Source organism: Streptococcus troglodytae, assembly GCF_002355215.1.
In the GTDB taxonomy this organism is placed as follows: Bacteria; Bacillota; Bacilli; order Lactobacillales; family Streptococcaceae; genus Streptococcus; species Streptococcus troglodytae.
Genome location: NZ_AP014612.1, coordinates 749,727 through 807,397, shown reverse-complemented (window position 1 = coordinate 807,397; position 57,671 = coordinate 749,727). Strand labels below are relative to the sequence as shown.

At 37.0% G+C, this 57,671-nt stretch carries 54 protein-coding genes, 1 tRNA gene and 6 pseudogenes (2 of these 61 cut by a window edge); 7 read left to right on the top strand and 54 right to left on the bottom strand.

Going from position 1 to position 57,671, the window contains the following annotated elements:
- Together SRT_RS04115 and SRT_RS04110 are read right to left on the bottom strand one after the other, a co-directional pair.
- Positions 1 to 531 carry the 5' portion of a glycerate kinase family protein gene (locus SRT_RS04115; RefSeq protein WP_128833143.1) on the bottom strand. The gene continues 582 nt to the left of window position 1, outside the view, so the window shows 531 of its 1,113 coding nt (coding positions 1-531); it begins with the start codon at positions 529 to 531; the stop codon falls past the left edge of the window.
- A 10-nt stretch (positions 532 to 541) separates the two neighbouring features.
- Positions 542 to 967, bottom strand: a complete 426-nt coding sequence (locus tag SRT_RS04110) for a GNAT family N-acetyltransferase (RefSeq protein ID WP_128834030.1) — start codon at positions 965 to 967, stop codon at positions 542 to 544.
- A gap of 90 nt (positions 968 to 1,057) precedes the next feature.
- On the opposite strand from SRT_RS04110, the gene SRT_RS04105 reads away from it, so the two are divergent.
- Positions 1,058 to 1,705 (top strand): HAD family hydrolase, encoded by a 648-nt coding sequence (locus SRT_RS04105; RefSeq protein WP_128833142.1) that lies wholly within the window; start codon positions 1,058 to 1,060, stop codon positions 1,703 to 1,705.
- 395 nt (positions 1,706 to 2,100) lie between these two features.
- On the opposite strand, the gene relB is transcribed toward SRT_RS04105, so the two are convergent.
- The 7 genes and pseudogenes from relB to SRT_RS04080 form a co-directional block, all read right to left on the bottom strand.
- The gene (relB, locus tag SRT_RS04100; RefSeq protein ID WP_219729276.1) at positions 2,101 to 2,343 is read right to left on the bottom strand and encodes a type II toxin-antitoxin system RelB family antitoxin; all 243 of its coding nucleotides are present in this window, start codon (positions 2,341 to 2,343) and stop codon (positions 2,101 to 2,103) included.
- A gap of 124 nt (positions 2,344 to 2,467) precedes the next feature.
- Positions 2,468 to 2,785, bottom strand: a complete 318-nt coding sequence (locus SRT_RS04095; RefSeq protein ID WP_128833141.1) for a helix-turn-helix transcriptional regulator — start codon at positions 2,783 to 2,785, stop codon at positions 2,468 to 2,470.
- Positions 2,786 to 2,798: 13 nt separating this feature from the next.
- Positions 2,799 to 3,074: a type II toxin-antitoxin system RelE/ParE family toxin gene (locus tag SRT_RS04090; RefSeq protein ID WP_128834028.1), complete on the bottom strand. Its 276-nt coding sequence runs from the start codon at positions 3,072 to 3,074 to the stop codon at positions 2,799 to 2,801.
- A 33-nt stretch (positions 3,075 to 3,107) separates the two neighbouring features.
- The gene (locus tag SRT_RS11430; RefSeq protein WP_230401487.1) at positions 3,108 to 4,124 is read right to left on the bottom strand and encodes a hypothetical protein; all 1,017 of its coding nucleotides are present in this window, start codon (positions 4,122 to 4,124) and stop codon (positions 3,108 to 3,110) included.
- Positions 4,125 to 4,151: 27 nt separating this feature from the next.
- Positions 4,152 to 4,196 (bottom strand): annotated as a pseudogene (locus tag SRT_RS11425) (hypothetical protein); the annotation flags it as partial.
- A 14-nt stretch (positions 4,197 to 4,210) separates the two neighbouring features.
- Positions 4,211 to 6,556, bottom strand: a complete 2,346-nt coding sequence (locus tag SRT_RS04085; RefSeq protein ID WP_223213978.1) for a phospholipase D-like domain-containing protein — start codon at positions 6,554 to 6,556, stop codon at positions 4,211 to 4,213.
- Positions 6,543 to 7,160, bottom strand: coding sequence for a master DNA invertase Mpi family serine-type recombinase (locus tag SRT_RS04080; protein WP_128833140.1), 618 nt, complete (start codon positions 7,158 to 7,160; stop codon positions 6,543 to 6,545). The genes SRT_RS04085 and SRT_RS04080 overlap by 14 nt, the downstream gene beginning before the upstream one ends.
- Here SRT_RS04080 and SRT_RS04075 point away from each other — a divergent pair.
- Positions 7,049 to 8,077: a TaqI-like C-terminal specificity domain-containing protein gene (locus SRT_RS04075; RefSeq protein ID WP_128833139.1), complete on the top strand. Its 1,029-nt coding sequence runs from the start codon at positions 7,049 to 7,051 to the stop codon at positions 8,075 to 8,077. The genes SRT_RS04080 and SRT_RS04075 overlap by 112 nt on opposite strands.
- On the opposite strand, the gene SRT_RS04070 is transcribed toward SRT_RS04075, so the two are convergent.
- The 20 genes and pseudogenes from SRT_RS04070 to SRT_RS03975 all read right to left on the bottom strand — a co-directional run bounded on the left by SRT_RS04070 (position 8,023) and on the right by SRT_RS03975 (position 28,598).
- Entirely contained in the window at positions 8,023 to 11,211 is a 3,189-nt protein-coding gene (locus SRT_RS04070; protein ID WP_128833138.1) for an Eco57I restriction-modification methylase domain-containing protein, read from the bottom strand. The genes SRT_RS04075 and SRT_RS04070 overlap by 55 nt on opposite strands.
- A gap of 228 nt (positions 11,212 to 11,439) precedes the next feature.
- Positions 11,440 to 11,754, bottom strand: coding sequence for a phosphoribosyl-ATP diphosphatase (gene hisE, locus SRT_RS04065; protein ID WP_128833137.1), 315 nt, complete (start codon positions 11,752 to 11,754; stop codon positions 11,440 to 11,442).
- A 144-nt stretch (positions 11,755 to 11,898) separates the two neighbouring features.
- Positions 11,899 to 12,240: a phosphoribosyl-AMP cyclohydrolase gene (gene hisI, locus SRT_RS04060; protein WP_002283675.1), complete on the bottom strand. Its 342-nt coding sequence runs from the start codon at positions 12,238 to 12,240 to the stop codon at positions 11,899 to 11,901.
- The gene (gene hisF, locus SRT_RS04055) at positions 12,240 to 12,995 is read right to left on the bottom strand and encodes an imidazole glycerol phosphate synthase subunit HisF (RefSeq protein WP_128833136.1); all 756 of its coding nucleotides are present in this window, start codon (positions 12,993 to 12,995) and stop codon (positions 12,240 to 12,242) included. The genes hisI and hisF overlap by 1 nt, the downstream gene beginning before the upstream one ends.
- Before the next feature lie 2 nt (positions 12,996 to 12,997).
- Positions 12,998 to 13,717: a 1-(5-phosphoribosyl)-5-[(5-phosphoribosylamino)methylideneamino]imidazole-4-carboxamide isomerase gene (hisA, locus tag SRT_RS04050; protein WP_128833135.1), complete on the bottom strand. Its 720-nt coding sequence runs from the start codon at positions 13,715 to 13,717 to the stop codon at positions 12,998 to 13,000.
- Between the two features lie 262 nt (positions 13,718 to 13,979).
- Positions 13,980 to 14,585, bottom strand: coding sequence for an imidazole glycerol phosphate synthase subunit HisH (gene hisH, locus SRT_RS04045; RefSeq protein ID WP_128833134.1), 606 nt, complete (start codon positions 14,583 to 14,585; stop codon positions 13,980 to 13,982).
- Positions 14,582 to 14,935: a YrdB family protein gene (locus tag SRT_RS04040; protein WP_161940024.1), complete on the bottom strand. Its 354-nt coding sequence runs from the start codon at positions 14,933 to 14,935 to the stop codon at positions 14,582 to 14,584. Before SRT_RS04040 ends, hisH begins: the two co-directional genes overlap by 4 nt.
- A 15-nt stretch (positions 14,936 to 14,950) precedes the next feature.
- Positions 14,951 to 15,535, bottom strand: a complete 585-nt coding sequence (gene hisB / locus SRT_RS04035; RefSeq protein ID WP_128833132.1) for an imidazoleglycerol-phosphate dehydratase HisB — start codon at positions 15,533 to 15,535, stop codon at positions 14,951 to 14,953.
- Entirely contained in the window at positions 15,532 to 16,179 is a 648-nt protein-coding gene (gene serB, locus SRT_RS04030) for a phosphoserine phosphatase SerB (RefSeq protein ID WP_128833131.1), read from the bottom strand. Before serB ends, hisB begins: the two co-directional genes overlap by 4 nt.
- Complete coding sequence (gene hisD / locus SRT_RS04025; RefSeq protein ID WP_128833130.1) at positions 16,166 to 17,449, bottom strand: histidinol dehydrogenase; 1,284 nt, start codon at positions 17,447 to 17,449, stop codon at positions 16,166 to 16,168. The genes serB and hisD overlap by 14 nt, the downstream gene beginning before the upstream one ends.
- A complete protein-coding gene (gene hisG / locus SRT_RS04020; protein ID WP_128833129.1) occupies positions 17,446 to 18,093 on the bottom strand; it encodes an ATP phosphoribosyltransferase in 648 nt (215 codons plus the stop codon). Before hisG ends, hisD begins: the two co-directional genes overlap by 4 nt.
- Positions 18,094 to 18,102: 9 nt before the next feature.
- Complete coding sequence (locus SRT_RS04015; RefSeq protein ID WP_128833128.1) at positions 18,103 to 19,065, bottom strand: ATP phosphoribosyltransferase regulatory subunit; 963 nt, start codon at positions 19,063 to 19,065, stop codon at positions 18,103 to 18,105.
- Positions 19,062 to 20,111, bottom strand: coding sequence for a histidinol-phosphate transaminase (gene hisC / locus SRT_RS04010; RefSeq protein ID WP_128833127.1), 1,050 nt, complete (start codon positions 20,109 to 20,111; stop codon positions 19,062 to 19,064). The genes SRT_RS04015 and hisC overlap by 4 nt, the downstream gene beginning before the upstream one ends.
- Before the next feature lie 483 nt (positions 20,112 to 20,594).
- Positions 20,595 to 20,777, bottom strand: a complete 183-nt coding sequence (locus SRT_RS04005) for a hypothetical protein (RefSeq protein ID WP_128833126.1) — start codon at positions 20,775 to 20,777, stop codon at positions 20,595 to 20,597.
- A 181-nt stretch (positions 20,778 to 20,958) separates the two neighbouring features.
- Entirely contained in the window at positions 20,959 to 21,153 is a 195-nt protein-coding gene (locus SRT_RS11230) for a hypothetical protein (RefSeq protein WP_128834027.1), read from the bottom strand.
- Between the two features lie 121 nt (positions 21,154 to 21,274).
- Positions 21,275 to 22,999: a septation ring formation regulator EzrA gene (gene ezrA / locus SRT_RS03995; RefSeq protein ID WP_128833125.1), complete on the bottom strand. Its 1,725-nt coding sequence runs from the start codon at positions 22,997 to 22,999 to the stop codon at positions 21,275 to 21,277.
- Positions 23,000 to 23,094: 95 nt separating this feature from the next.
- Positions 23,095 to 25,047 carry a DNA topoisomerase (ATP-hydrolyzing) subunit B gene (gene gyrB, locus SRT_RS03990; RefSeq protein WP_128833124.1) on the bottom strand — a complete coding sequence of 651 codons (1,953 nt, stop codon included), beginning with the start codon at positions 25,045 to 25,047 and terminating at the stop codon, positions 23,095 to 23,097.
- A 15-nt stretch (positions 25,048 to 25,062) separates the two neighbouring features.
- Positions 25,063 to 25,623 (bottom strand): HAD-IA family hydrolase, encoded by a 561-nt coding sequence (locus SRT_RS03985; RefSeq protein ID WP_128833123.1) that lies wholly within the window; start codon positions 25,621 to 25,623, stop codon positions 25,063 to 25,065.
- Positions 25,624 to 26,047: 424 nt separating this feature from the next.
- Entirely contained in the window at positions 26,048 to 27,274 is a 1,227-nt protein-coding gene (locus SRT_RS03980; protein ID WP_128833122.1) for an FtsW/RodA/SpoVE family cell cycle protein, read from the bottom strand.
- 207 nt (positions 27,275 to 27,481) lie between these two features.
- Positions 27,482 to 28,598, bottom strand: a pseudogene (locus tag SRT_RS03975) (alpha/beta fold hydrolase).
- A gap of 137 nt (positions 28,599 to 28,735) precedes the next feature.
- Here SRT_RS03975 and SRT_RS03970 point away from each other — a divergent pair.
- On the top strand, positions 28,736 to 29,302 hold the full coding sequence (locus SRT_RS03970; protein WP_128833121.1) for a TetR/AcrR family transcriptional regulator: 567 nt from the start codon (positions 28,736 to 28,738) through the stop codon (positions 29,300 to 29,302).
- 108 nt (positions 29,303 to 29,410) lie between these two features.
- On the opposite strand, the gene SRT_RS03965 is transcribed toward SRT_RS03970, so the two are convergent.
- The 3 genes and pseudogenes from SRT_RS03965 to SRT_RS03955 all read right to left on the bottom strand — a co-directional run bounded on the left by SRT_RS03965 (position 29,411) and on the right by SRT_RS03955 (position 31,400).
- Positions 29,411 to 29,482 (bottom strand) — tRNA-Arg (locus SRT_RS03965).
- A gap of 79 nt (positions 29,483 to 29,561) precedes the next feature.
- Positions 29,562 to 30,220: pseudogene (locus SRT_RS03960) on the bottom strand (NAD(P)-dependent oxidoreductase).
- Position 30,221: 1 nt separating this feature from the next.
- On the bottom strand, positions 30,222 to 31,400 hold the full coding sequence (locus tag SRT_RS03955; protein ID WP_128833120.1) for an MFS transporter: 1,179 nt from the start codon (positions 31,398 to 31,400) through the stop codon (positions 30,222 to 30,224).
- Between the two features lie 150 nt (positions 31,401 to 31,550).
- On the opposite strand from SRT_RS03955, the gene SRT_RS03950 reads away from it, so the two are divergent.
- On the top strand, positions 31,551 to 31,901 hold the full coding sequence (locus SRT_RS03950; RefSeq protein ID WP_128833119.1) for a MerR family transcriptional regulator: 351 nt from the start codon (positions 31,551 to 31,553) through the stop codon (positions 31,899 to 31,901).
- Between the two features lie 178 nt (positions 31,902 to 32,079).
- Here the strand turns inward: SRT_RS03950 and rplS are convergent, their stop codons facing one another.
- The 8 genes from rplS to add all read right to left on the bottom strand — a co-directional run bounded on the left by rplS (position 32,080) and on the right by add (position 39,732).
- Positions 32,080 to 32,427 (bottom strand): 50S ribosomal protein L19, encoded by a 348-nt coding sequence (gene rplS, locus SRT_RS03945; RefSeq protein WP_002263158.1) that lies wholly within the window; start codon positions 32,425 to 32,427, stop codon positions 32,080 to 32,082.
- Positions 32,428 to 32,705: 278 nt separating this feature from the next.
- Positions 32,706 to 33,926: a chloride channel protein gene (locus tag SRT_RS03940; RefSeq protein WP_128833118.1), complete on the bottom strand. Its 1,221-nt coding sequence runs from the start codon at positions 33,924 to 33,926 to the stop codon at positions 32,706 to 32,708.
- An 85-nt stretch (positions 33,927 to 34,011) separates the two neighbouring features.
- Positions 34,012 to 35,232: a chloride channel protein gene (locus SRT_RS03935; RefSeq protein WP_128833117.1), complete on the bottom strand. Its 1,221-nt coding sequence runs from the start codon at positions 35,230 to 35,232 to the stop codon at positions 34,012 to 34,014.
- Positions 35,222 to 35,494, bottom strand: coding sequence for a chorismate mutase (locus tag SRT_RS03930; RefSeq protein ID WP_128833116.1), 273 nt, complete (start codon positions 35,492 to 35,494; stop codon positions 35,222 to 35,224). The genes SRT_RS03935 and SRT_RS03930 overlap by 11 nt, the downstream gene beginning before the upstream one ends.
- A 44-nt stretch (positions 35,495 to 35,538) precedes the next feature.
- Positions 35,539 to 36,216, bottom strand: a complete 678-nt coding sequence (locus tag SRT_RS03925; protein ID WP_128833115.1) for a TVP38/TMEM64 family protein — start codon at positions 36,214 to 36,216, stop codon at positions 35,539 to 35,541.
- Between the two features lie 421 nt (positions 36,217 to 36,637).
- Positions 36,638 to 38,020, bottom strand: coding sequence for a Fe-S cluster assembly protein SufB (gene sufB, locus SRT_RS03920; protein ID WP_128833114.1), 1,383 nt, complete (start codon positions 38,018 to 38,020; stop codon positions 36,638 to 36,640).
- A gap of 159 nt (positions 38,021 to 38,179) precedes the next feature.
- Complete coding sequence (locus tag SRT_RS03915) at positions 38,180 to 38,623, bottom strand: flavodoxin (RefSeq protein ID WP_128833113.1); 444 nt, start codon at positions 38,621 to 38,623, stop codon at positions 38,180 to 38,182.
- Between the two features lie 59 nt (positions 38,624 to 38,682).
- Positions 38,683 to 39,732 carry an adenosine deaminase gene (add, locus tag SRT_RS03910; RefSeq protein WP_128833112.1) on the bottom strand — a complete coding sequence of 350 codons (1,050 nt, stop codon included), beginning with the start codon at positions 39,730 to 39,732 and terminating at the stop codon, positions 38,683 to 38,685.
- 74 nt (positions 39,733 to 39,806) lie between these two features.
- On the opposite strand from add, the gene yghU reads away from it, so the two are divergent.
- The 3 genes and pseudogenes from yghU (at position 39,807) to SRT_RS03895 (ending at position 41,938) form a co-directional block, all read left to right on the top strand.
- On the top strand, positions 39,807 to 40,598 hold the full coding sequence (gene yghU / locus SRT_RS03905; RefSeq protein ID WP_128833111.1) for a glutathione-dependent disulfide-bond oxidoreductase: 792 nt from the start codon (positions 39,807 to 39,809) through the stop codon (positions 40,596 to 40,598).
- A 71-nt stretch (positions 40,599 to 40,669) separates the two neighbouring features.
- The gene (locus SRT_RS03900) at positions 40,670 to 41,602 is read left to right on the top strand and encodes a DHH family phosphoesterase (protein ID WP_128833110.1); all 933 of its coding nucleotides are present in this window, start codon (positions 40,670 to 40,672) and stop codon (positions 41,600 to 41,602) included.
- 94 nt (positions 41,603 to 41,696) lie between these two features.
- Positions 41,697 to 41,938, top strand: a pseudogene (locus tag SRT_RS03895) (type B 50S ribosomal protein L31).
- Positions 41,939 to 41,986: 48 nt separating this feature from the next.
- Here SRT_RS03895 and SRT_RS03890 read toward each other — a convergent pair.
- The 14 genes and pseudogenes from SRT_RS03890 to SRT_RS03820 all read right to left on the bottom strand — a co-directional run.
- Positions 41,987 to 42,295 carry a cupin domain-containing protein gene (locus tag SRT_RS03890; protein ID WP_128833109.1) on the bottom strand — a complete coding sequence of 103 codons (309 nt, stop codon included), beginning with the start codon at positions 42,293 to 42,295 and terminating at the stop codon, positions 41,987 to 41,989.
- Positions 42,288 to 42,635, bottom strand: coding sequence for a cupin domain-containing protein (locus SRT_RS03885; protein WP_128833108.1), 348 nt, complete (start codon positions 42,633 to 42,635; stop codon positions 42,288 to 42,290). Before SRT_RS03885 ends, SRT_RS03890 begins: the two co-directional genes overlap by 8 nt.
- A gap of 54 nt (positions 42,636 to 42,689) precedes the next feature.
- Positions 42,690 to 43,472 carry a class I SAM-dependent methyltransferase gene (locus SRT_RS03880; protein ID WP_128833107.1) on the bottom strand — a complete coding sequence of 261 codons (783 nt, stop codon included), beginning with the start codon at positions 43,470 to 43,472 and terminating at the stop codon, positions 42,690 to 42,692.
- A gap of 159 nt (positions 43,473 to 43,631) precedes the next feature.
- Complete coding sequence (locus SRT_RS03875; protein ID WP_128833106.1) at positions 43,632 to 45,149, bottom strand: zinc ABC transporter substrate-binding protein AdcA; 1,518 nt, start codon at positions 45,147 to 45,149, stop codon at positions 43,632 to 43,634.
- Positions 45,150 to 45,378: 229 nt separating this feature from the next.
- The gene (locus SRT_RS03870; protein WP_161940022.1) at positions 45,379 to 46,776 is read right to left on the bottom strand and encodes a C69 family dipeptidase; all 1,398 of its coding nucleotides are present in this window, start codon (positions 46,774 to 46,776) and stop codon (positions 45,379 to 45,381) included.
- A 460-nt stretch (positions 46,777 to 47,236) separates the two neighbouring features.
- Positions 47,237 to 48,147 (bottom strand): annotated as a pseudogene (whiA, locus tag SRT_RS03865) (DNA-binding protein WhiA).
- Positions 48,144 to 49,121, bottom strand: a complete 978-nt coding sequence (locus SRT_RS03860) for a YvcK family protein (protein ID WP_128833104.1) — start codon at positions 49,119 to 49,121, stop codon at positions 48,144 to 48,146. Before SRT_RS03860 ends, whiA begins: the two are co-directional and overlap by 4 nt.
- On the bottom strand, positions 49,118 to 50,008 hold the full coding sequence (gene rapZ, locus SRT_RS03855; RefSeq protein WP_128833103.1) for an RNase adapter RapZ: 891 nt from the start codon (positions 50,006 to 50,008) through the stop codon (positions 49,118 to 49,120). The genes SRT_RS03860 and rapZ overlap by 4 nt, the downstream gene beginning before the upstream one ends.
- The gene (locus tag SRT_RS03850) at positions 50,001 to 50,759 is read right to left on the bottom strand and encodes a DUF1003 domain-containing protein (protein ID WP_128833102.1); all 759 of its coding nucleotides are present in this window, start codon (positions 50,757 to 50,759) and stop codon (positions 50,001 to 50,003) included. The genes rapZ and SRT_RS03850 overlap by 8 nt, the downstream gene beginning before the upstream one ends.
- Positions 50,760 to 50,889: 130 nt before the next feature.
- On the bottom strand, positions 50,890 to 51,267 hold the full coding sequence (locus SRT_RS03845) for a RidA family protein (protein WP_002263719.1): 378 nt from the start codon (positions 51,265 to 51,267) through the stop codon (positions 50,890 to 50,892).
- Between the two features lie 28 nt (positions 51,268 to 51,295).
- Positions 51,296 to 52,387, bottom strand: a complete 1,092-nt coding sequence (locus SRT_RS03840) for an iron-containing alcohol dehydrogenase family protein (protein ID WP_128833101.1) — start codon at positions 52,385 to 52,387, stop codon at positions 51,296 to 51,298.
- 524 nt (positions 52,388 to 52,911) lie between these two features.
- Complete coding sequence (gene asnS / locus SRT_RS03830) at positions 52,912 to 54,258, bottom strand: asparagine--tRNA ligase (protein WP_128833100.1); 1,347 nt, start codon at positions 54,256 to 54,258, stop codon at positions 52,912 to 52,914.
- Between the two features lie 47 nt (positions 54,259 to 54,305).
- Positions 54,306 to 55,487, bottom strand: coding sequence for a pyridoxal phosphate-dependent aminotransferase (locus SRT_RS03825; RefSeq protein WP_128834026.1), 1,182 nt, complete (start codon positions 55,485 to 55,487; stop codon positions 54,306 to 54,308).
- Positions 55,488 to 55,552: 65 nt separating this feature from the next.
- Positions 55,553 to 57,671: pseudogene (locus SRT_RS03820) on the bottom strand (bifunctional DnaQ family exonuclease/ATP-dependent helicase) (its annotated part continues 335 nt past the right edge of the window); the annotation flags it as partial.

Genomic DNA, 57,671 nt, shown 5'->3' with positions numbered 1-57,671 from the left:
AACGGCCTGATCCGAAAAGCTAACAATTTTACCCAAGTTGGCCCCAATGGCTTCAACTTTTTCTCCCCTATCATCAAAAAAGGCATAACCCAAGCCGGCTGCCAGACCTAGACCACCATCATTACTAGAACTACCGCCAACACCAACCATAACTCTTCTAATCCCTTTTTGAGCGAGAAAAATAAGCAATTCACCAATACCACGATTACTAATTGCCAAAGGGGTTCTCTTATTTTTGGGAATGTGCTCCAAACCTGTAATAGCAGCAATTTCAAAAACTGCCAAGTCATCCTTGTAAGCATACTGAATCTCAATAGGATCTCCAAAAGGTCCTGAAACCGTTTGACTTGCTTTTGTTAGATGTAAACCCAAAGCCAAAGCTTCCAAGGTTCCTTCGCCACCATCACCAATGGGCAATAGATCAAAAGTCGCTTGAGGCAAGGATTTAGAAAATCCTTTCTGAAGAGCCTGTGCTACTTCCAGAGCTGATAAAGACTCTTTAAAAGAATCTGGTGCAATAAGAATATGCATGGCCACCTCCTTATAACTTATAGACAAAATAATAAGTCGTCACACCTTCAAAAGGCACATCTGCTAACTGACCATAGATACGAAATCCCTGCTTGAGATAAAAATCCTTAGCTTGATAGGAGCGTGTGCTTAGGGTCAGATTCAAAATGTTATGAGCACGCGCATAATCTTTGATAGCATCCAATAACTGACTGCCCAATTTTTGCTTTTGAAAAGCACTGTCCACTGCCAAATTTTCAATCTTCAGCGTTTGGTAAAGTTGCTGACAAGAAGCCGCTGCCAAAATGCGCTCAGCATCATCTTTGAGCACAAACTGTACTTGTTTTTTCTGATTTTTGGGTTTCGCTTCTTGAAAGTGTTGAACATATTGTTCTTCAAAAATCTGATTAAAGAAAGATGTTAACTCTTCACTTGTTTCTGAAAAATGAACGATCATCACTGCTACTCCTTTTTTCTTTTATTATACAATAAAACAGTCATTTTTAACGCATTTTTTGTGCTATACTAATCTTCACGAGGTAAAAACATGTATCAAACCATTCTTTTTGATTTAGACGGAACTCTGACCAATCCTGCCTTAGGAATCACCAACTCTCTTGCTTATGCTCTAGAGAAATTTAACATTGAAGTGACTGATAAGAAGGACCTTTACCGTTTTATCGGTCCACCCTTACAAGATTCTTTTGAAAACTTCTACCATTTTTCAAAAGAAGATAGCCTTAAAGCTGTAGATTTTTACAGGGACTATTTTCGTCATAAAGGTCTTTATGAAAATGAGGTTTATCAAGGCATTCCTGATTTATTGGAAAAACTGAAAAATCACGAAAAACAACTTCTAATCGCAACCTCAAAACCTGAAGAATTTGCCATACAAATCCTGAAATATTTTAAACTTTTTGATTATTTTGACCTTGTCGCAGGTGCCAGTATGGATGGTAGCAGGCGTCTAAAAGGCGATGTCATTGCCCATGCTCTAACAAGTGCACAAGTCTCTGACCTTTCAGCGACCATCATGATCGGTGACCGAGATCATGATGTCATTGGTGCCAAAGAAAATGGTCTAGATGCCATCGGTGTCCTTTACGGATTTGGAAATCGTGAAGAATTGGAAAAAGCTGGTGCGAGATATATCGCAACCAGAGTGGAAGAACTAAAAGAAATATTATTGAGATAAGAAAGGTTGAGTACACTTGCTCAACTTTTTTACGAATGAAGAGATATAGAGAAGTTCCTAAGGCAGGATGGCAATGATTCAAAGGGGTGTCTATGCAAATAAGTACAAAATCTATCGGAAAGGAGAGAGCTTATTGACCGCTTTGGAAGTTGTCCAAACCATTTTATGGTTCAGTAGTTTTATTTAATTAATTGGCTTGTGCTATAAAATCTTTAAAAATAAGTCAAAAAATAATCCCGTCTCCACTTTGACCAAGTAGATGAGATTAGATCAACTTTACAGAGTCCCCGTCTTAAACGTTCCTGTAGGCTGAGCGAATGCTCAGCCTTTTTTTATTCTCATTATAGGAAAGAGGGAAAGGAAGTCAATCAAAAGTTGTTTAACAGGATTCATTATCAGACTTTTATCCCAAACTCCTTGAAAACTTCTCGGTGGGAAATACGTGTTCCATCATCTTCTGCCATGGCTTGACGTAAAACCTGTAAATCGTAGTCATCTTCTATTCTTTCCAGCATGGCTTGCCTTGCAGACTCAGAAATAGTAAGACCGTGTGTTTGGACATATTCTGATAAATCATCCACAATATGAAAAGGAACATCGTCCGAGCAACGTTCACAAAAGATTCTTTTACTTGCCATGATATATACTCTTTTGCTTGATGTTCCATTGGTATTTTAACAGTTTTTAGCTTCAAGAAAAAGCACCATTTTTGTAAAATAGTGCTCCTATATTGACTACAACAAAATTGAAAATAGTTTGAGTCTACACCACCCAATCGTAAGCTTGTAAAAACTTAGTTGAGTGACCTGAATTATCCTCTTTGTGATGTGCCAATTTGTAATTAATATCCAAACGAAGCAAGAACTCAGCAGGAAGTCCGGTCACCTGCTCTACTCGAACAGCCAGATCTGCATTAAGAAATTTCTTACGATTGAGTAAATCAGATACATGCTTTTGAGATACCCCAATGCGTTCAGCAAAATCACTCTGTTTAATGTGATGATAAGCCAAAAGCTCCGACAAAGTATCCGCTGCAGAAGTCACAGCTGGTGCTGTCATTTTATGTTTTCTATTTAGCATAGCAATGGTCCTCCTAATGGTAATCTTCGATACTAATGATAGATAAAGTGACGATTTCAGATTTCTCAGTTACTAAGACATCATATTCGTCATAACCTTCAAAAATAATTCGCCAATTGGCACCTATATCAACAGCAAATTGATATTGCCTATCTCCTTTTAGTTGGTGCAAACGAGCTGGAGGTAAATGGGAAATCTGTGTTAAATTTTCAGCAGCACTGAATTCATCTAACCGTTGCTGAATTTTTAACGCTCGATCTTTGCCGTAATGTTTGACAAGCTGACGCATGTAAATAATTATCAACTATTTAATATGCTCAAATTAATCTGCTTTTAACACTCCACAAATAATATTTAAATGAGAATGCTGAGAATTCGCTTTATTTTTAGATTGTTCAAAAATAAATTTATCTTCATAAACAGATTTATTACCAAATACTTCTACAAATCTTTTAAGGTTGTTCCAGATGTTTTCATGAATCTTCAAAGTGCTTAAGTTTCCTTCAGTATCTTTTAAGTTTCTTAAAAATATTTGCTGTTCTGAGTTAAATCCTCTCTGATTTAAAGATTGAACAATATTATTAAATTCTTTCCCACTCACATTCTGTTTTATAAAATTATTTTTATATCTTTGCATATTATCCAATAAAATTTTTCTTAATCCCAAAATATAAGTAGGCTGTTGTTCTAATTCTAATACAGTTTTTAAATTTTTATTGTATTCTCCAACTATCTCATTAGCAATATTCATCTGTTCAGCTATGCAGTTGTTTACTAGATTATCAGCCTTAACTATTTCAAGAGAAGCGTTTTTCTGTAAAATTCCTCTTATACTACTTTCAGCTTTTAAAAAATTGACTTGTTTCCTACTTGAAATATCCCAGATTGTGGGAGCTGTTCTCTGTATAAAATTATCATTAATATCATTTAATTCTGTTTGAAACAAAAGCATGGATTCTTTGTAACTAAATGAGTAAGGAAAGAATTGAAACTCTCGATTCTTTACAAAATCATCACCGATTTTTTCATAAAAATCACGGACACGTTCACAAGCTTCAAATTCTGATACTGAAGCCAGAAGCTCATTTTGGATATTTTTTTCGCTATTGTTATCATTGTCAGATAAACTTTCAACAACACCTTTGTAGCTGCCATTATGGAAAAATGGCAACTTAAAATCACCTTGAGTATCTGTAGTAGCACCTTTTGCTTTGCCTTCAAATCTCTCTGAAAGTTTTAATTCAGCACTGATAACTTCTTCTGAAGGAAAAGCATAAACAAAAATCCTATTTTCTCCTTTCATTTTCGGTCTATCAATCCGTCCAATCCGTTGTTCCAAACGCATTGGATTATATGGTAGTTCAATAGTTATAATATGATCAGCATCTTGTAAATTTTGCCCTGTTGAGATCGCATCAGTACCAATTAAAACAGAAATTTCTTTTTATCAAAAAGCTCATATGATTTAGAATTGGGTGAAAAACGTCCTAAGACTTCTTTTTTAGTACTTTCATCATGGTTAACACGATTAGAACCACCATAAATCATACCTACGCCAGCTTCTAAAAGAGTTTTATCTAAAATCATTTCTTGAAAATAATTTTCTACTGTGTCCGAAAATTCTGAGAAAATTAGTACTTTTCCACCATCAGAGATAATTTCTTTAATTTGGTTCAGAATAATTTTTTGCTTTTCATCCTTTTTTGACGTGATTTCCCATTGTTCCAAAATTTCATCTAAATTTTGAATATCACTAATTGCATCTTCTAACATTTCTGTTAATAGAGGGGTGAGTGTTTGCTCTGTTAATTTTTCATTAATTAGCCTGATACGATCGCGTTGAGATTTATTTAAATCTACTTCATTATCATCAAAATCACTGCTAAAGTTGAATCCCTCTTCAAAATTAATGAAATCTTCTGCATAATCTCCATTTACTTTGGAATAAAAATGCTTTTTGACTTGAGAAAGACTTCCGTTCTGTAAGTTCAAAATATCTTTTTGAAATGCTTCTAATTTTATTTTAATATTTTCTAAACTTCTCCCGAAAGCAGCATTACTGGAATCAGCCCTACGAAGCAACTGAAAGCGTTGACGTAAAATAACATTACTTTCTTTATCTGAGCCAAAATATTGCCATACTGTATCTTGATATGGTAATTTCAACTCAATAAGACGTTCCAGAATTTCCTTCAAAGATTGAGATACATCTGTAGAATAAGTGATTGTAAATGGTTCCTCATTATCTTCAAGCGGGAATTCTCTTTTTGGATATCTATCTGATAAATATTGATCATTTGCCAAACTTGTTCTAGTTCGCTGGTAAAACAGATCTTTCCAAAATTCTACATATGCATTATGGTTATAGTTTCCACTATCCTTAACATCATAGAGTAATTTTTCACGATTACTCAGTACATAATTATAATATTGCCGTTGCTTTGGTACTTTTTGAATATTTAAGAAAAGCAATCCTAAACGAATAACATCTTCTCTAGAATTATTCCAAGGGGTAGCAGTTAACAAAAGCCCTCTAATTGTACGACTTTGAGTATTTCTTGCATAAGAAACCATAGACTGCATATTTTGGTAAGCTTTATTGTTTTTACGTAAAAAACCTTCATGGGCCTCGTCAATAACAACTAAAGCATATGTTTCAGCATACAAATGTACTTCGTCTTCACTTAATCCTGTAAATTTCTGACGTGTGGTAACATCAATTTGTGAGAGGAAAACTCCCACATTTTCCAATTCCTTTACCCATTGCTCTCGCAAACGATCATTTGCTAAAATTAATATTCTTCGTTTATCATTTTTTAATAATAAATCTTGAAGATATAATTTAATAATACTAGCAGCTTCTAAAGTTTTTCCTAAACCAACTCCATCTGCCAAAATTTGAGTGTCAAAATCTTTAAGAGCTTGATAAACATGTAAAATACCATAAAATTGATGAGTAAAATATTTTTTACCATTTTTATGACTAGGATAAGGTAATTTTTTCTCAATTTCCTTCACTCGGCTTACTAAAGCTTCTGAAGTTTTTTTACCAAAATACTTTCCCAAGTTCCAATAAAAATACTCAATTGGTGTATAAACAACTTTTGGCTTGGAATAATGCTCTTTTTGGAATTCAAGATCGTTGAGTAATTTATCTGCATAAGGTTCAGAATACTCAAACCACATTTCATCAAACCAAGCTCTAATTGTGGGAAATGAATCTGAGGTAATCATGTTTAATTCTCTATTAGCAACAAGGCCACCATAAGTAAAATTAGAAGAACCAATTAAAACACTATTGCTAATGAATTCATCAGCAGCTGAAAATATATAAGCTTTTCCATGTAAAAACGCAATATCTGCCTTTGAATGAGTTTTATAAAATTTTTCATCTACAAAAATTTTAACTTCAATACGACCAGTTTTAATCCATTCAACTAATTCTTGGTAGAATTGATTGTCCAAATAGAAAGACTCCGTACTATAATCAGTTAAACCTTCAGCAATTCCCAATATAACCCGTGTATCGGTACTTTTTGTATCATACTGATTACTTATTAGCAATTCTATTTTATTTTTTTCTGAACGTGCAAAAAAACGTCTAAAATCTTCTTCTAATTCAACAATTCCGCTCAACCGAAAATAGCCGCTGGCAATTCTTATTTTATTACTATGTTCCATAAGACCACCAATAGCACCACGCATTGTTCGTAGTTTATTGTCTATACGATTTTCAGTACCGATTTCAGGGATATAATTATCTGATGCCATCTTTTTCTCCTGTTATACGTTTAATAAATTTTGAAACAGTTGCTCTATTTACACCATAAAAGCGGGCAATTTTATTAAAAGATAAACCATTGTTTCGCATTTCTAAAATTTTCATCCTGTGTCTGTAAAGTTTATAAGTTGAAATTTTAGCAGGTCCTTTTGGTCTTCCTAAAATAATTCCTTCTGCCCTTTTTCTAGCTAATGCCTCTTTTGTTCGTTGCGATATTAGATTTCTTTCAATTTCAGCAGATAAACCAAATGCAAATGCTAAAACCTTAGAATTAATGTTGTTGCCTAATTCATAGCCTTCCTTGACAGTTAATAAAATAATTTCTTTTTCCATTAAATAATTTAACAAAGACATAATTTGCAAAAGATTTCTTCCTAATCTGGATAATTCACTAATGATTAGGACATCTCCCTTTTTCAATCGTTCAAGCAATTTTCCTAATATACGTTCATCTGCTTTCTTTGTACCACTGATTATTTCGGATGTCCAATTTTCAACTATCATTCCTCGTGTTTTTGCAAATCCTTCAATTTCAAATCGCTGATTTTCTACAGTCTGTTTATCTGTGCTCACCCTTATATATCCATAAATCATTCCTTTACACCTGCTTTCTAAAAAGGAGCGATTATATTAAACAGAATAAAATCAAGATTTCCTATCGAAAAAATGAAAGTTGGATTATCTTATCTCAAATTGAACAATCGATTAAATCTAAAATCGAATCTATAGGAACACCTCTTAAAGATTGGGATATTTCGATTAATTATGGAATTAAAACAGGTTATAATGATGCTTTTATTATAGATACGAAAAAACGTGAAGAAATTCTAAATAATTGTCAAACCACTAATGAACGAACAAGAACAGATGAGCTAATACGACCGATTTTAAGAGGCCGTGATATCAAGCGCTATGGTTACGATTTTGAAGGCTTGTATCTAATTTGTACTTTCCCTTCTAAACACTATGATATTGATGAATATCCAGCAGTTAGAGATTATCTCTTAACATTTGATAAAAGGAAATTGGAACAATCTGGAGCAAAAGCCATTGATGGAATTATAGGAAATAATGCCCGCAAAAAAACGAATAACAAATGGTTTGAAACTCAAGATAGCATAGCTTATTGGGACGATTTTAATAAGCCAAAAATTGCTTGGAATAGAATATCAAGTAAGAAATCTTTTGGTCTTATTGACGAAGGAATCTATATTCAAGATAGCATGCATTTTATAACTGGAGAAAATATAGAATATCTTGCTGCAACATTGAATTCATCACTTTTTATATGGTTAATGAATTCGATCGTTGGAGAATCTACTGGTGGTAATGCAGGAAATGCTGATAATGTTAAAAATTTGAGAATACTAAAACCTACAAATGAAATAGATTGCAAAATCAAGGAATTACTTAAGAATAATAACTCTGAGTCTATTGATAGGTTGATAAATCAACTTTATTTATTAACTGAAGAAGAAATCCAGTTTATCTCATCCTCTGTGAAATTATAAAGTTGATAAATTTCTTCATCTGTTACAACCCTATCTTGTACATTTTGAGGAACTGGAATCCTTTCGAAAAATATTTTACTCAATTCTTTTGTTCCACCTTGTAATTCTGGGAAGTAATCTTTAAAGCAAACCTTAAAGATATTAGAGTTTAAAAAACTTGTCAAATAATTCAGTTTCTCACCAGTCATGATGAAACACTTTTGATTTACCATAAAGCCCTCAATATCAAGATAAAAAGGGAGATACTTTGTCATATTAGGATAAATAATTTTCGGTTTAGAAAAATCGTCCATATATGCACATCTTCTGAGATTATATGGTGTGTCCCCTTTGTCTTGACGTTTGTTTATTTCGTTCCAGTAGCAGTCTAAGTGTTTTTTAACAGCAGGATAATCATTTATATTAATGGATGGATGTTTAATCCCATTAGAATCGGTATACTCATCGTAAGTTGTAATAAGATATTTGTCTGCAAAATCATAAGAATAACGTCTAATGTCTTTGCCTCTCAAAATTGGTCGTATAATTTCATCAGATTTGGGATCTTGTTCAACCAGTTCATCTCGTTTTGCTTTATCAATGATAAATGCTTCATTGTATCCTGTAAGAATTCCTCTATTAATTCTAATATTCCAATCTTTTAACGGTGTGCCAAACGATTCAATTTTGTGTTTTATTGATTGCTCGATTGGAGACAAAATAATCCAACTATCATCTTTATTAAAAGAAATTTGTAACGTATTCTGTTTAATATAATCGCTCATATTTTCTAATCGTTTTTGAGGATTATTATCACGTTGAACCAAATCAATAGCTTGTAGTTCATTTTTATTATGAGATTTTTCCAAAGCTAAGATACTAGTGTCTACTGTTGCACCAAACATACCTGAACCAAGATTGATCAAGAGATATGGATTGGTCTTTTTCAAAAAATAATTTCTCAAAGACTGCCCATAACCAGCACGCAAATATTTATTAGATGTGATAAATCCTAAAAGTCCGTGAGTTTTTAATAATTGAGTAGCGCGTTCAAAGAAAAGACTATAGATATCTCCCGTTGCTTCATAGCTATCAAACTCTCCCAATTGTTTATAAATGTATTTCTCAATATCAGAAAAAATTTGTTTCTTTTGAAGCTGAATATATGGAGGATTACCGAAGATAATATCAAATCCCCCACTATAGTTTCCATCCTTATCAAAGAAAACCTCGGGAAGATTAAATTCTAAGACTTCCATATGTTTATCAACAAAAGTTTTCTCTAGGTCTTCTTTGGTATATTTTTTGGTTTTAATATAATCAGAAGCCATATCAATAAAGTTTAATTGCAACTGGGCTTTTACTTCAGCAAAATTGTTTCCTTTTCCAGAAATCCATTTTTTCTTTTCACCATATAGCTCTTTAATTGTGTCTTTATAAGTATTAAACCATTCTAATTTTAGTGATTCAGGAACCACTGAAATAAGTGAATTTTGATTAATTAAATTTTTTCCAATTAGTTCGGGAAGTTTACTTTGAGTATCACCTAAAGACTCCAATGTCAATGCAAAACTAGATACTATCAAAGCTTTTAAATCAAGATCAACACCATAAATCATATGATTTACTGCAAATTTTTGAAAATCAACGACTGAACCAAATTCTTTTATTTGTACAAGCAAAGGCTTTACGTCTGGCAGTTTTTCTAATTCAGCATACCAATTTCCTAGCTTCCTAACTGCACCAGCAAGAAATGTCCCACCACCACTTGAAATATCGGCCATTTTAAGTTTTAGAACACTTCTTAAAATTTTTATTTTCTGAGAAGTTGATGATGCATGTCGAAGTTCATCAGAGATTTCAGATAGTCTTTTTCCTAAAGTAATATTAATGATATAATCTGTAATTTTAGCATTTGTATAGAATGCTCCCTGTTCTCGTTGTTGAGTATTATCTTTGCTATATTCCCATTTTCCAGCTACATCTTTAGTTAAACTCATCTTAAGAGTCTGCTCATATTGCTCACCAATAGTTCCAGGAGTGACATCCTCTAAATCAAAATCAAGATTAGTTGAACTTGTTACTCTCCAAATAAGAGCATACTCAGATTCACTTAATGTCTTTTCAATTCTAGTGGCAGCTTTCGCAATATCTGAAACGTATAAATCTCCGCCATAAACATTTTCCATATAGGAAATTTGGGTTTCATGAATTTCTGCAATTTCTTGGTCATTAATATCATCAGGAATAACATCAAACAACGATAATTGTTCATTTTTTGAGGATAAAATTTCTTCTACTCTTTGTAAATCAAAATGCGCTTTAGTTTCGAGAGTCTTATCAACTGATGTCCCTAGACCAACTTTTGAAACAGAATTTCTAGCTGCTTCATTTTCATACCCAAAACGTCCTTCTAAAATTCGGACTAGAATATAACGTAAAACTAAGGTATCTAAAACTGCAGAAATCACATCTGCATAATATTGTGAGGTTTCATCTATCTGGTCAAGTTTTTTGAAAAAAATATCTTTAATAACACGTTGACACTTGGAATTTTCCTGAATTCTCTTCCAAAAATTAAGACGTAAAATCCTAGTTTTATTAATAAACTGTTCATCATCAGCAATTGCGAATCGAAAGAGATCTGTTTTAAATGTCTCATCAAGCTGGATTAAACCAAAAAAGTCATCTTCTATATAATTCTTATTATCTACCAAAGAATCTGAATGTAATAATGTTAATTTCGTCAAATATTTAGAATTAATTCGAGATAATTTATCAGATGTTAAAATCAATCTTCGTCTATAGTCTGCTGAATCAAAAATAATGACTATATTTTTTCCAATGACAATGATAAAATCAACTTCTGCACTTGTCTGATCTCTCTCCATCATTGCCTGTGTTGCATGCAAAAAGAAAGTCTTGAACTGATTTGCACGAGTTTTAGTAGTTAGGTTATTTTGAGTAGTAACATAAGCAAATATACCTCCTAAATTATTAGGTCGCATAAAAGCAAAGATTGTATTTTTATCAAATAATTCTCTAATACTTTCAACTTTCTCAACTTTAAAACCAAGGTATTTTGCAAAATGTTCAATACCACTCAAATTAGGTTCAAGATATTCTAACATTTCTACTGCAAAAAGATTTGACATACATATATTCCATTCTACTTATTATGATATATATTATACCATGAATATTGATTCTTAGCCTAAGTAGTTTTTACCTCTAAACCAATAACAACTTTTTAATTTATCTTCAACTTTTACATCTGTTTTTAAATAACACTCAAAGGAAGAACTGAGATAAAAGATTGACTGTCCATAAAAAAGCGAATAGAAATCAGTCTTGGAAGAACTGATTTTCTATTCGCTTTTTTGTTAGTATTCCGTCACTTCTCTTCTGTCATGAACATTGGATTTTTTTCCTTGTCGTGCTTGAAGAACTGCATTGACATCATCAGGTGTCACGCCAGTCTCAACCAGCATAACGGCCAAATGATAAAGAAGGTCGGCTGTTTCACTCGCAATCTCATCCTTGTCCGCATTTTTGGCACCGATAACCACTTCGGTTGCTTCTTCACCGACTTTTTTGAGAATCTTGTCCAGTCCCTTATCAAAAAGATAATTAGTATAAGACCCTTCCTTAGGGTTTTCTTTGCGATCTAGCGCTTCTTTGTAAAGTGTTTCTAGCATAATTAAAATGTGAGAGTATCTAAAAAGCAACCGAATTTTAGGAAATTATCAGGAAATCCTGATTTCCCAGATAATTTATCTCAATTCCGAGCTTTTAGCTTGAACTCATTTCCTTTCTTTCGATTTTTTGAAAAATAGCAGAGCTTAATTTTCATCTTGTTCTTGACCATAAATCTCATTAAAAAAACAAGAATAAGCTCCTGTATGGCAGGCGGCGCCGACTTGCTCTACGGCAATGAGGAGGGTGTCTTGGTCACAATCTGTCTTGATGGATTTGACATATTGATAATGGCCACTAGTATCTCCCTTATGCCAGAGTTCATTGCGAGAGCGGCTCCAGTAGTACATTTCTTTGCTTTCTAAGGTTTTTTGATAAGCCTCTTCATTCATATAAGCCAGCATGAGAACTTGACCCGTCTGAAAGTCTGTCACAATGACTGGCAGTAGGCCACCTTGCTTTTTAAAGTCTAATGATAGATCTGTCATTATCTCACCTCAATTCCATGCTCTTTCATGGCTTTTTTGGTATCTGCGATAGAAACCTCGCCATAATGGAAAATGGAGGCTGCTAAGGCACCTGTTGCTGGGGTCTTTTCAAAAACTTCCACCATGTGCTCCGTATTTCCGGCACCACCTGAGGCAATGATGGGAATATCAGCCAATTGGGCAACGGCATTTAACATATCCAAGTCAAAACCAGACTTGGTGCCGTCCTTATCCATGCTCGTTAGGAGAATTTCGCCAGCACCCAGCTGAACGGCTTCTTTAACCCAAGCCAAGAGATCAATGCCTGTATCTTTTCGGCCACCTGCAACGTAAACATGCCAAGAACTATCTGCTTCTTTTCGGGCATCAATGGCAACGACCACACATTGGCTGCCAAATTTCTCAGCACAATCCTTGATCAACTGGGGATTGGCGATAGCCGATGAATTGACAGCGACCTTATCAGCACCAGCCTTAAGCATCTTATTCATATCATCAACTGAACGAATGCCACCGCCAACAGTAAAAGGAATAAAGACTTGGTCTGCCACATGCCTCACCATGTCCACTGTCGTTTTTCGATTGTCCGAGGTTGCTGTGATATCTAAAAAGACAAGTTCATCACAACCCGCTTCATAATAAGCACGCGCAGCCTCAACAGGATCCCCAACATCAGTCAGATTAACAAAATTAACACCCTTAACGACGCGTCCATCCTTGACATCTAAGCAAGGAATAATCCGTTTTTTTAACATGGCTAACCCTCAAATTCTCTTAAATCCTTTAAACTAATGTTGCCATTATAGTAGGCTTTGCCGACAATGGTACCAGCAAGGCCAATCTTTTCCAATTGTTCTAAATCTGACAGGGCATGGATACCACCTGAGGCAATAACCTTGGCACTTGTCAAGTGAGCAATTAGTTTCTCATAATGCTCAAAATTGGGTCCTGTCAATGTGCCATCGCGGTCAACGTCGGTATAGACAAAGAGTCTGACACCCATTTTTTCCATCTCTAAAGCTAAGCTGATATAATCAACGGTGCTAGTCTCTAGCCAACCTTCTGTGGCTACCATCCCATTTTTAGCATCAATACCAACAACAATTTTATCGCTGCCAAATTTCTCCAAAGCTTCCTTGATAAATTGGGGATGCTTGACTGCCATGGAACCAATAATCACACGATTAATACCGACAGATAAATAATCTTCAATCTGTTCAATGGTACGAATGCCGCCACCAACTTCAATAGCAAGGCCTGTCATTTCTTTCATCTTGGCAATTAGATCACGATTAGCAGCCCAACCTTCAAGTGCACCATCCAAATCGACAACATGGATGTATTGGATACCTGCTTCCATGAAAAGACTAGCTTGGTCGAGAACATTATCATTAACAACCGTCTCTTGCTCAAAATCCCCCTTGACAAGGCGAACAGCACGACCGTTTTTAATATCAATAGCTGGAAGAATTTGCATAATTAAGATACCAAGAGCGTTAAGAAAGCAAGAAGAAAATAGGAAACTGACGACGTGACTTTGTCACTAGGAAGTTTATCTTTTTCTCGATGCTTTTAGCTCGGGTTCAGTTCGAAAAAATCTAACTGAACTTTCCTTTCTATATAGTTTAGTCTAGTAAGCGGGCTTTTAGCTTGAACTCATTTCCTTTCTTTCTTAATTGTCTAATCGGGTTCAGTTCAAAAAATGTTTGAATGAACCGTCCTTTCTAATTTTATTTCCATCAGTCACACAAATCCACAAATTTTTTGAGAATACCTAGTCCAATATCACCCGATTTTTCAGGGTGAAACTGAGCGCCGTAGACATTATCCTTGTGAATCATAGCTGGCACTTCAATGGAGTAGTCAGCTGTCACGTCAACGTATTCTTGGGGAACATCTGTAAAGTAGCTATGCACAAAATAGACAGCCTGACCTTGTAAACCGGCTGTCAGAGCCGACTCTTGCATGACCTGTAAATCATTCCAGCCCATATGGGGAACAGGAAAACCAGCTTTAGGCGGGATTTCTCGGCAAATGCCAGAAATAAAGCCAAAACCAGCTGTCCCACCGTGCTCCAAACCTTTTTCCACTAATAATTGCATACCCAGACAAATGCCTAAAAGAGGTAGACCCGCAGCTACTGCTTCTTTGATAACAGTCACTAGGCCTCTTTTTTCAAGTTCAGCCATGGCAGCTGGAAAGGCACCAACTCCCGGTAAAATCAAACCTGAAGCTGCCAAAATCTTTTGCGGATCAGCTGATAGCTCTGCCTTGACACCAAGTTTATCCAAAGCCCGCAGGACATTGGCGGTATTGCCTGCGTCGTAATCAATAACTATAATCATAAGGTCTCCTTTCTCTCTAAATCCAAAGCATACATAGTAGTTAAATCAATGACTGCTATCAGCGCAAAAATAAGAGTAAAAGTTTGATCATAAATCATCGCAAAACAGAAAATGGTCAGACCGTAGACGAAACATTCCAGAGCGAATTTAGCTCTTCCCTTCAGGCTATTGGCAGACTTCGGAGCACCATAGCGAGACCAAATGAGAGCAATAATCAGTCCCAAGAAAGGATATAAAACTCTGACTACCAGACTGGACTCATAAAATGCTGCTGCGGCTAAACCAATTATTGCCGAAATTTCCAAGACAAAACGAAAAAGAAGTGTCAAACTTGAAAAAAAATTTCTCATGGAATTCACCTTATCTCAAAGCATGCCTTTTGTAGAATTGATGCCCTTAATTTCTGGATTGATAGTCACTGATTCACGAAGCGCACGACCAATTGCTTTAAAGAGACTTTCTGCCTTGTGGTGGTTGTTCTTACCATGCAAAATCTTTAAATGCAGATTCATTTGCACATTAAAAGCAAGAGCTTGGAAGAATTCTTCTACCAATTCGGTATCAAAATTACCTAATTTGGGATTGTCAAATTCCGCATCAAAAACAAGGTAGGAACGTCCTGATAAATCAAGGCTGACCATGCCCAAGGTTTCATCCATGGGCACAAAACTAGTTCCATAGCGGTTAATCCCTGCTTTATCTCCCAAGGCTTGACGCAGAGCCTGACCAAGGACAATACCGACATCTTCTACTGTGTGATGACTGTCCACATGCAAATCGCCATCAGCCTTAACCACCAAGGACATCCGTCCATGGCGGGCAAAAAGGGTTAACATATGGTCAAAAAAGCCCACACCTGTCTGAATGTCTACAGGTTCCTGTGTATCTAAGTTCAGACTCAACTTAATCTTGGTTTCAAAGGTATTGCGTTCGATTTCTGCTTGTCTCATTTTTTCACCTCGTCTAATATTTCAATCACTTTGTACAAATCTGGTTCATTGATTTGGTTGGGTGCTTGTTGACGGACAATTGGTTTGGCACAAAAGGCAATGCCGATTCCTGCCTCATGAATCATGGGCAAGTCATTGGCACCATCACCCATGGCAATGGTTTGTGAAAGGTCAAGTTCATTTTCTGCTGCCCAATCGCGCAGCTTTTGTACTTTGATTTCCTTGGTCACAATATCTCCGTATGTCTTACCAGTCAGAACACCAGCAACAACTTCTAAATGGTTAGCCTTAACATAATCAATGCCAGCTTCTGCTGCTAATCTGTCAACCGTTTCATGAAAGCCGCCTGAAACCAGACCGACTTTGTAACCACGCGCATGTAATTCCGCCACCAATTCCTTGGCATTTTTATTGAAATGAATGCGGGTATAAACCTTGTCAAAAATAGATTCTGGTAATCCTTTCAAGGTTGCTACGCGCTCTTCAAGTGCCTGACGGAAGTCCAGCTCCCCTCGCATAGCACGCTCAGTAATATCGGCAACTTGCTGACCAACACCAGCCTCATCTCCAAGAAGATCAATGACTTCTTCCTGAACAAGGGTAGAGTCAACATCCATGACCAAAAGTCCCTTAGTTTTTGTCATTTCTCACCTCAATTGCTCTAGCATGTGCCTGCAAACCTTCGGCATAGGCAAGGGTTGTAATGTCTTTTTCAGCTGTATTAACAGCGGCCTTACTGTATTGCGTGTATTGGATGCGTTTGATAAAGTCATGCACACCAAGTGCTGATGAAAAACGACTGGTAGCTGTTGTCGGCAGCACATGGTTGGCACCAGCGTAATAATCACCAATTGGTTCACTGGTGTCATGTCCAAGGAAAATCGAACCAGCATTTTGCACCTGATCTAAATAATCATATGCCTTGTCCATAGCGATTTCCAAGTGCTCTGGTGCCACTAAATTCATGAGTTCAAACATGCTCTCCACATCTTGGGCAATGATAATTCGACCATTATTTTCAATTGAGGGACGAGCGATAGCCTGACGTGGCAAAGTTTGCAACTGCTTTTCAATTTCTAATTCAACCGTATCGGCCAATTCAGCTGAGTTAGTCACGAGAATAGCTCGCGCACGTACATCATGTTCTGCTTGAGACAGTAAATCAGCAGCCACATAAACAGGATTGGCTGTACTATCTGCGATGACACCAATTTCCGATGGCCCAGCAATCATATCAATGCCTACCACACCATAAACCAACTTTTTAGCAGTTGCTACAAAGATATTACCCGGACCTGTAATCTTATCCACTTTCGGCAGCGTTTGTGTGCCATAAGCCAAAGCCGCAATTCCTTGGGCACCGCCAACCTGATAAATTTTATCAACACCAGCCAGTTTGGCAGCGACCAAAATAGCTGGGACAAAATGTTCCTGCGGCGGTGTAATCATAACGATTTCTTTCACACCCGCAATTTTAGCTGGAATAACATTCATGAGCACCGAAGATGGATAAGCTGCTGTTCCACCGGGAACATAAACACCAACGCGCTCAATGGGACGGATAAGCTGCCCACGAAGTACTCCTTGAGAGGGCTGATCTTCAAAGCCTCCTTCTAATTGTTGCTTATGGTAGGATTCAATATTAGCTTTTGCATTTTCAAGTGCTGTGAGGACATCTTTATCAATCTTGTCAAAGGCTTCATTGATAACTTGATCCGAAACGTGCAACTCGGATAATACGACATGATCAAATTTTTCAGAATAAACTCGTAAAGCCTCATCCCCTTCTTCTTTGACCTTTTCGATAATCTCACGGACAGTCGCTTCAACATCTAAATTTTCCTTGCTGAGTTCCAGCTGCTCTTGATATAAAATGTTAGAAATTTCTTCATTTGTTCCTGTTAAACGTTTCATTTAAAAGCCACCTCTCTATCACCGACAAGCTCTTCCATTTTCTTGATGAAAGCCAATAATTCTGGTTTATTTTTTAAACTGGCTTTATTGACAATCATGCGAGCTGAGATACGACAAATATCTTCAAAGACTTCCAAGCCATTAGCAACTAGTGTATTGCCTGTCTCAACAATATCGACAATGGCATCCGCTAAACCAATAACAGGGGCAATTTCTACACTTCCTTGAATAGAAATAATCTCAACATCCTCCCCTTTTTGATTGAAAAAGTCTCTGGCAACTGTTGGATATTTGGTCGCAATCCGTTTGCGTTTATGATCACTAGGATTATAATCTGGTGTGGAAGCTACTGAAAATTTGCAAAGTCCAAAATTGAGATCCAGCATTTCCAAATAACCTGTTGGATGCTCAATGAGAACATCTTTTCCCACAACACCAATATCAGCTACGCCATGACGAACATAGGTTGTGACATCTGGTGCTTTAACAAGCAGAAAACGAAAGCTTTTATCTGGACTTTCAAAAATCAGATTACGACCCTTATCAGCCATGAAAGACATGTCAAAACCCGCTCTTTCAAGTAATTTGACCGTATCCCTTTCAATTCGCCCCTTTGTCAAGGCAATGGTTAATTGTTTTGTCATAATTCCCTCCTAAAAGCGAATGTGATCATGGATAGCCTGATAAACACTATCAATATCAAGTGCCCAACCGATAGCTGTTAATTCTTTAGCACCAAAACGCTCGAACAGCTTATCATAGCGACCACCTGATACAAAAGCATCTGGAATCTTATCGCCAAATACTTTGAACATAAGTCCCGTATAATAAGGCATACTAGCAATTTGTGCCAAATCCAAAGTAATCTCTGACAATGAAACCGCCAGTTCTTGTACCAAGCCTTCCAAATCAGTCAAGGCTGATAAGATTGTCTGATGATTAGTTAACTGGCGAGCTTTTTCTAAGACCTGATAGCTCTCCCCAAAAAGAAAAGGAAGCTGTCTTATCAAAGAATCAAATTCACTAGGATAATGATGGGTAAATTCGTTAAGGCCTGTGACATTTTTATCTTGAATGAAAGTGGCCAAATCTTTCTTAGCCGTTTCAGGAATGTCTAAACTTGCAAAAATGATCTGCAAGATATGCGCATGAGAAAATTCAAATTTATAATCTTTTAAACCGCTGGCTTTCAAAGCATTTTTAGCTGAAAGCAGGGCATCTTTAATGGCATCTTGAGCCTTGTAGCCAACAATTTCAACACCTGCTTGTGTGTGCTCATTAGCCAAGCCGCGCAGCTCCTCATTATACTTGAAAACCTTGCCCGAATAAGAGAACTTAATCGGTGTTTCAACACGTGTCGAAGCAATGACGCGACCGATTTGGCTGGTAATGTCGGGACGCAGACTGAGGAGATTGCCTTTCTTATCAAAAAGGTGGTAATGCTCAGAAGAAACGTCATCAGCAAAGACTTCAAAATGTTCCAGAGTTGGTGTCTCAATGCGATTGAAACCCTGTTCAATTAAAAGATTACTAATATCTCGCTCAATCTCATACATGACACGTGCTCGCTTGAAGAGCTTATCGTGCATGCCAACTGGTAAATTTGTTTTCTTCATCCTCTTATTTCCTCAATGGCCTTAACGACCTCTTCCATTTCCTCTTGCCTTCCTATCGAAATCCGCAAATAATCTTTAATCCGTCCGACTTTTGGAAAATAGCGGACATAAATTTTTCTGGCTTCTAATTCTTCAAATAGCTTTGCTGTCGCAAGAACATTGGGTTTTATCAAGACAAAATTTGCCTGACTAGGCAAAACATCAAAACCTTGTTTGACTAACTGCTCAGAAAACCAAGCTCGGGTCTTTTGAATCTTTTTAGCATTTTCCTGATAATAGGACCAGTCTTCAACGGCTGCCGTCGCCAACCTTTCAGCCAACAAATCCACAGAATAAGGATTGATGGAATGTTTAACAGCATTCATAACAGCAATTAAAGGCTCATTGGCAATGGCATAACCAACGCGCAAACCTGCTAAAGCCGCATCCTTAGAAAAGGTACGTGTAATAACAAGATTATCATACTTATCTAATAAGGAAAGAGCCGATTGACCGCCAAAACTGATATAAGCCTCATCAATAATGACTACGGTATCTTGATTAGCTTTGAGAAGCTTTTCAATTTCATTCAGAGGCTTGTAAATGCCAGTAGGGGCATTAGGATTGGTCAAGATAATCCCGCCATTATCAGCTAAATAGTCTTCTGCGTTTATGGTGAAATCCTCAGCCAAAGGAATTTCATGATAGTTAACCCGATAAAGATCTGCCCAAACCTTATAAAAACCATACGTTAAATCTGGGAAAAGGACGGGTTCATCGTTATTGAAAAAGGCCAAGAAAACGATGGATAAAACATCATCTGAACCATTAGCAATCATCAACTGTTCAGGCTTAACCTTTAAATTGTTAGCCAAGGCAGCCCGCAAATCAGCCTGATCAAGCGTCGAATACTTACGTAAACTATCAACATCAAAATTGGCTAAAGCCTCACGGACTTTAGGACTAGCACCATAAGCATTTTCATTGGTATTCAACTTAATCATCTTTTTCTCAGCAGGTTGAGCTCCTGCTACATAAGGCTCAATTTGTCGTAATCCTCTAATCATATGCCACCTCAACAAACTATTCAAAAAAGCGCCCTCGCAAAAAACTTGCAAGGACGCTTGAAACGTGGTTCCACCTTCATTCAGCAGCTTGTCACCAAGACTACCCTCAGGGAGTTTGAAACTCCTATTCGTAACGTGAATAACCCGTCGAGCACTACTTTCCTACGATTTGGCACCCGCACTCAAGAATGTGTTATCTAAGCTTTTTGTATGTTTTCAGCTTCCCATACTCTCTGTTTCATTTCTTAGATTTTTTTCTCTCATTGCTTTTCTATTTTCTTTATTTTACAAGAAAATTCTGAATATTGCAAGCCTTAAATTTTTATCTGACTGCCAATAAATGGGCGATAAGGCTTATGATATCATCGTAATGGCATTTATTACTACTATCTCTTATTCAAAAAGCAACGGGTTTAAGGCCCTTGCTTCTTTGTTTGAGCTAGGTCACTATTTTCCCAAGCTCTTGGCCATTAATTCAATTATTTACTGTTTTTCAGACGAAAATTGAAAACTAGCAGCAGCCATAATTAAAATTAATACAAAACCAGCTAAAACTTTTGATATTGGCCACAAGAGCCAAGCAAGTGCCATTGAAGCCAACAGCATGGCCAATAATTTCAGTATCCTTTTTTGATTCGTTTTTTCTGTCAAAATTCCACACCTCATTTCCTTACTGCTGAGTATATGCAATTTCAGCAGCTAATGCCAAACCTTGAGCACCCAGAAATACCCAACCAACTGGATTTGAAGCTTCTGCGATTGCTGCAGCGCTAAACCCAAGACAAGCTCCGCAGAAACCAACACTCGACTACATCTACACCCCCTACTATACAGAGAAATCAAATAGTTAGTGATTAAAATATTTATTTTTCAAATAAATACAAATAATTGCCAGTGCATTGATCACGAGTAAGACATAGATGAGCAGTCTCATTTTATTATTTGGAAAGATAACCAGTAAAAGTAACAGTATCGGTATAGCTCCCATGATAAGGCTAATAAATTTAGGAAAATGCATTTTAAATACTTTCTTTAAATCCATGATTCCCATGTATCAACAGCCGCACCAGCCAGTCCAAGGGCTCCACCTGCTATAGAAAGAGTTTGAGACAAAAATCCCAAACTCTCAATCTATATAGCATCAAATGTTTGACACAGTATCATTAATATCGAATGGTTTCACGTGTTTTCTCATATGAAGAAACGAAACGATCGGTAACACCAGGTTCTACTGTTTCGAGAGAATAAGAAATTTCATCAAAAGAACCTTGGTAGTCATAATCAGTTTCAAAAAGCTTAAGGGCAATATCAAAGCTTTCTTGAACACTTGGTTCAAAACTGCGGTAACGGTTTGAATACTGCAGCAACTGCTCTGTTAATGTTGCATTTTGAACAACACGGTAAGCCGTTTCTTCCAAATTCTCTACAGCTGCTGTTGCTGCTTCTGTCATCCGATTAACCGTTTCAATATGAATACGAGCACGATTCAACTCATCCATTAAGGCTTCTAACTGAGCACTTGTTGTAAAGAAAACACTGAGAAAATCTTGCGGAATACCGGGCAAATTGCGTTTTTCCATAAAACGTTTAATGGCATGAAGCCGATTAATATAACTATCCAATTTCTGACGTGCTGTCTTTTCAACATTTTCAATATCTTTTAAGCTATTAAAAACATCCAGCTGACCTTCTTCAACAAGGTCAAGTTTCTTAATAGCACGATCAAATTTATCTTCCAAAACAGAGAATGGTTTTTCTTGAGTATCAAAATTTTCAATAATCGGCAAGACATCTTTTTCTACACTAGCCATTTCTTCATTGAAATCACGCACATTGAGTTCTTCTTTTTCATTTAAGATATATCTGTGATTGAGACGCTCAATTTCTGTTTCTAACTGCTCATTATTTTTCTTAGCATGTTCCAAATATGCTGGAATGATTTTCTTACTTTTGACAATTTTCTTATGGGCACGAATTTCACGTTCAAAAATATCATAAAGAGAATCAATTTTTTTCTGAATTGATTCATTTTCAGACTCAGCCTTATCAAGATCTAGAGAGACAAGTTCATTGGAATTATTGCCAATAGCTTCACGAACTTCTTGAAAACGTTCCTCAATATTCTTTTCAGGGAAATGATAATTTTCTTCCAAAAGACGGCGGTAGCCTGATTCCAAATCATCCAATTGATCTGGGAAATCATCTTCTAATTTAGCTACAATAGCAGGAATTTTCTCTGTCATTTGCCCAAGAGCAATGGTATGTTCTTCAGCACGATCCAGAATTTCCGATGCTTCAACAGGATCTCCAGATGAATTTAAAGTTACAAATTGCGAGAATTCAGCTTCAATATTTTTGAGCTGCTTTTCGATTTCAGGCATGGTAATGCCAAAATTGCTATCCCCTTCTTCAATAGAAGCCTGCAAAGTTTCATACATTTCAAGCGCATGTAAAACACGAGCACTGTTTTTTTCTTCCTGCTCTTTCAAAACAGCAAGCGCTTCTCTGATTGCCTTAATATCTTCTTCTGCTAGATTTAACTGGCTTTCAATATTATTAATTTGACTATGAGCACGAATGAAATTAAAGGTATCATTAAGGTTTTCTGCTTCAAAAATATGATTTTCAATATCACTAAATGAATTGAGTGACAAATCAACCCATTTTTGATTCCATTCACGAAAAGTCGTTTGACTTTGACCAATCAAATGCAGTTTTTTTACTTCTTCAATTTCATCATTGACGGGCAAATCAAAAAGATTTTGTTTGCGTTCTTCCAATTTTGTGATTAACGAATCATTTCGTTTTCTGATAATAATAGCAATAAGATAGGCAACAATCACTACCAATACAATTGCCACTATCAGCAATACAATTCCGCTAGACATCTCAATCTCCTTAAATTGTCTTTATTATTATTCAAAGTAGTCCATAACGTTACGATTATAACATACTTCTACTTGCTTTTCAAAAAAATTTCCGATTAAATGTCAAGCGTACTATAAACCGCATTTTCTTCAATAAAACCACGACGAGGTTCAACACGATCTCCCATAAGCATATCAAATATCTTGTCAGCCTCAGCAGCGTCGTCCAATGAAACACGTGCCATCAAGCGATTATCCGGATTCATAGTTGTTTCCCAAAGCTGATGATCATCCATTTCCCCAAGTCCCTTATAGCGCTGAACGGTCGGTTTTGAACGTCCTTGACTGTACTTTTCTAAAGCTTCCTGCAATTTTTCTTCTTGATCATTTCCGGGCTGAATGTATTCTTTAATATCACTGCCAACCTTAACACCATAAATAGGCGGTTGCGCGATATAAACATAGCCTGCTTCAAGCACCGGACGCATGAAACGATAAATAAGTGTCAAAAGTAAGGTTCTAATATGAGCCCCATCAACATCAGCATCAGTCATAATCACCAATTTTTGATAGCGCGATTTAGAAACATCAAATTCTGCCCCAAAACCTGTTCCCATCGCTGTGAAGAGACTTCTGATTTCTTCATTGGCCAAAATCTTATCCATGGTAGCTTTTTCAACATTTAGAATTTTACCGCGAATAGGTAAGATTGCTTGAAATTCACGATTACGGCCAGACTTAGCAGAACCGCCAGCTGAATCTCCCTCCACGATAAAGAGCTCATTCTGGATGGGATCATTAGAGGAACAATCTGCCAATTTGCCCGGTAAATTTGAGATTTCAAGTCCGGATTTCTTCCGAGTCACTTCACGCGCTCTTTTAGCCGCAATACGAGCTTTAGATGCCAGTATCCCTTTTTCAACAATCTTTTTAGCGATTTGCGGGTTTTCTAACAAAAACCGATTGAGAGCATCGCTGAAAAGTCGATTGGTAATTTTAACAACTTCTGAATTTCCCAATTTGGTCTTGGTTTGTCCTTCAAACTGCGGATTAGGATGCTTAACCGAAATGATGGCCGTCAAGCCTTCACGAACATCGTCACCGTTTAAATTATCCTCATTTTCTTTAAGGATTTTATTTTTCTTGGCGTAATCATTGATAACACGTGTCAGAGCCGTACGAAATCCTTGTTCATGCGTTCCACCTTCATGAGTGTGAATATTATTAGCAAAACTCATGATATTTTCATGAAAACCAGTTGTGTATTGCATGGCTACTTCGACAGAAATACCATCCAAAGAACCATCTGTATAAATCGGTTTATCAAAAATAACTTCTTTATTTTCATTGATGAATTCTACATAACTGACAATACCGCCCTCATAGTGAAATTCTTCTTTTCTTTCTTGTCCAGAGCGTTTATCGGTAATTGAAATTTTCAAACCCTTATTCAAAAAAGCAAGCTCTTGAATACGTTTGGCTAATTTATCAAAATCAAATTCGGTTGTTTCTGTAAAAATCTCAGGATCTGGTGTGAAGTGAACAGTCGTTCCAGTAATATCTGTATCACCAATGACTTTTAAATCTTCAGCAACCACTCCGCGATGATACTCTTGATAATGAATCTTGCCATTCTTATGGACACGAACATCCAACTGTGTTGAAAGAGCATTAACGACAGAAGAACCAACACCGTGAAGGCCTCCAGATACCTTATAACCGCCGCCGCCAAATTTCCCTCCTGCATGGAGAACAGTAAAGACGGTTTCTACAGCTGGACGACCTGTTTTTTGTTGAATATCAACTGGAATACCACGACCATCATCAATAACCGTAATAGAATTGTCCTCTTCAATGAAAACTTGAATGTGACTGGCAAAGCCTGCCAAAGCTTCATCAATGGAGTTGTCAACAATTTCCCAAACAAGATGATGCAGCCCTTCTTTTGAAGTTGAACCAATGTACATCCCTGGGCGCATACGAACAGCTTCAAGTCCTTCCAAGACTTGAATTTGACTGGCATCATACTCTTGTGCTAATTGATCTAAATTTTTATTTTCTTCTGTCATTCTTTCCCTTTACCTTCATTTTATGCTTTCTATCAAAGACTTTGACCCGTCTACTAAAACAGTATCAAAACCAGCTGCCTGACCTGCTTGAACATCAATCTTTCGATCACCAATGACAAGAGCTTTTGTAATAGTATATTTTTTCTTTAAATAGAGCATACTGGCTGGATCTGGTTTTCTGGCAAAGCCATTACTGGCAGTAACAACTTCTGTAAAAAGAGAAGTAATCTTTGTTTTATCTAAAATTTCCAAAACCTGATTATCGCGGTGAGAGACCAAAAAATTCCGCCCTCCGCCAGCAACAATCTTCTCAAGAACTTCCTTAGCTCCTGCAAAAAGAATAGGTTTTTCTAAAAATGCAGCTTCATTTTTCTTATATGCCTCTCGAAATGCTGGACAATTTGGAACAAAATAAGAAATGGCAGTATCCGTAGACTCCCGAAGTTTATCATAAACCTGCTTATAAGTTGCAGTAAGCCCAAAATCAGCTAAAGTCGCAACAAACGCTTTGGTTGACATACCATAGTTATCCAGTAATGTTCCGCCTAAATCCCAGATGTAATCATGATAATTCATGCCTTTCATTATAACATATTTTTGAGATTTTTTACAGGTACGCTCCTAAGAAAACCAAGCCTTATCCCTTTGTTGCTTTAATATCTCAATCCGATTTCGAGCTTTTTAGAGTCTGGTTATAATAAGAACTTATATTCATAACTTTTTAACAGCTCCCTTGGTAGTAGAGATGGCAAAACGAAATACCAACGCTATGGCTATTGGCTTACATTTGTATTAGCTTAATATAAGAAATATTATTGATTCTTCGTATTAAGCATTGCAACAATATTTCTCAGTTCCATTATAAGCTTCAAACTAAAAATCTCGAAAATTCCCTTAAGTATTGTTATAACAGCCAATTTTCTTTTGTCAGTGCTTATGGCACAACCTTATTGCCGCTTTCTAAAAACTATTTTACTTTTATTCGTATATCAAAAGAGCCTTAACTTGTAAGACTCTCCTTTTTAATATGAGCAAAATAGCGTTCTGTGGCTTTTTCCTGATTGAGACTATTTTGATAAGACATAGACAAGACCAATCCAACACCAATCAAATTGGAAATCAAGGAACTTCCTCCTTGGGAAATAAAAGGAAGCGGGATACCTGTTAAAGGTAAGATACCAACTGCTGCTCCAATGTTCTCAAAAATATGGAAAAGAATCATCATAATAAAACCAGTTGAAATATAAGTATAAAACAGATTGTTTGACGCAAAAGTGACACGCAGCATACGATAAATAAGAATTAAATAGAGGGCCAGCACAATACTGCCGCCAATAAAGCCAAAATTCTCAGCAATGACTGTAAAAATCATATCACTTTCACGAACAGGAACGGGAAGTTCAACAATGTTAAAGCCCTTTCCAAATAAGCCACCACTACCAATTGAAATCATGCCTTGAGTTTGTTGGTAAGCAATACTACCAGCATAATCAAAGGGATTAAGCCAAGCTGAAAGACGATTAATCTGATAGGTATCCACTCCCATATGATGATAGAGAAATTCCTTACCGCCAGGAATTAGAAAAACGACCATAAAAAGAGCAACTATCAAAGCAACAGCACCGATAACCGGCAAAATAATTTGCCAAGAGATACCTGCGATTAATACCAGACCAGCTAAAATAGCCATAAAAACCATAGCAGTTCCCAAATCTTTTTGCAGAGCCAAAAGAATCATAATAGGCAGTGTTAACAGTGCAAACCAGAGTAAAAGTTTCCCATCTTCTTGCAAATTCTTTTCTTTATACTTTTGTTTAAAAGTGACTGTTAAGCGTGCTAAAATTAAGATATAAGAAATTTTCATAAACTCCGAAGGCTGAAATAAGGTCATTGAACCAATGGAAACCCAGTTTTTAGCACCTGTCGAGGCAACTAACTCAGGACTGTAAAAGATCAAAGGAAAAATCATTAAAATTAACCCTAAGCCATATAAATAAGGGGTTATTTTCCAAAGGAATTCTGTACTAAAGAGCATGACAACAAAACTAATAGCAGCTCCCATAATCAACCAAATCAGCTGTTGTCCCATCACGACCATAATTTTACTAGGATAATCGTGAATTGTCGCTGTATAAACAGAGAAAAGTCCTATCAAAACTAAAAAGAAAACTGGTAAAATAAGAGAATAATCCACACGACTGTCAATAGGTTTTTTTTTGCTCGCCATAATTACTCCATAAGAATGTTATAAAAAATATTATACCATTTTTAAGACTTAATAGTATCTGAAAAATGGAATATTATCATAAAAATAAAGAGTGAAACAAAATCGGGATTTCGTAGATGTCAACTTTCTCGCTCTCCTATTTTAAGACTCGGGTAAAAATCCACCCACTGGATAAGATCATCGCCCGAAAAGGTGATTAAGGAAAATTTAAATTTTTAAAAAGTCTTTAATAGCCAACAAAGCTAAATGACTACCAACTTGACAATGTTGTTCGCCACCACTTTCCTGCGTAAAAAGATGCGTTTTTATTTCTGCTGCATTGCTGAGTTCTTTTTGATTTGCCTAAGACGTTTAACTGGCACATATTGATCCTTTTCTCCAGCTAATAGGAGAACTTCTTGATTAATCAAAGGTCCCAAGCCCTTCATACTGTGTTTTTTAATATTTTGAATCAGATCATAAGGTGTTTTTGTCCCAGTCAATTGGCAGCCTCGCCTTATTTTCCAATTTAAATCCAAGTCTCTTGTCATAGCATGTGTAAGCAAAACATCAATCCATGTCTTACACTTAAAATGGACTAAAGTTTTTAAAACAAAAGCTAAAACTGGGTTCATAGCAATGGTCAGAGCATCCAAGCCCTGATAAAAAATATCTAAAGCAATAACTTTTTCAATTCTCTTTTCAAAAGCAGCTGCACGCATGACAAAGAAACCTCCCCAAGAAAGCCCCAAAGCTGTCACCCTATCCAAAGAAAAATAATCTAAAACAGCTGCCACCGGCTTTTCAAAATTCATTATGAAATGACTTTTCTCTTTTTTAAAAAGCATATTTCCTTGACCCGGACCATCAAAAATAATGAGATTATAACCATTATTTCTTAAAGGTGAAAACCATAGAATGAGTTCTTCCAGATTGCTGTCATAACCTCCAAAGATGAGTAAATTTTTCTTAGCAGAAGGTTGCATAAAAGTGACTGCCGGCAAACTTGTATTATCATAAGGGATTTCATGTTGTTCAAAGCCAAGATCTCCATAAGCACGATAAAAATTTTGCAAACGATGCTTCTGGATCAATTCTCTATCTGTATCATCTTCTAGAAGATAAAAACTGGCTCCAAAAAATAAGCCGCTGCCAATGCATAATCTCCCTTAGCTTCTCGCATCAAAGCGAACTCTTTCCAAATCTTGTTCCAAGAGGAGATATCTTTTAATTGAGGGACAATTAGCTTGAGATCTGCTTCCACTTTTTCGTTACCTTCAAAAGGGAAGCAAAGACGATTAATTTGTAAATCAAATTGTTGATTTCCTGTATAGCGATAAAACATAACATTTCTCCTTATCATGTGATAATCACAGTATAGAAAGAAGCTTCTTGACAAACAAGCCATAAATTCTTATAATTTGTATGAAATTGAACATTTTGTTCGGAAATGTTTGGTAAAAAACAAAAGGAACCAATTATATGATACAAGATATCCGCGTTTTTAAGAGTAAACGCGACATTGAAACAGCAGTCATCCAACTCATTTTAGAAGAAGATTTTAGTAAATTAACTATCCAGCAAATCTGTCAGAAAGCGCTTGTCAGCCGTTCAACATTCTACAGTCACTACTTAGACAAATATGATGTTGTGGAGCAGTTAGTAGCCAAAACGATTACCCAATTAGAAACTATATTTTCTCAAAAATACCAGTCACAGGTTAGCTCAAAAAACTTAAAAGATTATCTAGCAGATATTTATCAATTTTATCAAGAAAATAGTCGCTTACTGAAAGCTCTTCTCAAAACACCATTAGCAGGAGCGGGTAATTTCGAAGAGGCCTTCAGTAAACTTTGTCAAACCTATATTAGCCATCTGGCAACCACCACCAAAGACAATGACCATTTACCACCACAACTCTTAGCAGAAATTTTTACGGCAAACGTGGTCACTCTTATGAAATGGATTATTGAGCACGGCCCTTCAGACAATGTCACTCATTTTGCGGATTGGTTGCATGATCTTTTTCTACAATACCTGCAAGAATAACTTTCGCTGGGAAGATACATGACAGTAGTTGGTTTTGCACCCAGAAAATAATAAAAAAGCACTGTTAAGCAGAAAACTCTTCTACCTAACAGTGCTTTTGCTATCTTATATCCCCTGCCGGAATCGAACCAGCAACTGCTCCTTAGGAGGGAGATGTTATATCCATTTAACTAAGGGGACAAACAACTCTTTCTATTGTACCCTAGACTAAAAATGAATGCAAGCCTTACGAAGCTGGCTGAAGTAATTAAATGAACAGTTATTCCTTTTCTGCAATCAAGTAAACACCCTGCCACTCTTCCCGTACAGCATCTACTACTGCAAGAGCGAAATCTACATAAGAAATAGATTTACTGAGAAAAAAGTCTTCTTTTTGAGCAGAACTGTAGCGGTTATAACTGCCAGTTCTCACTCCCTCAGCAACATAAACTGGCGGAGGAATCAAATAGGTCCAAGTATGGTTAAAAAATGACTTTTCCAAATAGTCTCTAAGCCTAGCATGAGCAATTCCTCTAGGCAGAGTTTGTCTTGGAAAATAGTCATTCTCCCAAAAACGCTGATTTGCTGCTAATTTTAGAGCCCCTGCGCCTCCAACCGTAACAAGATGAGTTTTCTTGATGGATTAAAAGCTTGATGGATCCGTTGATCCAGTTGAATTAAAGCATTCTCTGATATATCTCCCCGTAAGCGAATGGCTTGAACAACTATGTCACTGTCAGTAAGAGCCTTACGTAAACTGCCGACATCATCAATATCAATCACTGCTGTTTCTATGGCTGCATTTATCTTAGGCAATCTTTCTTTATCTTTTTGACTTCTTAAGCCAGCAATTAACTGAATAGATTTGTATTTGGACAATTCTTTTATGACAAAGCTTCCTGTCCTGCCAGTTGCTCCTAATACTAATACTCTCTTCATACTACTGTTCTCCTTTAATATCTAAAGTAAATGCAATCAGCATACTGAACAACAATAACAAGGCTAAAGTCAAAAAGGTTGCTTTTGCTCCCAGTACAGTCAATAACTGAACACCTGCAATCGGTCCAAAACTAGCACCTAAAAACAAAATAAAGGTGTAAAAAGAAACAGCGATTCCAGCTTGATCCTGTTCAAACCTTCCCACTAAAATAATTAAAGTGGGAACAATGATTGAAATTCCTGCTACAAATAGAAGGCTCATTATAATCAATACATTAAGATATGGATAAAAAGCAATAATTAAAAGGGATACAAGCGAAAACAGTAAAGAAAGGATGAGTAGTCGCTTTATATCAAATTTTCTAGCTAATTTATCCGCAAAAGGAGCAAACAGCATGCCAATCACACCTAAAGCTCTTATCCTAAAAATACTATCTTTACTTAAATGAAATGTATGAACCGAATAACCCTCTAAAACGGTGTAAAAAGCTACAAATGCAAACAATAAAGTCAGAGCAATCAGATAAAGCTTGATTAAATTCTTTTTCCTTAATAGTTTCCAATAATGTCTAAACAGTTGAGAAAATGAAATTCCTTTGCTTTGGTTAGAAACGGGTGAAGCATAGCTATATAAGATTATGGCTGTTAGCAAATAAATTATTCCAAATGTACAAAAGACAGCCTGCCAGTTCAACAACCGACTAATGTAAGCACTCATAATTTGCCCGACAATTGCCGAAATCAAAAAACTGGCACTGACAAGGCCTACAACTGTCCCTTTAATCTCTTTTGAAAATTTTTCGGAAATATAAACAACAGCTACAGGGGCAAAGCTAGATGCGGCTATGCCCTGCATGATCCGTCCCATAATTAACCAAGACAACTGATTGCCAAAAGGAATGATAAGAGTAATAACTGACAATAAGATCAACCCTCCAACCATAATTCTTTTTCTGCCAAATCGATCAGATAAAACACCAACTAAGAGACAGCTTAAAGCATAGGCGAAAGAAAAACTGGTTCCCAACCAAGCTGTCTGTTTTGCACTAACATGAAACTGCTGAGTAAAAGCAGACATTAAAGGAATCGTTATGTAATTACTGGCGACAACTATAAGGCCACACCAAAATAATAGAATGGCTAAACTTATTTCATTTATTTTGAATTGATTTCCTTTCATTTTCAACCTCTTTCTGAAATAAACGAACATTTTATGTAGAAAAACTACATTAATTGTAAAATAGATACATATAAAAGTCAAGAAAAATTGTCGTTCGGCTTTTAATATTGTAAAATAGAGGTATCAACAAAACTTAAAAGGACCTGTTTTATGGAAAAAAGAAACGAAGATTATTCGGCATTATTAGATGTCAAGCTCCTACAAAAATTAGTTGTCGGCATCGGTGAGGTTTCTAAAATTACTGGTATTCCTATTCGAAAAATCCGTTACTGGGAAGAAAAAGGAATCATCCACTCTCAAAACAATAAAGGGGGAACAACCAGAAGATATGATTATATGAATATCAAAAAAATACTTTTAATTCAAGAAATGCTAGAAGAAGGTTTCACCTTAGAAGCCTCTGTTAAAAAAGTTGAAAAACGTCTGTCTACTTTGAATGATCTGTTCAAAAATTTATCTAATCATTTGGAAGACAAGCCATTGAATTCTGAAGACAAATAAAAAAGAGTGGAACACTTTGGTTCCGGCCTTTCAAAATGTAAAAAAACTTTGGGATAAAAGGTAATAATTATGAACTCTTAGAATTGTTGATATAACAATATTCTAAGAGTCTTTATTTTGTCAATAAAAAAGATTGAAGAAACCATTTCTTCAATCTAGACAATCTAATAGACTGTTCCTATTGACGGACTTCTTTGATACGTGCAGCTTTACCTTGCAATGCGCGGAGGTAATACAATTTAGCACGACGAACTTTACCATGACGAGTTACTTCGATTTTTTCAACACGTGGTGTGTGGGTTGGAAAAGTACGTTCAACACCGACACCGCTTGAAATCTTACGAACAGTATACATTTCTGAGATACCTTGACCTTTACGGGAAATGACAACACCTTCAAAAATTTGGACACGTTCACGGTTTCCTTCAACAACCTTTGCGTGAACACGAACAGTGTCACCAGGACGGAAGTTAGGAATATCTGTACGGAGTTGACTTTCGGTCAAACTTTGGATTAATGGATTCATTTTTTTATTCTCCTTCTCTTACTAATCATAAGCGCTCTGTCTCAGCGGATTAGCCGTTTTTGTGCGTCCATTACACACGAAAGATATTGTAACAAATTTCATCTTGATTGTAAAGGAAAATATTTTAACAGTATGTGTCTTATTTTTTGAGAAAGCTGAAAATCCATTAATTAAGCTGGAACAGCTGCTACTGTTATTAAAAAATACCGAAAACAACTTTTATATGTGTCTCAATTTTTAAGAATGCTGCGTTCTCAAAAAGAGTAAGCTACTTTTCCCTAATCTCTAATTTTTTGAAGTGCATAAATAGACTGCTTACGATTAACAACATAAGCAAAGGTAACTGCGATAAAATAAGCTGGTAAATTCTGATAACCAAAAACTTCACCACCAATTAAAACTGGAGCTAAGAAGGTATTAGTTGCACTGCCAAAGACAGAAATATAGCCCAGAGCTGCCACAAATTCTAAAGGCAGATGAAAAATGCCTGCTAAAACAATGCCCAAAGAAGAACCGATAGCAAATAAAGGCGTCACTTCTCCACCTTGAAAACCTGCTGCCAGAGTTATAACTGTTAGAAAAAGCTTTAGCAGCCAATCATAGACATAAATTTTCCCATCAGAAAAGCTAGCAGAAATCAGATTAGTCCCCAAACCAGAATAACGTCCTTGATAAAGGACTAGAAAAAGTAAACTAAGCAGCAAGCCGACAATAAAAATACGTCTATAAGGATTAGGAAGCAAACGTGCTTGCACTTGCTTGCACCAAGTTAATAAAAAAGCAAATAAATTGCCTGCTAAACCAAAGATAAGTCCTAAAATAAGTAACTGAATAAAAACAGTCGGTGTCAAAGAAATTGTCCTTGACAAGGTATGTGCAAATTTTTCTAAACCAAGACTATGAGAGGTCAAACTAGCCGTAAAAGAAGCAATGGTCATTGGAACCAAAGCAGCAAGTCCTAGATTACCAAGAACTAATACTTCTAAAGCAAATAGTATAGCTGCCATGGGTGTCTGATATAAACCTGCAAAACCTGCCGCCATCCCTGTAAGCAGAAAAATACGCGATTTATTGGGAAAAAGGAATAATCGGCTAAACCAGTGAGAAACTGTCGCCCCTAGTTGAACAGCAACACCTTCACGGCCAGCGCTGCCGCCACAAAGATGAGTCAGCCATGTTGTGACAATAACCATGGGAATGAGGCGTTTAGGGATATGGTCTTCCTCTTCAAAACCTACTTGAAATATTAACCCCATCCCCTTACTGCTTTTAGCACCCCACTTTTGGTATAAATAAACAATTATTAAACCAGCGATTCCCAAAAAAGGCAGCCAGTACCAAGGATTAGCATCTCTAACAGCACTCAAATAGATTAAAACGCGTCCAAAGACAGTATCAACAAGACCTACAAGGACACCAATTAGCAATCCCATAAAAGCTAAGTAAAGCAAAATAGAGTAAGACAGGCCATTTGCTTCTTTAATCTTTTTTTCAATCATAATGCTTTCTTTTTATAAAATACGTGATAAGAAAAGGATACTTATCTTATCAATAGGATTCTTCTTTTTAATTAATCAGGTGATATTAAGCAGTCACCTTTTGTGCACCATAAACACTGATTTGTTTTTTAACAATACTGGCAAAACAAACCACAATAAAAAAGTAAGGAATATTTTCAAAGCCAAAAATTTCACCACCGATAAAAATTGGTGCTAAAAAGGTACTGGTTCCACTACCAAATACACTAGCATAACCCAAAGCTGCAACAAAGGCTATTGGTAAATGAAATAAAGGGGCCAATACCGCTCCAAGCGTTGCACCAATGGTAAACATAGGCATCACTTCGCCACCTTGATAACCTGCTGATAAGGTTAATACTGTTAAAATTAATTTAAACAGCCAATCAAAAGGATAGACTGTTCCCTTAGCAAAACTAGCAGTGACCAAATCAGTACTCAGCCCTGAATAACGCCCCATACCAGCGGCAGTCAACAAGACACTTAGTAAAAGTCCTACGATCATAATACGTTGATAGGGTCTTTTAAAGCGTAATATTAAACTTAATTTTGTTTTTCTCAGTAAGTAAGCAAATGATGTTCCAACTAAACCAAAGATAATACCTAATAAAGCAAATTTCACAAATAAGACAGGATTTAATGTCATGTGAACTTTAATAAGATGGGTAAAATTTTTTAACCCCAACAATTGAGAGGTATAGCTGGCAGTGTAAGCAGCTAAGCTGGTGGGTAATAAGGTTGATAATTCCAATCGGCCAATAACAAGGACCTCAAGGGCAAATAATATGGCTGCCATGGGCGTTTGAAATAAACCTGCAAAGCCAGCAGCAATTCCAATAATCAAAAAACTTCTAGAAGACTCTTCAAATTTAAAAACAGGTGAAAACGCATGAGATAAAGCTGCTCCTACCTGAATAGCCACTCCTTCTCGACCAGCGCTGCCACCAAAAAGATGAGTTAGCCAAGTGGAAAAAATAGCTAACGGAACCAATCTTTTAGGAATAGTCACTTCTCTTTCATCAGCAACATCAAAAACCAAACTCATTCCTTTGATACTTTTACCGCCAAAATGATCATATATAAAAACAATCAAAAGACCTGCTAAAAAAAGAAAAGGAATCAAATATAAAAAATGCGTCTCTCGAAAAGCAGTTAGAGTATTTAAGACAATTCCAAAAATCATATCAACGATGCCAACCAACAAACCAACTAAAATAGCTGCCCCCGAGATGAGTAACAGATGACTGTTTTTCTTTAAATCAAGAAAAGACTTGATATTAATCCCCATCTAATACTCCCCTTTGATAATCCCTAGAATGTTTTAAAATATCAGCAAAGATAGCTGAAATGGTGGAGCGATATGTGTCATTGACGACAAGGTCTGCTACTTTTTCCAGCAAGATTTGTTCACGCTTTATATCTAAGACTGATTTCCCAGTTGCTTTTTTATAATCAGCAACCTGACTAACCAAAGTCATTCTTTTTTCTAAACACTGCACCAATTCTTTATCTACATCATCAATTTGTGACCTAATTGCTTGTAAGTCCATAGCCTCTCCTTTTACTTAAATTATAGCAAAAAAAGACCATGCTTCTAGCCTTTCTTTTTTTCAAATCGTTTATAAATAGCCAGTAATATCAGTACAAGTAAAACAATCAGCATTAATTGTTTCATATTTCCAGCTATAATAGCATGACCTCCAAATGCATAAAGGATACTGGTTGGTATAACACCTAAGGTGAGACAAGGCAGCCAGCGGTGCCAAGGTATTTTTGTATCCAGAACCGTATAATCAACTAAAAAAGAGGGAATAAAAGGTATCATATAGCCCAATGTCAGAGCAAGATACGGATTTTTTATTTGAGAGAGTCTTTCAAGATGATGATTAAATTTACTGTCTCTTTCAGTCAAATAAACACGTGACATCATCTGAATCAGAAAAAAATGTCCTAAAATATTCCCTATGATATTCATCAAAACACCAATCCACGGTCCGAAAACCACCCCATTAAAAACAGATAAAACAGAACTAGACAAAAAAGGAATGGCGGCTGTCAAACTCGTTAAAACAGTTAAAACGAGAAAATTAAAGAGATTTTCCGAACGAAATTGCTGCTCAAAATCCTCTATCGCTTTTTGGGGATTGCTTAAAAGAAGCCAATGATCCCAATAGCGATAGAGGACAAAGGCTACATAGGTAGCAATAATCACAAGTCCCAGTAAAAGAAAAAAGCGTCTAATTTGCTTATATCTTACATGTATTCTCTTCATAGTATTTCTCTAAAACGAATTAAATAGCATTAATAAATCATATTGTATTGTCTGCCTATTATAAAAGAAAGCAACAGAAAATTCAAGCTTCTTTTTCAATTCATCCCCTTTCATCAAGAGGTTTTCCTAACTCCTAAAATTTCTCTTATGCGCTAATGATAAAAAATGAATACGATTGACAGTAAATTTACATATAAACATGAAAAAACAAGCAATATAATCGCAATGTTTAAGACAATTAGAATCCGGTGGAAGCTTTCACAAAACTTTATAAACCATCACCTTGACCAACCGACGATAAGCATTTGTATACTTGTCAGTAAATCGAACTACTGTTCTGCCTTCCAAGCAAACAATATAGCTTAGGAGCTTAAGAATACTTGTCTTCCAACTCCTAAGTTCATTATTTAACAAGATTTTTCTAACCAACCGATCCTTCCATACTCATATTAATGAGTGCATTTAATTCTACAGCATATTCCATTGGAAGTTCTTTAGTAATAGGATCCATGAAACCATTGATAATCATAGCGGTTGCCTCTTCCTCACTAATCCCACGGCTCATAATATAATAAAGCTGCTCTTCAGACACTTTGGAAACCTTTGCTTCATGCTCCAAAGAAACATCTGAATTGTGAATTTCATTGAAAGGGATCGTATCTGAACTAGACTCACCATCCATTAAAATTGTATCACATTCAATATGTGATTTAGAACCAGCACTGTTTTTTCCAAAAGTAACAGAACCTCGATAATCGGTTTTACCGCCATCTTTGGCAACTGATTTAGAAATCAGCGTACTTGAAGTCCGCGGAGCATTGTGATAAACCTTGCAGCCTGCATCCAAATGCTGACCATAATTAGCAAAAGACATAGATAAAACAGAGGTTCTAGCCTGCCTGCCATTTAAAATCGAACAAGGGTATTTCATATTAACCTTGCTGCCTAAGTTACCATCAATCCATTCTAAGGTTCCGTTTTCTTCTACTGTGCCTCTTTCAGTAACAAGATTATAGACATTATCAGACCAATTTTGAATGGTTGTATAACGAAATGAGGCATCACGTTTAACGATGATTTCCACAGTCGCTGCATGCAAACTATTGGTTGAATAGGTTGGAGCCGTACAGCCTTCAATATATTGAATAGAAGCGCCTTCTTCAATGATCATGAGCGAACGTTCAAATTGACCAGCATTCTCTCCATTAATACGAAAATAAGTTTGCACAGGAATCTGACATTGAACTCCTTTTGGAACATAGATAAACGTTCCGCCTGACCAGACAGCGCCATTTAAAGCTGCAAATTTATGTTCAGCAGGCGAAACAACTGTCGCAAAATACTTTTTTACAAGGTCAGGATACTCCTGCAAGGCCGTATCTGTATCAGTAAAAATAACGCCCATTTTTTCAAATTCTTCTTTCATATTGTGGTAAACCACTTCTGACTCATATTGGGCTACTGCACCAGATAAAAACTGACGCTCTGCATTGGGAATACCTAAACGCTCAAACGTTTTTTTGATATCGTCAGGCACATCATCCCAGCTTCTAGAAGGCTGACCGCTAAGTTTCTGATAATAAATAACATCATCAAAATTAATACCAGACAAATCTGGACCCCATTTAGGCATGGGCAACTTGTAAAAAAGTTCCAAACAATGCAAACGATAATCCAGCATCCACTGAGGTTCGTTTTTGATTTCGGAAATATCTCTAACAATTTCTTCTGTGAGCCCTTTACCTGTTGAGTAAAGAGGCTTAACATTATCGTGAAAGCCAAAAGCATAATCTCTATTTTTCAATCTGCCTCACCTCATATCTAAAAGTAAACCTACTAACACTGAAAGAATTCGTTTTCTTTTTCATTATACTCTTTTTCTTATGAAAATTCAGTTATAAAACAAAAAAGTAAAACAGTCTAAACTAAGAACTACTTTACTTTTATCATGGATAAAGATAACTTATTCTGCTTTTTCGGCAATTTCTTGGGCAAATTTTTCGAGATTTTCAATGTCTTCATCTTCTGCCGCTAAGTCAACCTTAACAGATTCTGCCCCTTTTGTCGCCCCTGTTCCTTTGAAAGCCATGTCAAAATCATCAACAGCCTTACAGAAATAATCATAGAAGGTATCTCCTGAACCAACAACACCATAGATTTTCCCAGATAAATCTAAGTCTTGCAAATCTTCATAAAAATCGACAATTTCATCAGGAAGCTCGCCATCACCATAAGTATAGCTTGCTACAATAGCAATATCAGCATCTTGAAATTCATCAGCGTCAACAGTGGTGCATTCATCAACATCAACCGTATGTCCTAATTCCTCAAGTTTCTGAGCAACAATATCAGCAATTTCCTCCGTATTTCCTGTCATACTAGCAAAAACAATCTTAGCGAAAGCCATAATCCCCTCCAAAATAATAATAACTTGATTATAACACAGTTTTTTGACTTTTAAAAATTTTAATCAATCTGTCCATAGGCCTTTTTCAGTTCAGTCAAAAGCTCTGCCTTTTCAGCTTCAGAGGCAAAAGCAGCCTCAATCGCATTTTGATTAAAGTGATAAAAATCTGCCAAACTGGTTCCAAAATAATCCACAAATAACTGATATTCCTTCGTTAAATTGGTATTGGAGACAGTACGGTTATCTGTGTTAATTGTGATCTTAGCGCCAGCTTCATAGAGCTCTTGATAGGGAAATTCCGCTAGAGATTTGGCTGCCTTAGTCTGAAGGTTGCTGGTCAAGCAAAGTTCTGCTGTCACTTCATTCTCAACAAAGTCTGCTATCAATTCCGGATGGTCACAGATAGCTGTGACATGCCCCAAACGTTTGATCCCTAAAGCAATTGATTGGGTAATATGGGTAGGACAGCCACATTCACCAGCATGAAAAGTCATGGGACGATCCAATCTTTGCGTGAAACGAATGAGATCTGCTATTTCTTCTGGCGGAAAATCATGTTCATTTCCTGCAAAATCAAAGCCTGCAAATGCTAAACCTTTGGCTTGGTTAATTTGACGAAAAATCTCTCTTGTCAACTGTTTTGAGGACTGTCTCATCCCACAAATTAAAGCCTTGGCAACAATATTAAAATCCCTTTGAGCCTTTTGCAGTCCTTTTTCAACCGCCTCAACTACCTGAACAGCGCTCAATCCCTTATCCATAGATAGTTCTGGAGCAAAGCGAATTTCAATGTAAAGTACATGCTCAGCAGCAGCCTGCTTAGCCACATCATAAGCTGCTAAACTAAGTGCTTCTTGTGTCTGTAACAGTGGTCGGATAAAATCAAAGATTTTTAAATAATCAATCAAGGTCTCAGAATCCTCAGGAACAGTGACCAATTTTGCAAGTTCACTATCTGATTCAGGCAGCGCTATATTCGCCATTTCAGCTAATTCTCGAATAGTCTCAAATGATAGAGACCCATCCAAATGGCAGTGTAATTCGGTCTTTACTAAATCATGTAAAGTATTTTTCATTATCAGACTCCACTTTCTATTGCTATCTATCATAGCACATTTCAGTTGATTTTCTCATTTTTCTGTGCTATATTTTGAAAATATCTTAAAATTTGAAAGGAGAAACAATGTCTCACTATATTCCACCAAAAGTTTGGTCAGCTGAGGAAAGCAACCAAGGAAAATTTTCTGCTATCAATCGTCCAACTGCTGGCAGTCGTTTTGACCAAAAACTACCTCAAGGAGATAAACCATTACAGGTTTATTCATTAGGAACTCCTAACGGACTCAAAGTAGCCGTAATGTTGGAAGAGTTACGCGAACTTGGTGTCAAAGAAGCAGATTATGATCTCTTCAAAATTTCAATCATGGATGGCGACCAATTTGGTTCTGATTTCGTTGCCATTAACCCCAATTCCAAAATTCCTGCTCTTTTGGATAAGTCTAATGAAAAAACTGTCCGCGTCTTTGAATCTGGCTCTATCTTACTTTATTTGGCTGATAAATTTAACCATTTTATTCCTGAAGATTGGGCACAAAGAACAGAAGTTCTTAACTGGCTCTTCTGGCAAATGGGAGCTGCTCCCTTTGTTGGCGGCGGTTTCGGTCACTTTTTCAGCTATGCTCCTGAAAAATTAGAATATCCTATCAATCGTTTTACTATGGAAACCAAGCGTCAATTGGACTTATTGGATAACGAATTAGCTAATAAGCCCTACATTGCCGGTGAAGATTATACCATTGCCGATATAGCTATCTGGTCTTGGTATGGACGTTTAGCACAAGATGCCCTTTATGAGGGAGCTTATGAATTTCTCGCTTTAGACACCTATCAATACTTATTAGAATGGACTGAAAGAATCGCTCAGCGTCCAGCTGTCAAGCGAGCATTGGAAGCTGATTATAAAGCCATCAAATAAAAATAAGAGTCAATCCTTTCTAAGATTGGCTTTTTCTATGGTATAATATAAAAAAATGAATTGAGGAATTTATGACTGCTTTCAAAACTATTCTAGCTAAAATCAAAGCTTATGACACCATTATTATTCACCGCCATATGAAACCAGACCCTGACGCACTAGGTAGTCAGGTCGGCTTGAAAGAAGTGATTACAAGCAATTTCCCCCAAAAGACGGTGAAAGTAACAGGTTATAATGAACCTAGCCTTTCTTGGCTGGCTCAAATGGATGACGTATCTGATAAGGATTACGAAGGAGCTTTGGTTATCGTTGTTGACACAGCTAATCGTCCGCGTATTGACGACCAACGCTATTTAAATGGTAACTTTCTTATTAAAATTGATCACCATCCCGATGAAGACCATTATGGTGACTTACCTTATGTTGATACCAAAGCTTCTAGTGCTAGTGAAATCATCACTGACTTCGCCCTGCAAAATCAACTGAAACTTTCAGTTCAAGCAGCCCGTTTGCTTTATGCAGGGATTCTTGGTGATACAGGGCGCTTTCTTTATCCAGCAACAACATCAAAAACATTTATCATTGCCAGTGAGCTCCTCAAATATAACTTTGATTTTGCTGCCTTAGCACGTCAAATGGATTCTTTCCCTTATAAAATTGCCAAATTACAAGCTTACGTTTTTGAAAATCTTGAAATTGATAAAAACGGTGCAGCACGTATTATTTTAAGTCAAGAAATCTTGAAGAAATTTGATTTGACTGACGCTGAAACATCTGCTATCGTTTCCAGCCCAGGAAAAATTGACAGTGTTCAAATTTGGGCTATTTTTGTGGAACAAGCAGATGGGCATTACCGCGTACGCCTGCGCAGCAAGTCGACTGTCATCAATGAAGTTGCCAAAAGACATGCTGGCGGCGGCCATCCATTAGCAAGTGGTGCCAATTCTTATAGTTTGGCAGAAAATGAGGACATTTATCAGGAATTAAAAAATCTGCTAAAATAGTATAAAAAGCTTGTCAGTCGTCAACTTTTTGTTAAAATGAAGTGGTTATTAACTATGGCTCGAAAAGAGCTATGGCAGAAAGGAAATTGTTAAAATGAAAAAAGATATTCATCCAGAATACCGTCCAGTTGTCTTTATGGATACTTCAACGGGTTACCAATTCCTCAGCGGTTCGACTAAGACGTCAAAAGAAACCGTTGAATTTGAAGGCGAAACTTATCCACTTATCCGCGTTGAAATTTCATCTGACTCACATCCATTCTACACAGGACGTCAAAAATTCACACAAGCAGATGGACGTGTCGATCGTTTCAACAAAAATACGGTCTCAAATAAGAAAGAAAACCTTGCCGAAGCGAGGTTTTTCTTTATAATAAGTTTCTTTTATGATTCCACTTCTATCTGTAACACCTTACTGTCTTTAAGGGCATAGAGATTGTGTATCTGATTGGCAGCAATGCTAATCAAGCCTTGCTGGTTAAGGATATGCTTCTCTCCTGCTATTTCTACTTGCAGGCTGCCTTCTAAAACCTGAATCAATTTGGCTAATTTGCTGCTTTCATTGCTAATAGACTCACCAGCTGGCATAGCATAGAGAGTAATAGGGTTTTCTATTTCCAACTTTTTATTCAATGAGCGACTGGCAATTTGTCCCTCATGATATTTAACCAGTTCGAAGAGATTTTCAATCATGATCCACCTCTGGCTTTACAACAACTAGCAGCATTTGAAAGGCCTCTTTTGCATACAGGCTATGCGGAATATTAGCTGGCATAACAATGGTCTGACCAGCTGCTACCTCAAAGATCTCTTCATCAATAGTGATTTTAGCTAAACCACTTAAAACATTAACCATAGCATCACCGGGTGAAGAATGGCGACCAATTTCTTGATCTTTATCTAAAGAAAAAACAGTCATGCCCAAGTCTTTTCGTTGAACCAAGGTTTTACTGAGTATTTGCTCTTCTTCAATTGGGACTTCTGCTTTTAAGTCTAATACTTGACTGTGCTGAATTTTGTCAATATAGGCCATAAAAACTCCTTCCTTTTAGCTCCGTTAATAAATTTTTAACCTACTTCTAGTATATTATTTTGTACTGCAAACTGCAATATAGGTCAAATCTTTTCCTGCTTTATTAAAGAAACGGTACATTTTTAGAAATTGCTGACGATTTTCTTTTTTCAAACCTCTGTAAGTGATTCTCAGCGTTCCCCAAAACCCTTCATCCTTAATCATTCCTGGAATAGACATAAGGGTCATTTTACCATAATTCAGTTTGACAGATGAGAAGCCCTGCTCTTCAAACAACTTTTGCCAGTTAGCAACATGCAGGGGCTCAACATTAGCATTGATGGTTTGCCGCAAACTTGCTAATTGTTCTCCCATCCTTTCTTCTGTAAAAGAAACATCATGCGTTAAGAGACGTCCGCCGGGTTTCAAAACACGCAAATATTCCTTAATAGCCTTAATCTTGGCTTCATCGCCTAACATGGTCAACATGGCTTCATCGCCTAACATGGTCAACATGGCTTCATTAATAATAATATCAAAAGAATCATCGGGAAAAGGCAGTTTCATAGCGTTAGCTTGCTGCACATGAACCAATTCATCCAAGCCTGCTTCACAGATATTAGCACGCGCTTTTTCCAAGGCCTTAGGATCCCTATCTACACCTTCAACTGAACAGCCGTAAGTTTGCGCCAGTTCTATCGAGGTTGTACACATATTGCAAGCGACTTCCAACACGTGGCTGTCCTTACTGAACTGTCCTTGTTCTATTAACCAATTGGTGGCTGTAATTCCACCGGGACGTAAACGTTTCTTGCCTAAACGAGCCAGAAAGTTATGACCAACTTCTTTTTTTGTCATCTATATCCATCCTTTCGGAAAAAAATTTTGTTTAGGCATTTAGTTTATAAAATATTCTGAAAATAAGCAAGTTTCATTCTGCAAAGTATATAAAAAATAGCCCTCCATGATTTCATACAATCATGAAAGACTATTTCTTTATCTTTTAGCTAAAAGTTATTAATGAGCGACAATTTCTTGAGCAATTTGTTGGCCTGTCAAATTAGCTGGATAATAGGTTGGCCAATTTTCCATTTCTTCCAATAACTTATCTTGACTTTCGCTGCCCCAGAAAAGGTGGAAGTGCTCTGCTTTTTGTGATTTAATGCCATGGTCACTAAACTGAACGTGTTTAAACTCTCCAGCCCCTTTATCCTTGGTTTCAAAGAGATAACGTACACCACGATTTCCTTTTTTATAAGTCAAAATTTTATAACCGACATATTGATAAGTGTATCGATGTTTCTTACCTTTTTGCACAAAAGTAATGGTCTTATTCTTACCATCAATGGTAATTTTTTCAACATCTGTCTTATAGCCTTCAGCATAGTAACTCTTATACTCTTTTGCTGTCATATCTTTTTTAGATTTAGCCTTATACTCCCAAACACTATCAAGAGTTCCATTTTCTAAATAAAGATAAACAGACTGCCATTTGCCTGACCAGTCAGATAGTTTGCGATTCTTGACACTCTTATTTTTGAAATAACCATTGGCAACTGTCTTGTCGCTATCCGTTTCAGGTTTGATTTCTTTACCGGCAGAATCTGTTGTTTTTTTCAAAGCTTTTAGATTAGCACGCATTACGGAGAAATAATTTTCTCCTGCATCCATTTGCTTTTGTGTTAAACTTTCAAGCGGACTAAGCACAGCTGTTTTAACACCAGCTTCATCAGCTAAAGTTTTAGAAACAGCTGATGAAGCATTTTCCTCAAAGTAAATATAGTTAATGCCATATTCTTTAACGTATTTAGAAAGTTCTGCCAAACGCTTAGCTGAAGGTTCAGACTCAGCTGTTAAACCTGTAATTGGAATTTGGGTCAAGCCATAATCAAGCGCTAAATAGCCAAAGGCCGCATGCTGCGTAACAAAAGATTTTTGTTTGGCATTTGCAAGACCTTCTGAGTATTCCTTGTCCAAAGTCTGAAGTTTGTCAATATAGTTTGCTGCATTTTTCTTGAAGATTTTAGCACGGCGAGGGAATTTTTTGGAAAGAGCGTCACGGATATTTTCCACTAACTTAATAGCACGTTTTGGTGACAGCCAAACGTGAGGATCATAAGCATGATGATGCCCTTTGTGATCATGTTCTTCTTCTGTTACTCCTGGTGCTAAAATCATATTACCTGTTGCTTTAACGAATGGCACTTTTTTGGTATTGACAGATTTTTTAACAGATTTAACCCAAGTTTCCATACTGTCAGAATCATAAACAAAAGCATCTGCCTCTTGAATCCTTGTCACATCCTTGGTTGAAGGTTCAAAATCATGAACTTCTGTTCCTGCTTTAATCAATAGAGACACTTTGCCCTGATCACCAACAACATTTTTTGTAAATTCATACATAGGATAAAAGGTTGTGACCACATCAAGTTTACCATGACTTCTCTTCTCTCCATCTTTTGCCAATAAAAAAGCTATCACAACCGCTAAAATGACTAATAGAAGAGTAACGATAATAAAAGGTTTTTTCCGCATTTTAAACTCCTTTTTCATTAACCGGTTAATTGTTTACTGGTTAAGTATATCATATTTAAAAATTTTTGCAAGCTTTTTTATATTTCAAAATTTTTGACATAAAAAAGAAGCTAAAAAACTTGCTATACTGATCCAAGAATTGGACAGAAAACATCTAACTTGAAAATCGTATAAAGTTCAGCTTCTCTATTTTTTAACTTTAATATTTGGACTAAATAGTCATTTGAAACTAATCACTAACACCATAGCGATTGGTCATCAGATTACTGGCATCAAAGAGAATTCGTTCCAGAAGAGCCTGTGTCTGTTCCTCAATAAAATCACTCATAGCTTGATTTTCCCCCTCAAAATCAACTTTTTCTCCTTTTGCTAAAGCTTCATCAACACGGTGAATCATAGCATGCCCTGCTGCCATTGTTTTCTCAACATAGGCTTCTAAATTCCCTTCGTGTTTATGGTAATGTGAATCGGCAAGGGCTGCAATTAAACGATTAGTCCAATAAAAATTATCCGTTGTCACCCTTGCACTGGTATTGGCAAAATAGGCCGGTGTTTTTGAAACTTGCGTAAAGAAGGGTACCATCGTATTAAAAGGCATGGAACCATAAGAAAGCCATTGAATACCCCTAGTTTCTGGTGTTTGATTAGGACGTAATTGCAAAAGGGCTGTCTGGCTGGTTCGATTAATGCCAATGGTTCTAAAGGCTGTTTGACTAAGACGGTCTCCTTCTGGTCCATAAGGATCAAAAGTTGTCTCTTGATAGTGATTACTCAAAACATACTTAATGTCTTCCACTGTAATCTTACGATAAGGTTTTTGACACCAAGGAATAAAGAAACTCCGTGGATCTTGTTCAATTTCTGGATTTAAAAAGCGTTGTATAGCCCAAGAACGTGGTGTGTTGTAATGTCTATCCTTATCTTTTTGACTGCCAAAAGCATAACGAGGATTAAAGTGTTCATTTGAATAAGTCAAATCAAGATGATTGTCAGCTATGAAATCCTTTAAATCATTGGAATAGCGATAATCATCGGGATTATTAAACTCAAAATGATCAATCCCTAACTGATTAGGATTAGTAACATAAGCATCATCGGGCACACGACGAGCAATCCAATGATGTCCTCCAATGGTCTCCAACCACCAAATTTCATTGATATCTGAAAAGGCTATGCCATTGGATTCATATGTACCATATTCTTCCAGAAGTTTTCCCAGACGCTCAACACCCTCACGCGCTGACTGAATATAAGGCAAAACCAAAGTCAGCATATCTTCTTCCCCAATACCTGATGCTACTAGAGGATCTGCTCCTAACACACGGGCATTACTGGTGATGGTCTCTGTGGCACTCATAGCAACATTAGCAGCATTAATACCAGCTTCAGCCCAAATCCCTTCATTGTCTAAAGCATTGGGAACGGATGTATAGGATAAAGGGTTATCAGGTAAATCTATTTCAAAATTTGATAAAACCGATCGATAATGCTTTGGTTGATCTTCTGATGTTATCACTTCAAATTTTTTAGGACAAAAGACACCATTTTGTGAATCTTCCGTTCTGGCAATCATGGTAGAACCATCATAACTGGCCTTTTTTCCAACAAGAATGGTTGTACAAGTCATTATATTCCTCCTTTATTTAAGATACAAAGGGCGTTAAGCGGACAAGAGCAAAATAGGAAACTAGCCGACGACGCTTGCGTCTAGGATATGTTTATCTTTTTGCGGCCGTCCGTAGCCCGTGTTCAGTTAAACCAAGATACAAAACCCGTCAAGAAAGCGAGATGAAAATAGGAAGCTGACGCCGTGTGGCTTACACACAAGGAAGCTTATCTTTTTCACGACGCTTTTAGGGTGTGTTCAGTTAGTAAGATCCAAAGCCCGTCTACCCAGTGATTAGTGGCGGGAGATAAAATCTCTGCGTCACTAAACGAAAATGCTTATAGGCATTTTCTACACTGTGCATTAGCTTAGAGCCTCAAAAACGCAAAGTCAAAATAGGATAAGGTTAAAGAATCATCAGTCTCTAGGACTTCTGTTTTTTTTGACACAGCGTTTAGTCCTTATTCGATTCCTTTCTTTATTATAAATCTTCAGCAATTTTATTAATTTTTCTTAACCTATGATTAACGCCGCTCTTGGTTAAAGGTGCAGCTAAGCTATCAGCAATCTGCTGGATAGAAAAGTCAGGATGAGCTGCTCTGATTTGGGCAATCTGCTGCAATTCTATTGGCAAACTTTCCAAACCAACAGTTTCTTTTATTTTGTTAATATTATTAATCGTTTTGATACTAGCATTAATCGTCTTAGCAATATTAGCTGTTTCGGCATTGCTGGTACGATTGACATCATTTCTTGTTTCGCGCATAACTTTAATATTTTCAAAAGCTGCCATGCCTTCCATACTGCCGATAATAATCAGAAAATCCATGATATCTTCTGCTTTTTGCAAATAAGTAACTGCACCGTGTTTATGCTCGATCACCTTGGTATCTAACATAAACTTTTGCATTAGTTTTGCTAAATCTTCAGCATGATCAAGATAAACAGAGAAAATCTCCAACTGATATTTGCCCGATTCAGGATCTCGGATGGAGCCAGTAGAAAGGAAGGCTCCTTTCAAATAAGAACGGCCAGCATCATCATCAGATAAAATTTGCTGTCCAATGCCAGTTTCAGTTCCAAAAAAGAATCCGAAAGCTGTAAATCGGCCAATATTTGTTCAACATTGTCATCTAAAAAAACAGTATAAACACGGTTTTTTCGCAAGTTGGTTTTGTGATGGTACTTTATCTCAGGATTAATCCGATAGAGTCGTTCCAATAAGGCGTAAATATGGCGAGCAATTTTAGCATTTTCAGTAATGATGGACAAACTGAGCTTTTTATCTGTCAAGCCCAAACTCCCTGACATCTTAATAATAGCCGACAATTCATTTTTGTCAGCTGAATTCAAATTTAAGATTTCTTCTTTCACCTGTGTGGTAAAGCTCATAGCTCTTTCACCTTGATTAAATTCATCAATTCAGCCACAACACTTTTACCATTGTGAAAAGCACCGCCATTTTCCAAACAAAGAAAATTAGAAGAAACCACTCGGGGTACCTGCTCTTGAAGTCCAGCAAAGTCATGCTCTACTTGAATGAGGTATTCATCAAATCGATTAGAATTCATATAATCCTGAGGGACTTTTTCTACATTAACCAAAACGGTATCAATAAAGTTTTGTCCCAAATGACGATTGAGAACTCGCACATGGTCAGCATCTGTAAAGTGTTCCGTTTCGCCATATTGAGTCATAATATTGCAAACATAGGCCACTTCTGCCTTGGTCTCACAGAGTGCTTTTCCAATTTCATCAATGACTAAGTTTGGGAGAATGGAAGTGAAGAGCGAACCCGGACCTAGAACAATCATATCACTTTCCATAATAGCATCAACAACCTTACGACTGGCAGTCGGCTTAGCATCGTCATAGCTATTAGCCACATAGACATGATCGATCATCCCTTTATGCTTGGCAATCTGACTTTCACCAACCACTTCCTGCCCATCCTGAAAAACAGCATGAAGCGTTAAAGCCTTTTCACTTGAAGGATAAATCTTACCTGTTGTATGGAAAAATTTTGACAATATCTGCATAGCATTGTAGGTAGAACCCTGCATCTCAGAAATACCTGCAATGATTAAATTTCCCAAAGGATGACCGGCTAATGCCCCGTCTTCAGCGTTAAAGCGATATTGAAAGATTCTCTCATAAAATTTTGGCATATCACTCATAGCAACTAAGACATTCCTAAGATCTCCTGGAGGCGTTAATTGCATAACATGACGGATAGCACCAGAACTGCCGCCATCATCTGCTACAGTAACGATTGCTGTGATATCTACCTCTTCATGACGCAGACTGTTGAGAATAACAGGTATCCCTGTTCCACCGCCAATAACAGTTATTTTAGGTTTTCTCATGAACGATTCACCGTCTCTTTACGCCGATTTTTATCACGATGGCTCTCATTAACTGTCCAATTTTGTCCCAAATCTTGAGCCAGCCGATGAGCAAAAGCTACACTGCGGTGCTGACCACCTGTACAGCCAATAGCAATAGTCAGAACAGATTTCCCTTCCTTTTGATAACCCGGTAAAATAGGTGCTAACAAAGCCAATAAGCGTTGATAAAATTCTTCTGACTCCTGATGCTGCATAACATAATCTGAGACATCTTTATCCAGTCCTGTTTTATCTCGCAGCTCTGGTTTATAGTACGGATTAGGCAGAAAACGCACATCAAAAACTAGATCTGCATCCAAAGGTAAACCATATTTGAATCCAAAGCTGACAACCTCTAAACGAAAACTGGTTTGATTTTTCTCAGCAGAAAATTGGTCGGAAATGGTTTTACGGAGTTGACGTGGTGTTAAATCGGTCGTATCAACAACATTTTGGCTGAGATTCTTCAAGGGTGCTAACAGCTCTCTTTCAAGAGCGATACCATCCAAAACACGGCCAGTTGTAGCCAAAGGATGACTGCGACGTGTTTCCTTATACCGTGAAACCAATTCGCTATCTGTAGCATCTAAAAAGAGAATTCGAAAATTAATCGTCTCATTTAAGTCAATCTTATCTAAAATAGAACTGACCTCCTTAAAAAAGAGACGGCTGCGCATATCAACTACCAAAGCCACTTTATCATTTTCACCGCTGCTTTCGACTAATTCCAAAAATTTGGGAACCAATGCTGGCGGCATATTGTCAATGGTAAAATAACCCAAGTCTTCAAAAGACTGAATGGCAACTGTCTTACCGGCCCCACTCATACCGGTCACAATAACCAAGTCAATTTTTTTATCACTCATTTTCTTCTTTCACTCCTTCCATTTGATTTTGCATGCTTTCTAAACGTGTCAGCTGACGGCTAATAGCTGCCAGCATTTCTGTCTGTAGTTTTTGTATTTCTAACAGCTCACTTTGGTCTTGCTGAACAATATGGTCCAATTTAGCATGCAGAAAACGGATTTCTTCTTCAGATTTCTTATTAACATTAAAATCATTTAAAGCTTGCAAACGGTCGTATTCTGCCGCCCGATTTTGACTCATCATAATGAGAGGAGCCTGAACTGCTGCTAGAGTGGATAGAGCAAGGTTGAGTAAAATAAAAGGATAGACATCAAAATGCAGACCAAACAGGCGCAACTGATTGATTAGCATCCAAGCTGCCATCAATAAAATAAAAGAAATAATAAAGGTCCAAGAACCGCCAAATTTAGCCACAGCATCGGCAATTTTTTGCCCAAAGGTAATCTTTGCCTGCAGTTGCTCATCAACATTAATATTGTCTTCTTCCTGACTGAGAGCTGTTACATAACCTTTGATGCTCTCATTTTTTTCCTGAGCTCGAACAATAATTTTGCCCATATATCTAAGACTATACTTTGTTAAATGCACATAAGCAATAAAATCATCATCCTTAAGCTTAGGATAATCCTCTAATAACTCATTTTTAAGCCCTTGATCTAAATTTTTAAATAAGGCACCATCTACTTTTTGATAACTGCGACCATCAAAAATATCTTTATAAGTTTGTTTCTTATTCAAAACCGTCGTCATATTTTTCTCCACCCTAACCAGAAAAGAGCCTGAGAATAAGTTATTCTCAGAACAGCTTTCTTATGATTAATCATTGATTCATCAATAAATTCTGCCAAAGTACTCTTTTTGATTCACTATTAAAAACTCTTTAAATAAGTTCAGCAATAACCTCAATTTCAATCTTAACATCTTTTGGCAAACGCGCCACTTCAACGGCTGAACGCGCCGGAAAATCAGATTTAAAAGCTGTTGCATACACCTCATTAAAAGGGACAAAGTCATCAATATCACTCAAGAAGCATGTTGTCTTGACGACATGATCAAAGTCTGTTCCAGCTTCAGTTAAAATGGCTGAAATATTTTTTAAGACTTGTTGGGTCTGCTCTTCAATAGTTGTCCCAATCACTTGACCGGTTTCTGGTGACAGGGGAACCTGACCAGAAGCAAACAATAAATTTCCAACGATTTTTCCTTGGACATAAGGTCCAATTGCTGCAGGTGCTTTATCAGTATGAATTTTTTTCATCTTTCTTCCTTCTTTCTTTTTATCTCGTTTACATTTGTTGACCGAGATGATCAACTGTACGGATAGCCTGAGCGAATTTTTCAGGATCAAAAGGTGTATTGCGGTATTCATTAGTTGTCAAAGCAACTTCAACAATTTTAGGAATATCTTCCTGAGTCAATCCTAGTTCCTGCAATCTGATTGGCAAGCCTAATGCCTTGTTGAAATTAGCCACACGTTCCAGTTCTTCTTGTTCATCAAAATAAGCATGCAAGACTAACACACCATAAGAAACAACCATACCATGAAGGTATTCTCCTTCGCGCTTGACGGCAGTTGTGCCATTATAAAAAGCATGGGCATGACAAGAGTTGTAGTAAAAATCAGGCTGATTGACCAAGTTAGAAGCATAGCCAGTTGATACTACAATATCAAGTGCAATTTCTTCAACTGCCCGAGATACTTTGTTATTTCGTACATCTTCCAGCCCTTGCTGACCATAACGATAAAAGGCCTCTTTTGAAGACAGTGCCACAGCCTCACCTAATCTTGCGGTATGAGGAAACTCTGCTGTCCCTGTTTTCTTTGCTTCCAAGATCGCATGCTCAACTTCAGGAGCTTTTGAAATACCATCGCCAATACCTGCCCAAAAGTACTTCTCAGGTGCTTGTGCAATAACTCGCGTATTAATAAAAATATGAAGCGGCGAATCAGGATAACCATATCTTAAAAGAGAATGATCATCATTGTAAACGACTGCAATCGCCGTCCCTGCCGAACAATTAGAGCAAATTGTCGGGAAGGTAAAGGTGGGTTTATCCAATTCTTTAGCAACCATTTTAGCTGTATCAAGCGCTTTTCCGCCTCCAAAACCAAAAATAGCTTCCGCTCTCTGTACATCTGGATTAGCTACCAGTCTATCAATGTTTGTTTGTGTCGAATCAAGGCCGTAGACAAAGCTGCCCGTCACTTCGATACCTGCCTGCGCCAAAATACTACGAACCTCATCCTCACTGCTGGCCAAGGCTCTTTCTCCCCCAATCAAGACCACGCGCTTAATATGATAGGGTTTTAAGACTTCGGGAATTTCTTGATAGCAGTCCTCACCATAACTATAGTTTGCCATTATAGTAGTTGTCATTATCTTTCCTCCTATGAAATAATGGCCATCGTCTTTTTCTAGGCGGTGACAATCTATTAACGAAACAAAACAAAAGATGATTTTCAAGCTATTTGAAGAGCACCTTTTATACCTGCTTGACGCTTTTTATTATAGCAAAATATTCAGAAGATTAAAACAAGGACTTTTACAGAAGAAAAAACCAGCCTTATACCTAGAACTTGTTTAGAATGTAAACAAGCCTATTTTTCAACATAAAAATCTGTTTAGCTCTGTAAATTCCGATTTTTATTTCCTTTATTTGCAAACGAGGCAAACCTCATCAAACGAGAGTTTTCGCCGCGATAAAAGAGGCTGGGCAAAAACTCACCAAATAGTAAAAAGCCTTAAAATCAACTTATCAAAAATGTTGGTTTTAAGGCTTTTTAAATATCATAATATTTTTGACTAGAAACAGAATTTATGCTCAGTCTCTCGGTCTGAACCAGATTTGTATCTTATCTAGAGATAACTTTCACCAGATTCAGCAATAAAGTTAAGACTCTCTATGGTTCAATTCTATGGAGCATCCGCGGGAAAGGAATGGCTTCACGGATGTGTTTCGTTCCTGCCACAAAAGTCACCATACGCTCTAAACCAAGACCGAATCCACAGTGCGGAACAGAACCATATTGACGCAAGTCAAGATAAAAGGCATAATCATCCGGATTAAGTCCGTTCTCTTTGATTTTCGCAAGTAAAGTATCATAATCTGTTTCACGTTCAGAGCCGCCAATGATTTCACCATAGCCCTCTGGAGCAAGCAAATCAGCACAGAGAACACGATCCGGATTACCCGGTACCGGTTTCATGTAAAAAGCTTTTAAGCTAGCCGGATAGTTGACGACAAAAGTTGGTATTCCAAAGTAATTGGAAATCCATGTTTCATGAGGCGATCCAAAATCATCTCCATGCTCAATATGCTCATAATCCGTATCCTCATCTTCTTCGTGCTCTTGAAGAAGTGTAATCGCATCATCATAAGAGACACGTTTAAACGGTTGGGCGATATACTTCCTGAGTAAAGCCGTATCGCGTTCTAAAATACCAAGAGCCTGCGGTGCCCGATCAAGAACACCCTGAATGAGGGCCTTGACATAAGCTTCTTGCAAATCAAGGGACTGTTCATGAGACAGGAATGGGTATTCTGCATCCATCATCCAAAACTCTGTCAGATGGCGGCGTGTTTTTGATTTTTCAGCACGGAAAACAGGTCCGAAATCAAAGACGCGGCCAAATGCCATAGCACCTGCTTCCAAATAGAGCTGACCTGACTGACTGAGAAAAGCAGGCTCACCAAAATAGTCTGTCTCAAAAAGATCCGTTGTGTTTTCTGCTGCATTGCCCGATAAGATTGGACTATCAAATTTGACAAAGCCGTTTTGGTCAAAAAACTCATAAGAAGCATAGATAACAGCGTTACGAATCTGCATAATGGCCATCTGCTTTCGTGAGCGCAGCCAAAGGTGGCGATGATCCATCAAAAAATCAGTTCCGTGCTCTTTTGGCGTAATAGGATAATTGTCAGATGTCCCAATGACTTTTAAGTCAGTCGCATCCAACTCATAACCAAATTTTGAACGTTTGTCTTCTTTGACAATTCCCTTAATTTCAATTGCTGTTTCTTGGTTAAGATGTTTAATAGTATTGAATTTTTCAAGTCCTGCTTCTTCACCAAATTTTTCGATAAAATTAGGCTTAAAAGCAACCGCTTGGAAAAAAGCTGTTCCATCACGCAACTGTAAGAAAGCAATTTTCCCTTTGCCTGATTTATTAGCAACCCAGGCACCGATAGTAACTTCCTCTCCGACATGATTTTTCACATCAATAATAGATATATAGTCTTTAGACACAATAATCTCTTTTCTAATTTTTATTTTAAGTTGAATAACTTGTTTTTCTATTTTTCCATAAAAGCTTGTATGCGATTGATAGCTTCCTTAAGAGTAACCATATCTGTTGCATAACTCAGACGGACATTTTCTGGTGCACCAAAGCCAGCACCTGTTACCAAAGCGACACCTGTTTCTTCTAAAAGAGCTGTCGTAAATTCTGTTACATCAGTATATCCCTTCATTTCCATGGCTTTTTTAACATTAGGGAAAAAGTAAAAGGCGCCTTCTGGCTTAACAACATGAAATCCCGGAACTTTTGCCAACAAAGGATAAATAGTATTCAATCGTTCTTCAAAAGCTTGACGCATCACTTCAACTGTATCTTGATCACCTATTAAAGCTTCGATAGCTGCATATTGGGCTGCTGTTGTTAGATTAGAAGTTGTTTGGCTAACAATTTTAGACATAGCTCCAATAATTTCAGGTTCACCAACAGCATAGCCAACACGCCAGCCTGTCATGGAATAGGTTTTAGATACCCCATTAATCACAATTGTTTGTCGACAAATAGCCTGTGAAATTGTTGAAATAGGCGTAAATCTTGCGCCATTATAAACCAGACGGCCATAAATATCATCAGATAAAATCAAGATATCATGCTTAACAGCCCAATTACCAATAGCTTCCAATTCTTCCTTACTGTAAATCATCCCTGTTGGATTAGATGGACTATTGAGCACAATCATTTTGGTCTTGTCAGTTCTTGCAGCTTCCAATTGTTCGACTGTTGCTTTAAAATGATTTTCTTCACTTGTCCTGATAAACACGGGTACACCATCATTCATCTTGATTTGATCTGCGTAAGACACCCAAAATGGAGTTGGAATAATCACTTCATCTTTTGGATTAATAACAGCTGCAAACAAAGCATAAAGAATAAACTTAGCTCCAGTGCCAACCACAATCTGTTTGCGCTCTACAGAGTATCCATAAAACTTTTCAAAATATTGACTAATGGCATCCTTAAGTTCAGAAAGACCTGAAGCAATTGTGTAAAAAGAAGCATGTCCATCTCTAATTGATTTAATAGCAGCTTCTTGAATATTCTTAGGTGTTACAAAGTCAGGCTGTCCTAAAGAAAGTTCTAAAACATCTCGTCCCTGAGCCTTAAGTGTTTTAGCGCGGGCACTTGTTGCCAAAGTAACAGACTCTTCCATTTCTAAAACGCGCCTTGATAATTTAGTCATCATGTCTCCTTAATTATTTCCTTTAATTACTAAATCATTTAGCTTTTATACACTAATACTATTTATTATATCAAAAAATGAGTCACTTCAACGAGAATCTTCTGAAAATGTTGACTCGAAACGGAGAAATGACTAGCCAGAGCCTGATAAATTATTTTTCCATAGTTTTTATTGACAACTCGACTATCTAAAATAACAATTGCTGAAAGCTGCCTGTTATTGCGCCTTGTTCGGCCAATAGCCTGCCGCAAGCGTAAAATGCTTGTTGGTAAAGTATAGTCATAAAAAGGATTTTTACCTTCCTGCCGTAATTGACGATTTAATTTTTTAACAAACAAATCCTCCGGATTATCAAACGGCAAACGCGTGATGACCTCAATCAAGCGGTCTTGCTCAACAAAATCAACACCTTCCCAAAAACTGCCTGTTCCAAGCAATATATCAGCTTCTCCACGATCAAAACGCCGCTTAATATTAAAGGGACTTCCATTTTTCTCCTGAGTCAAATGAGTAAGTTTCGCTTCATCCAGCAAATCAGAAACAGCAAACATCGTTTTTTTAGAATTAAAAAGAACCAACATGGGCTGCTCTAGCTGAGCCAATTGCAGCAGCCGTTTGGTAAGCAATGTTTCATACTCTGAATCTGATATATCATTTACTCTAGGCATTGTCTTATCAACCCAAATAGCCTGCTGACGTGATTTTTCTCCCGAAATACTATCAAAAGTAAACTGTTCAAAGCCAAGAAGGTCCGCTAAACTCACTTTGGGACTAATTTGAAGAGTAGCTGAAACCAAGTAAGTCTTTTTGGTAGCCGGTAAAAATTGTGTAAAGTCAGTAAAATCAAGACGGGCTGACTTTAGAAGAACCGTTCGATGATCCCAAAAGAAATCTTCTTCAAACCAGAAGTCTGAATAAGGTTCTTCAAATAAAGCTTGTAAATCCGCTAACTCTGGCAGAGATAATTCTGATAAATGCTGCCGCAAGCATTTAATAGTTTCTTTCTTAAGTGACTTTCGCTTTTCCTTATTAAAAAGATATAACAAATGATTTAATTCAAACTGAATGCTTTCTAACAACCGTTTTTCTAAAATCTTTTGAGAATTCTCCAAAAGCTGGTTAAGAGCCCGTAAAGTCTCAACCATGTTGACTTGACGCCTTGAAAACTGCTCCAAGGTCAAAAATAGTCTCTGCGCTTCATCAATAACCAAAACCTGATTTTCAACAAAGGCCTGATCATCTTCTATACGCGTCAAGAGATAGGCGTGATTAGTAATAAGCAGGCGGCTTGATTTTGCTCTTTGATAACTTTTCTGCCAGAAATCAAGATGATAAAAAAGGGATTGCTTACTCAAAATGCCATCATGCCTGATTTCATCAAAATAAGTAGCATAGCGTTGTTTTTGCTTGATCTCATCAAGATCGCCAGTTCTTGTTTCCAACAACCAAACCAAAAGCTGCATCTTATAACGATTAAGCAAACGATTACCATCTTTTCTCATCAAAGTCTTATAAAAGCTATCTAATTTGAGGTAATTTTGAGGACTCTTTAAGCTGTGACTATTGATATGAAAAGCTTCTCTTAAAGCCTGTGCCTCATTAGCCATGATTTGATCTTGAAGAATTTTGGTTGGAACACTGACAATTATCTGCTCCTCCCCATGCTGACTAAGAAGCGGTAAGAGGTAGCCATAGGTTTTGCCAATGCCTGATTGAGCCTCAATAAAACTAGCCCTACTATCTTCAAATTTTGCTTCAATAACTTGGGCAAATTTAAGCTGCTGAGTTCTTTCTTCAAGGTCTAACAAAGCGATATTAGTCGCAAAATCCTGCGATAACTGCCGTTCTTTTAAAAAAGGTTCTTCTTTTTTTAGGACAATTCCTGCTACTTCCTGATAGTCTGATGGCAAGTGATTGGAAGCTGCTGAAAAAGCTTCTTCAATAGGTAATTTGGATTCATACAGAAGACTGTCTGAAAATTGCAGGATTCTCTCCAAAGTCAACTTAGGAAGACCTGCCATTTTCTGTTTTAATTTCAAAAAAAGTTCCGCTGTTGCTTTCGCATCGGCAATAGCCGTATGAGCATCTGACAAGTCAATCTTTAAAAGCTCTGTCAAATTTCCCAATGAATATTTTTCAAAAGTTGGGAAAAAAACTTGTGCCAATTCAACCGTATCAACACGA

Coding starts and splice junctions, on each gene's coding strand:
- SRT_RS11230 (WP_128834027.1), bottom strand. CDS start 21,153: ATGGATTTAAAGAAAGTATTTAAAATGCATTTTCCTAAATTTATTAGC.
- SRT_RS03880 (WP_128833107.1), bottom strand. CDS start 43,472: ATGACAAAAAAAGAAGTTGGTCATAACTTTCTGGCTCGTTTAGGCAAG.
- hisI (WP_002283675.1), bottom strand. CDS start 12,240: ATGACAGATCTATCATTAGACTTTAAAAAGCAAGGTGGCCTACTGCCA.
- SRT_RS03970 (WP_128833121.1), top strand. CDS start 28,736: ATGATACAAGATATCCGCGTTTTTAAGAGTAAACGCGACATTGAAACA.
- SRT_RS04105 (WP_128833142.1), top strand. CDS start 1,058: ATGTATCAAACCATTCTTTTTGATTTAGACGGAACTCTGACCAATCCT.
- SRT_RS03840 (WP_128833101.1), bottom strand. CDS start 52,387: ATGACAACTACTATAATGGCAAACTATAGTTATGGTGAGGACTGCTAT.
- SRT_RS03870 (WP_161940022.1), bottom strand. CDS start 46,776: ATGACTTGTACAACCATTCTTGTTGGAAAAAAGGCCAGTTATGATGGT.
- SRT_RS04040 (WP_161940024.1), bottom strand. CDS start 14,935: ATGAGAAATTTTTTTTCAAGTTTGACACTTCTTTTTCGTTTTGTCTTG.
- SRT_RS04110 (WP_128834030.1), bottom strand. CDS start 967: ATGATCGTTCATTTTTCAGAAACAAGTGAAGAGTTAACATCTTTCTTT.
- rplS (WP_002263158.1), bottom strand. CDS start 32,427: ATGAATCCATTAATCCAAAGTTTGACCGAAAGTCAACTCCGTACAGAT.
- SRT_RS04005 (WP_128833126.1), bottom strand. CDS start 20,777: ATGAGGTGTGGAATTTTGACAGAAAAAACGAATCAAAAAAGGATACTG.
- SRT_RS03985 (WP_128833123.1), bottom strand. CDS start 25,623: ATGAATTATCATGATTACATCTGGGATTTAGGCGGAACATTACTGGAT.
- SRT_RS03825 (WP_128834026.1), bottom strand. CDS start 55,487: ATGACTAAATTATCAAGGCGCGTTTTAGAAATGGAAGAGTCTGTTACT.
- hisB (WP_128833132.1), bottom strand. CDS start 15,535: ATGAGACAAGCAGAAATCGAACGCAATACCTTTGAAACCAAGATTAAG.
- SRT_RS03860 (WP_128833104.1), bottom strand. CDS start 49,121: ATGAGAAAACCTAAAATAACTGTTATTGGCGGTGGAACAGGGATACCT.
- SRT_RS03950 (WP_128833119.1), top strand. CDS start 31,551: ATGGAAAAAAGAAACGAAGATTATTCGGCATTATTAGATGTCAAGCTC.
- SRT_RS04095 (WP_128833141.1), bottom strand. CDS start 2,785: ATGCTAAATAGAAAACATAAAATGACAGCACCAGCTGTGACTTCTGCA.
- SRT_RS04070 (WP_128833138.1), bottom strand. CDS start 11,211: ATGTCAAATCTTTTTGCAGTAGAAATGTTAGAATATCTTGAACCTAAT.
- SRT_RS03930 (WP_128833116.1), bottom strand. CDS start 35,494: ATGGACTTACAAGCAATTAGGTCACAAATTGATGATGTAGATAAAGAA.
- SRT_RS03955 (WP_128833120.1), bottom strand. CDS start 31,400: ATGAAAGGAAATCAATTCAAAATAAATGAAATAAGTTTAGCCATTCTA.
- SRT_RS04080 (WP_128833140.1), bottom strand. CDS start 7,160: ATGATTTATGGATATATAAGGGTGAGCACAGATAAACAGACTGTAGAA.
- add (WP_128833112.1), bottom strand. CDS start 39,732: ATGATAGATAGCAATAGAAAGTGGAGTCTGATAATGAAAAATACTTTA.
- SRT_RS03875 (WP_128833106.1), bottom strand. CDS start 45,149: ATGCGGAAAAAACCTTTTATTATCGTTACTCTTCTATTAGTCATTTTA.
- hisD (WP_128833130.1), bottom strand. CDS start 17,449: ATGAAACGTTTAACAGGAACAAATGAAGAAATTTCTAACATTTTATAT.
- hisG (WP_128833129.1), bottom strand. CDS start 18,093: ATGACAAAACAATTAACCATTGCCTTGACAAAGGGGCGAATTGAAAGG.
- SRT_RS03940 (WP_128833118.1), bottom strand. CDS start 33,926: ATGATTGAAAAAAAGATTAAAGAAGCAAATGGCCTGTCTTACTCTATT.
- hisH (WP_128833134.1), bottom strand. CDS start 14,585: ATGATTATAGTTATTGATTACGACGCAGGCAATACCGCCAATGTCCTG.
- ezrA (WP_128833125.1), bottom strand. CDS start 22,999: ATGTCTAGCGGAATTGTATTGCTGATAGTGGCAATTGTATTGGTAGTG.
- SRT_RS03845 (WP_002263719.1), bottom strand. CDS start 51,267: ATGAAAAAAATTCATACTGATAAAGCACCTGCAGCAATTGGACCTTAT.
- SRT_RS04090 (WP_128834028.1), bottom strand. CDS start 3,074: ATGCGTCAGCTTGTCAAACATTACGGCAAAGATCGAGCGTTAAAAATT.
- SRT_RS03890 (WP_128833109.1), bottom strand. CDS start 42,295: ATGATTGAAAATCTCTTCGAACTGGTTAAATATCATGAGGGACAAATT.
- SRT_RS04075 (WP_128833139.1), top strand. CDS start 7,049: ATGTCCAATTTTCAACTATCATTCCTCGTGTTTTTGCAAATCCTTCAA.
- hisA (WP_128833135.1), bottom strand. CDS start 13,717: ATGCAAATTCTTCCAGCTATTGATATTAAAAACGGTCGTGCTGTTCGC.
- SRT_RS04015 (WP_128833128.1), bottom strand. CDS start 19,065: ATGAAGAAAACAAATTTACCAGTTGGCATGCACGATAAGCTCTTCAAG.
- SRT_RS03885 (WP_128833108.1), bottom strand. CDS start 42,635: ATGGCCTATATTGACAAAATTCAGCACAGTCAAGTATTAGACTTAAAA.
- relB (WP_219729276.1), bottom strand. CDS start 2,343: ATGGCAAGTAAAAGAATCTTTTGTGAACGTTGCTCGGACGATGTTCCT.
- SRT_RS03900 (WP_128833110.1), top strand. CDS start 40,670: ATGACTGCTTTCAAAACTATTCTAGCTAAAATCAAAGCTTATGACACC.
- rapZ (WP_128833103.1), bottom strand. CDS start 50,008: ATGAGTGATAAAAAAATTGACTTGGTTATTGTGACCGGTATGAGTGGG.
- SRT_RS03980 (WP_128833122.1), bottom strand. CDS start 27,274: ATGGCGAGCAAAAAAAAACCTATTGACAGTCGTGTGGATTATTCTCTT.
- hisE (WP_128833137.1), bottom strand. CDS start 11,754: ATGCTAGAAACACTTTACAAAGAAGCGCTAGATCGCAAAGAAAACCCT.
- SRT_RS03925 (WP_128833115.1), bottom strand. CDS start 36,216: ATGAAGAGAATACATGTAAGATATAAGCAAATTAGACGCTTTTTTCTT.
- yghU (WP_128833111.1), top strand. CDS start 39,807: ATGTCTCACTATATTCCACCAAAAGTTTGGTCAGCTGAGGAAAGCAAC.
- SRT_RS03935 (WP_128833117.1), bottom strand. CDS start 35,232: ATGGGGATTAATATCAAGTCTTTTCTTGATTTAAAGAAAAACAGTCAT.
- hisC (WP_128833127.1), bottom strand. CDS start 20,111: ATGATTAGAGGATTACGACAAATTGAGCCTTATGTAGCAGGAGCTCAA.
- SRT_RS03850 (WP_128833102.1), bottom strand. CDS start 50,759: ATGACGACGGTTTTGAATAAGAAACAAACTTATAAAGATATTTTTGAT.
- serB (WP_128833131.1), bottom strand. CDS start 16,179: ATGACAAAAACTAAGGGACTTTTGGTCATGGATGTTGACTCTACCCTT.
- gyrB (WP_128833124.1), bottom strand. CDS start 25,047: ATGACAGAAGAAAATAAAAATTTAGATCAATTAGCACAAGAGTATGAT.
- SRT_RS04085 (WP_223213978.1), bottom strand. CDS start 6,556: ATGGCATCAGATAATTATATCCCTGAAATCGGTACTGAAAATCGTATA.
- SRT_RS03915 (WP_128833113.1), bottom strand. CDS start 38,623: ATGGCTTTCGCTAAGATTGTTTTTGCTAGTATGACAGGAAATACGGAG.
- hisF (WP_128833136.1), bottom strand. CDS start 12,995: ATGTTAAAAAAACGGATTATTCCTTGCTTAGATGTCAAGGATGGACGC.